This is a genomic window from Psychrobacter jeotgali (assembly GCF_904846315.1).
Classification (GTDB): domain Bacteria; phylum Pseudomonadota; class Gammaproteobacteria; order Pseudomonadales; family Moraxellaceae; genus Psychrobacter; species Psychrobacter jeotgali.
Genome location: NZ_CAJHAF010000001.1, coordinates 173,015 through 230,685 on the forward strand (window position 1 = coordinate 173,015; position 57,671 = coordinate 230,685).

At 43.6% G+C, this 57,671-nt stretch carries 48 protein-coding genes, 2 tRNA genes and 1 pseudogene (2 of these 51 running past the window's edge); 28 read left to right on the forward strand and 23 right to left on the reverse strand.

The window, feature by feature from the left end; all coding sequences use genetic code 11:
* The 5 genes from JMX18_RS00710 to JMX18_RS00730 all read right to left on the reverse strand — a co-directional run.
* Positions 1-904 carry the 5' portion of an ABC1 kinase family protein gene (locus JMX18_RS00710; protein ID WP_201582754.1) on the reverse strand. The gene continues 767 nt to the left of window position 1, outside the view, so 904 of the gene's 1,671 nt are visible here — the first part of the coding sequence; its start codon is at positions 902-904; the stop codon falls past the left edge of the window.
* A 66-nt stretch (positions 905-970) separates the two neighbouring features.
* Entirely contained in the window at positions 971-1,690 is a 720-nt protein-coding gene (locus JMX18_RS00715; protein WP_201582755.1) for a ubiquinone biosynthesis accessory factor UbiJ, read from the reverse strand.
* A 132-nt stretch (positions 1,691-1,822) separates the two neighbouring features.
* Positions 1,823-2,671 (reverse strand): bifunctional demethylmenaquinone methyltransferase/2-methoxy-6-polyprenyl-1,4-benzoquinol methylase UbiE, encoded by an 849-nt coding sequence (ubiE, locus tag JMX18_RS00720; RefSeq protein ID WP_201588162.1) that lies wholly within the window; start codon positions 2,669-2,671, stop codon positions 1,823-1,825.
* A gap of 394 nt (positions 2,672-3,065) precedes the next feature.
* Entirely contained in the window at positions 3,066-3,779 is a 714-nt protein-coding gene (locus JMX18_RS00725; protein ID WP_201582756.1) for an FFLEELY motif protein, read from the reverse strand.
* Positions 3,780-3,919: 140 nt separating this feature from the next.
* Positions 3,920-4,633, reverse strand: a complete 714-nt coding sequence (locus JMX18_RS00730) for an FFLEELY motif protein (protein ID WP_201582757.1) — start codon at positions 4,631-4,633, stop codon at positions 3,920-3,922.
* 216 nt (positions 4,634-4,849) lie between these two features.
* Between JMX18_RS00730 and JMX18_RS00735 the strand changes: the two genes are divergently transcribed.
* Both JMX18_RS00735 and JMX18_RS00740 read left to right on the forward strand, forming a co-directional pair.
* Positions 4,850-6,541 (forward strand): ATPase, encoded by a 1,692-nt coding sequence (locus JMX18_RS00735; RefSeq protein WP_201582759.1) that lies wholly within the window; start codon positions 4,850-4,852, stop codon positions 6,539-6,541.
* Between the two features lie 745 nt (positions 6,542-7,286).
* On the forward strand, positions 7,287-8,894 hold the full coding sequence (locus tag JMX18_RS00740) for an inorganic phosphate transporter (protein WP_201582761.1): 1,608 nt from the start codon (positions 7,287-7,289) through the stop codon (positions 8,892-8,894).
* Positions 8,895-9,032: 138 nt separating this feature from the next.
* Here JMX18_RS00740 and JMX18_RS00745 read toward each other — a convergent pair whose 3' ends face one another.
* Entirely contained in the window at positions 9,033-10,628 is a 1,596-nt protein-coding gene (locus JMX18_RS00745) for an aminotransferase class I/II-fold pyridoxal phosphate-dependent enzyme (RefSeq protein ID WP_201582764.1), read from the reverse strand.
* 294 nt (positions 10,629-10,922) lie between these two features.
* On the opposite strand from JMX18_RS00745, the gene msrB reads away from it, so the two are divergent.
* The 4 genes from msrB (at position 10,923) to JMX18_RS00765 (ending at position 12,325) form a co-directional block, all read left to right on the forward strand.
* Positions 10,923-11,345, forward strand: a complete 423-nt coding sequence (msrB, locus tag JMX18_RS00750; protein WP_201582765.1) for a peptide-methionine (R)-S-oxide reductase MsrB — start codon at positions 10,923-10,925, stop codon at positions 11,343-11,345.
* Positions 11,346-11,476: 131 nt separating this feature from the next.
* A complete protein-coding gene (locus JMX18_RS00755; protein WP_201582766.1) occupies positions 11,477-11,962 on the forward strand; it encodes a glutathione peroxidase in 486 nt (161 codons plus the stop codon).
* A 159-nt stretch (positions 11,963-12,121) separates the two neighbouring features.
* Positions 12,122-12,197: transfer RNA gene (locus JMX18_RS00760), tRNA-Val, on the forward strand.
* Between the two features lie 51 nt (positions 12,198-12,248).
* A tRNA-Asp gene (locus tag JMX18_RS00765) sits at positions 12,249-12,325 on the forward strand.
* A 278-nt stretch (positions 12,326-12,603) separates the two neighbouring features.
* Here the strand turns inward: JMX18_RS00765 and JMX18_RS00770 are convergent.
* Positions 12,604-14,073, reverse strand: a complete 1,470-nt coding sequence (locus JMX18_RS00770; RefSeq protein WP_227674512.1) for a heavy metal sensor histidine kinase — start codon at positions 14,071-14,073, stop codon at positions 12,604-12,606.
* A 94-nt stretch (positions 14,074-14,167) separates the two neighbouring features.
* Positions 14,168-14,839: pseudogene (locus tag JMX18_RS00775) on the reverse strand (heavy metal response regulator transcription factor); the annotation flags it as partial.
* A 171-nt stretch (positions 14,840-15,010) separates the two neighbouring features.
* Between JMX18_RS00775 and JMX18_RS00780 the strand changes: the two are divergent.
* The 11 genes from JMX18_RS00780 (at position 15,011) to JMX18_RS00830 (ending at position 26,987) form a co-directional block, all read left to right on the forward strand.
* Positions 15,011-15,301 carry a hypothetical protein gene (locus JMX18_RS00780; RefSeq protein WP_201582768.1) on the forward strand — a complete coding sequence of 97 codons (291 nt, stop codon included), beginning with the start codon at positions 15,011-15,013 and terminating at the stop codon, positions 15,299-15,301.
* A 68-nt stretch (positions 15,302-15,369) separates the two neighbouring features.
* The gene (locus tag JMX18_RS00785; RefSeq protein WP_201582769.1) at positions 15,370-15,936 is read left to right on the forward strand and encodes a c-type cytochrome; all 567 of its coding nucleotides are present in this window, start codon (positions 15,370-15,372) and stop codon (positions 15,934-15,936) included.
* Positions 15,937-15,960: 24 nt separating this feature from the next.
* The gene (locus tag JMX18_RS00790) at positions 15,961-16,587 is read left to right on the forward strand and encodes a DUF411 domain-containing protein (protein ID WP_201582770.1); all 627 of its coding nucleotides are present in this window, start codon (positions 15,961-15,963) and stop codon (positions 16,585-16,587) included.
* A gap of 127 nt (positions 16,588-16,714) precedes the next feature.
* Positions 16,715-18,424 carry a copper resistance system multicopper oxidase gene (locus JMX18_RS00795; protein WP_201582772.1) on the forward strand — a complete coding sequence of 570 codons (1,710 nt, stop codon included), beginning with the start codon at positions 16,715-16,717 and terminating at the stop codon, positions 18,422-18,424.
* 163 nt (positions 18,425-18,587) lie between these two features.
* On the forward strand, positions 18,588-19,544 hold the full coding sequence (locus JMX18_RS00800; protein ID WP_201582774.1) for a copper resistance protein B: 957 nt from the start codon (positions 18,588-18,590) through the stop codon (positions 19,542-19,544).
* Positions 19,545-19,691: 147 nt separating this feature from the next.
* Positions 19,692-20,165, forward strand: a complete 474-nt coding sequence (locus JMX18_RS00805; RefSeq protein WP_227674513.1) for a DUF305 domain-containing protein — start codon at positions 19,692-19,694, stop codon at positions 20,163-20,165.
* Between the two features lie 54 nt (positions 20,166-20,219).
* The gene (locus tag JMX18_RS00810) at positions 20,220-22,871 is read left to right on the forward strand and encodes a copper-transporting P-type ATPase (RefSeq protein WP_227674514.1); all 2,652 of its coding nucleotides are present in this window, start codon (positions 20,220-20,222) and stop codon (positions 22,869-22,871) included.
* Between the two features lie 18 nt (positions 22,872-22,889).
* Positions 22,890-23,528, forward strand: coding sequence for a DedA family protein (locus JMX18_RS00815; RefSeq protein ID WP_201582776.1), 639 nt, complete (start codon positions 22,890-22,892; stop codon positions 23,526-23,528).
* A gap of 283 nt (positions 23,529-23,811) precedes the next feature.
* A complete protein-coding gene (locus tag JMX18_RS00820) occupies positions 23,812-24,381 on the forward strand; it encodes a PepSY domain-containing protein (RefSeq protein WP_201582784.1) in 570 nt (189 codons plus the stop codon).
* A 169-nt stretch (positions 24,382-24,550) separates the two neighbouring features.
* Positions 24,551-25,213 carry a response regulator gene (locus JMX18_RS00825; protein WP_201582785.1) on the forward strand — a complete coding sequence of 221 codons (663 nt, stop codon included), beginning with the start codon at positions 24,551-24,553 and terminating at the stop codon, positions 25,211-25,213.
* Between the two features lie 13 nt (positions 25,214-25,226).
* On the forward strand, positions 25,227-26,987 hold the full coding sequence (locus JMX18_RS00830; RefSeq protein WP_201582786.1) for an ATP-binding protein: 1,761 nt from the start codon (positions 25,227-25,229) through the stop codon (positions 26,985-26,987).
* A gap of 73 nt (positions 26,988-27,060) precedes the next feature.
* Here JMX18_RS00830 and JMX18_RS00835 read toward each other — a convergent pair whose 3' ends face one another.
* The 4 genes from JMX18_RS00835 to JMX18_RS00850 all read right to left on the reverse strand — a co-directional run bounded on the left by JMX18_RS00835 (position 27,061) and on the right by JMX18_RS00850 (position 33,244).
* A complete protein-coding gene (locus JMX18_RS00835; protein WP_201588166.1) occupies positions 27,061-28,035 on the reverse strand; it encodes a formate dehydrogenase accessory sulfurtransferase FdhD in 975 nt (324 codons plus the stop codon).
* A 259-nt stretch (positions 28,036-28,294) separates the two neighbouring features.
* Positions 28,295-30,694 (reverse strand): FdhF/YdeP family oxidoreductase, encoded by a 2,400-nt coding sequence (locus JMX18_RS00840; protein ID WP_201582787.1) that lies wholly within the window; start codon positions 30,692-30,694, stop codon positions 28,295-28,297.
* Between the two features lie 235 nt (positions 30,695-30,929).
* The gene (locus tag JMX18_RS00845) at positions 30,930-31,868 is read right to left on the reverse strand and encodes a c-type cytochrome (RefSeq protein WP_201582788.1); all 939 of its coding nucleotides are present in this window, start codon (positions 31,866-31,868) and stop codon (positions 30,930-30,932) included.
* The gene (locus JMX18_RS00850; protein WP_227674516.1) at positions 31,868-33,244 is read right to left on the reverse strand and encodes a cytochrome c; all 1,377 of its coding nucleotides are present in this window, start codon (positions 33,242-33,244) and stop codon (positions 31,868-31,870) included. Before JMX18_RS00850 ends, JMX18_RS00845 begins: the two co-directional genes overlap by 1 nt.
* Before the next feature lie 300 nt (positions 33,245-33,544).
* Here JMX18_RS00850 and JMX18_RS00855 point away from each other — a divergent pair, with 300 nt between their 5' ends.
* From JMX18_RS00855 to JMX18_RS00870, 4 genes are all read left to right on the forward strand, one after another.
* The gene (locus JMX18_RS00855) at positions 33,545-35,689 is read left to right on the forward strand and encodes a PhnD/SsuA/transferrin family substrate-binding protein (protein ID WP_201582791.1); all 2,145 of its coding nucleotides are present in this window, start codon (positions 33,545-33,547) and stop codon (positions 35,687-35,689) included.
* Positions 35,686-36,360 (forward strand): response regulator transcription factor, encoded by a 675-nt coding sequence (locus JMX18_RS00860; RefSeq protein WP_201582793.1) that lies wholly within the window; start codon positions 35,686-35,688, stop codon positions 36,358-36,360. The genes JMX18_RS00855 and JMX18_RS00860 overlap by 4 nt, the downstream gene beginning before the upstream one ends.
* Before the next feature lie 142 nt (positions 36,361-36,502).
* Entirely contained in the window at positions 36,503-37,363 is an 861-nt protein-coding gene (locus tag JMX18_RS00865) for a hypothetical protein (protein ID WP_201582795.1), read from the forward strand.
* Positions 37,356-37,712, forward strand: a complete 357-nt coding sequence (locus JMX18_RS00870; RefSeq protein ID WP_406947345.1) for a type II toxin-antitoxin system RelE family toxin — start codon at positions 37,356-37,358, stop codon at positions 37,710-37,712. The genes JMX18_RS00865 and JMX18_RS00870 overlap by 8 nt, the downstream gene beginning before the upstream one ends.
* A 148-nt stretch (positions 37,713-37,860) precedes the next feature.
* On the opposite strand, the gene fabG is transcribed toward JMX18_RS00870, so the two are convergent.
* The 8 genes from fabG to JMX18_RS00910 form a co-directional block, all read right to left on the reverse strand.
* Complete coding sequence (gene fabG, locus JMX18_RS00875) at positions 37,861-38,580, reverse strand: 3-oxoacyl-ACP reductase FabG (RefSeq protein WP_201582797.1); 720 nt, start codon at positions 38,578-38,580, stop codon at positions 37,861-37,863.
* 216 nt (positions 38,581-38,796) lie between these two features.
* On the reverse strand, positions 38,797-40,170 hold the full coding sequence (locus tag JMX18_RS00880; protein ID WP_201582798.1) for an acetyl-CoA hydrolase/transferase family protein: 1,374 nt from the start codon (positions 40,168-40,170) through the stop codon (positions 38,797-38,799).
* A gap of 148 nt (positions 40,171-40,318) precedes the next feature.
* Complete coding sequence (locus tag JMX18_RS00885) at positions 40,319-41,113, reverse strand: ABC transporter ATP-binding protein (RefSeq protein WP_201582799.1); 795 nt, start codon at positions 41,111-41,113, stop codon at positions 40,319-40,321.
* 41 nt (positions 41,114-41,154) lie between these two features.
* Positions 41,155-42,054: an ABC transporter permease gene (locus JMX18_RS00890; RefSeq protein WP_201582800.1), complete on the reverse strand. Its 900-nt coding sequence runs from the start codon at positions 42,052-42,054 to the stop codon at positions 41,155-41,157.
* A 234-nt stretch (positions 42,055-42,288) separates the two neighbouring features.
* A complete protein-coding gene (locus tag JMX18_RS00895) occupies positions 42,289-43,314 on the reverse strand; it encodes an ABC transporter substrate-binding protein (RefSeq protein WP_201582801.1) in 1,026 nt (341 codons plus the stop codon).
* Between the two features lie 81 nt (positions 43,315-43,395).
* Positions 43,396-44,442, reverse strand: coding sequence for an ABC transporter substrate-binding protein (locus JMX18_RS00900; RefSeq protein ID WP_201582802.1), 1,047 nt, complete (start codon positions 44,440-44,442; stop codon positions 43,396-43,398).
* A gap of 308 nt (positions 44,443-44,750) precedes the next feature.
* The gene (gene metG, locus JMX18_RS00905; protein WP_406947346.1) at positions 44,751-46,859 is read right to left on the reverse strand and encodes a methionine--tRNA ligase; all 2,109 of its coding nucleotides are present in this window, start codon (positions 46,857-46,859) and stop codon (positions 44,751-44,753) included.
* A gap of 282 nt (positions 46,860-47,141) precedes the next feature.
* A complete protein-coding gene (locus tag JMX18_RS00910) occupies positions 47,142-48,611 on the reverse strand; it encodes a GntP family permease (protein ID WP_201582803.1) in 1,470 nt (489 codons plus the stop codon).
* 309 nt (positions 48,612-48,920) lie between these two features.
* Here JMX18_RS00910 and JMX18_RS00915 point away from each other — a divergent pair, with 309 nt between their 5' ends.
* From JMX18_RS00915 to dcd, 7 genes are all read left to right on the forward strand, one after another.
* Entirely contained in the window at positions 48,921-49,634 is a 714-nt protein-coding gene (locus tag JMX18_RS00915; RefSeq protein WP_201582804.1) for a CoA transferase subunit A, read from the forward strand.
* A 46-nt stretch (positions 49,635-49,680) separates the two neighbouring features.
* A complete protein-coding gene (locus tag JMX18_RS00920; RefSeq protein WP_201582806.1) occupies positions 49,681-50,310 on the forward strand; it encodes a CoA transferase subunit B in 630 nt (209 codons plus the stop codon).
* A 65-nt stretch (positions 50,311-50,375) separates the two neighbouring features.
* The gene (locus JMX18_RS00925) at positions 50,376-51,176 is read left to right on the forward strand and encodes a 3-hydroxybutyrate dehydrogenase (protein WP_201582808.1); all 801 of its coding nucleotides are present in this window, start codon (positions 50,376-50,378) and stop codon (positions 51,174-51,176) included.
* A gap of 165 nt (positions 51,177-51,341) precedes the next feature.
* Complete coding sequence (gene mgtE / locus JMX18_RS00930) at positions 51,342-52,679, forward strand: magnesium transporter (RefSeq protein WP_201582818.1); 1,338 nt, start codon at positions 51,342-51,344, stop codon at positions 52,677-52,679.
* Between the two features lie 283 nt (positions 52,680-52,962).
* On the forward strand, positions 52,963-54,222 hold the full coding sequence (gene apbC / locus JMX18_RS00935; protein ID WP_201582820.1) for an iron-sulfur cluster carrier protein ApbC: 1,260 nt from the start codon (positions 52,963-52,965) through the stop codon (positions 54,220-54,222).
* A gap of 70 nt (positions 54,223-54,292) precedes the next feature.
* Positions 54,293-55,378 carry a DUF2804 domain-containing protein gene (locus JMX18_RS00940; protein ID WP_201582821.1) on the forward strand — a complete coding sequence of 362 codons (1,086 nt, stop codon included), beginning with the start codon at positions 54,293-54,295 and terminating at the stop codon, positions 55,376-55,378.
* 153 nt (positions 55,379-55,531) lie between these two features.
* Positions 55,532-56,107, forward strand: coding sequence for a dCTP deaminase (dcd, locus tag JMX18_RS00945; RefSeq protein WP_201582822.1), 576 nt, complete (start codon positions 55,532-55,534; stop codon positions 56,105-56,107).
* A gap of 107 nt (positions 56,108-56,214) precedes the next feature.
* Here the strand turns inward: dcd and JMX18_RS00950 are convergent, their stop codons facing one another.
* The 3 genes from JMX18_RS00950 to JMX18_RS00960 form a co-directional block, all read right to left on the reverse strand.
* Positions 56,215-56,658 (reverse strand): ClpXP protease specificity-enhancing factor, encoded by a 444-nt coding sequence (locus tag JMX18_RS00950; RefSeq protein ID WP_201582823.1) that lies wholly within the window; start codon positions 56,656-56,658, stop codon positions 56,215-56,217.
* 45 nt (positions 56,659-56,703) lie between these two features.
* Positions 56,704-57,318: a glutathione S-transferase N-terminal domain-containing protein gene (locus tag JMX18_RS00955; RefSeq protein ID WP_201582824.1), complete on the reverse strand. Its 615-nt coding sequence runs from the start codon at positions 57,316-57,318 to the stop codon at positions 56,704-56,706.
* A gap of 176 nt (positions 57,319-57,494) precedes the next feature.
* Positions 57,495-57,671, reverse strand: the 3' portion of a protein-coding gene (locus JMX18_RS00960) for a cytochrome c1 (protein ID WP_201582825.1). 540 nt of this gene lie beyond the right edge of the window; only the last 177 of its 717 coding nucleotides appear in the window; its start codon lies off the right edge, out of view — the gene reads right to left on this strand; the stop codon is at positions 57,495-57,497.

The window sequence follows — 57,671 nt, forward strand, 5'->3', positions numbered from 1 at the left end:
GCGTTTTAACCGGTGGAGTTTCTACAAAGACGTTACCCGGATGCATGTCAGCATGAAAGAAATTATCACGAAAAACTTGGGTAAAAAATATCGTCAACCCCTTTTCTGCCAAAGCAGCTCGGTCATAACCAAGTTTATCAAAGGTCTCAACTTGCGATATCGGCACCCCCTGAATACGCTCCATCACCATTATATTCTTGGAGGCATCGTAAACTTCCGGCACATACATAAGCGCTGAGCCTAAGAAGTTATTACGCATTTTAGTGGTGTTGTCAGCTTCTAAAGTCAGATCCAGCTCATTGAGCATTACTTGCCGATAGTCCTCGACAATATCGATAATATGGACGGCACGTGCCGCCTCAACCCGGGCTGATATCCAGCTAGCAAGCTCACGCAGCAGCTCAAAGTCAGCAATAATAGTGGTGCGAATATCAGGGCGCACCACTTTTACCACCACTTCACGACCATCAGTGAGGGCGGCAGTATGTACCTGAGCTATGGAGGCGGCTGCCAGAGGCTTATTATCAAAGCGGGCAAACAGAGTATTTACCGATTGACCGAGACCTTGTTTGGGATCTTGAATTTGCTTGATAGCTATCTCGGGGTCAAAGGGTTTAACTTGATCTTGTAGCTGAATTAATTGCTCAATAATCTCAGGCGGCACCAAGTCGCGTCGGGTAGAGAGTAGCTGGCCGAGTTTTAAGAACAGCGTACCCATATCCTCTAACGCATATTTGATAGCATTTGGCTGATGCTTTTTGCCCCAAGCGGCGGGATGCAGACGAATGAGTCTAGCAACAGACTGCATCTGCGGTGCATCATCTAGGGGAATGTGGGTGTCAATTCGATAGCTGGCGGCAATACGCCAAAGTTCTAGCAAGCGGGCGCGATGAGATAGTAGCATGGCAAAGTTACTCTAGAAATCACTCTGAATAAGAAACAATAGTTATTGATCAACAAAAGCTGTTAATTATTGATCGTTGGCTAGACGTGCTTGTTCAGCCTTGATGGCTGCTAACCTGGCTTCTTCACGCTCTACATCCGCGCGTAGCTTAAGCAATTGCTGCTTTAAGCTATCAGATTCTGCCTTTTCAGCAGGATCAGGAGCCGTATTGCCCACCACTTCATTCGCCCAATCGCTAACATCATCAAAAGCCCGCTTGGCACTGTGGCGCACGCTACCTTTAAGCTGTGAGATTAATAGCTGTAGCTGGCTTGCCATTGGTTTGCCGATAATAGGCTCAAGTTGTCCAGCAATATCAGGATCAAAGCCCGCTATGAGCTGTTTGAGCTGCATCAGCACTTTATAATCACCTGCAATAGGCAGATTACCTTCAGCGCCGCGCATTAAGTTGAGCAGCTGTGCGGGGTTTTCGACATTGATAGTACAGTCAGGTTGACTGTGACCGATGCGCGCCATATCAGCGTCTGCTTGTTGGCGCTCATCGTTTTGGTTATTCTCATCACCGCGGGGCTCAAAGACACTAGCAAGTACATTATGAGTGCTAACCGGCTCAAATCGCACCCGATCATCGTTAAATAGAATATCTAATTGTAGCTCAGGCATAGCCATGTTTAGACGCAGCACCTTACCTGCCAAGGGTGCAAGACCCGCTTGGGTAATCTCGTCACTAGCAATAGCGATATTAATAAGCTTCTCAGCACCGGCTAAAAGTAATACAGTCAGCATATGACCCTCACTTTGAATTAAAATTCTATTTTTAACGACCTTTATGCTTACTCAATAATCAGTTTATATTATTGAATAAGCATTATCGTTCTAACGATGACCCTGTAGTACGAGTGTTTCTATGAGCATTTATTAAGCTTTAAAACCGCGATGGACGGCGACAATACCCGCAGTTAGGTTATGATAATCGCAATTCTCAAAACCTGCTTGCTCCATCATTTGCTTTAGAGTTTGCTGGTTGGGATGCATACGAATAGATTCAGCTAGATACTGATAGCTCTCTGAATCATTAGCTACCAGCTTACCCATCAACGGCAGCGCTGTAAATGAGTATAAGTCATACGCCTTGGATAAGGGCTCAAAGATAGGCTTTGAGAACTCTAAAATAAGCAAACGGCCGCCAGGCTTAAGCACACGGTACATAGCGCGCAGAGCGGCATCTTTATCGGTGACGTTACGTAGACCAAAGCTGATAGTGACCAAATCAAAGCTATTGTCGTCGAAAGGCGCTAGGGTTTCAGCGTTAGCCAAAACGAAATCAACGTTATTGCAGCCTGCATTGATCAAGCGCTCACGGCCCACTTCTAACATTGCCGCATTGATATCAGATAATACTACATGACCATGACGGCCCACTTCTCGGCTAAATACTTTAGCTAAATCACCTGTTCCACCAGCAATATCGAGGACATGCTGGCCGGCACGAACCCCTGACAAGCTAATGGCATAACGTTTCCATAAACGGTGAATACCAAAGGACATCAGGTCATTCATAATGTCGTACTTTTTGGCTACTGAGGTGAAAACATCAGCTACACGGGCTTGTTTTTCAGCTTTATTGACCGTTTTGTAGCCGAAATGGGTCTCTTCATCGCCATCGGTGTCAGGAGTATGCGGGTTGTTGATATCATCACGCTGATGAAAGGCTGATGCTGCGTTAGTAGCAGCTGGGTTTGATTGATTATTATAAGTATTTGGCATAGTGGTTTGTTGACCTTGTGGGGTACCTACCGGTAAGTCTTCAACTCGAGTAAAGTCGTCTGAATCGGTGTTAGGGGCCGGATGGGTAGTTACTGAATTATTGACAGCAGAGATTTGCTCAGGGGTAGGGCTTTGGCGTGCTTGCGCTTGGGCACTAATGTTTTGATTTTGAGTAATGCTGTCTTGCACCAATTTATCTTGAATATGGCCGTGGCTATTTGGGTTAGTCTGGCCAGTAGCTTGATGATTAGGCTTGGCGTTATTATTCCCCAAGTTATCATTAGCTGCGGGATTTTTTATATCATTATTTGCAGGATCGTTGCTGGAGTGGGTCATGGGATTATCCTATTAAATGTGCTTATGATATGGACTGACTTAGCGCTGTATGACCAGACTATGATACATCAAACACCGAGCTCTTACTCTGGTTATCTGTAGCATGTACTTGATCGATAATTTGGAGCTCACGAGCGCAAAATGGATCAATGAAGCTACTAACACTTTTAAGCGGTTTCATAGCGGCAAATCCGGCATCAATGAAGTCGTATAGAGGCTGGAAATTATGACGATAAGCGGCACCTTTGGAGAGTGCAAAAGCTTTGCGTAACATAAAAGAATTGAGGTATTTATCTGTACGGTAGCAGACTTCTTTTAGCTGATTTATTTGCACACGGCGCTTGTCCGCTTCATCAACACCGCGGTAGGCTGCTAGCATATTATCTTCGTTAACCGCTAAGTCTTCAGCGATTAACCACTGTGCCAAATGCATATCCAGTTCAATGGCTAAAATAGACGATTGAATGGTCATACTAGCAGTCTCTAAGGCGGACTCTTTAGCCAAACGCTCAAGCTTTTTCGCTTTGGGTAGAATACGTGCCAATTGTTCGGCCAATAGCTTAAATTCGCTACCGCCATACAGTTTAGTGAGAAAGTAATCTGCCATAGGTTTGTTTTTAGGTTGGTCAAACAACTTACTATGAGTGCGTTTAAGACGTGCTCGCTGCCAGTCCTGTACTTCATTAAGTTTAGCTTTTAATTCAGTATCATCATGATAAGGTAGGGCCCAATAACGGTCTAAATGAAGTTGTAATTCTGATAACGCAGACATAATAGATAATCCTATTCGAACAAATATTTAATAATTAAAGAAAAGCTTTGGAAGCAAGTACGGTTTAGCTTGATATGCTAAGCCATATCGGCTCTATTGTATATCAACTAATAGCTTAGTTTTTGATAAATATTGTGAAGCTATAATATACCGAATGCTGCCAAGGCCTCTTTTTTATTGGCTCCATTTATCTGCTCAATAAGCGCCAGCTCGCAGGTATAAAAGGGGTCTATAAAACTTTTGACGCTATCAAGAGGTTTCATAGACTCAAAGCCGGCATCAATAAAGTCATACAATGGCTGATAGTTATTACGATAAGCGGTACTTTTGGCTAGTTTGAAAGCCTTTTGTAAAAAAAACGAATTAAGATACTTATCAGTACGATAGCAAACTTCCTTTAGGTTACTAAGCTGAGTACGGCGCGCAGTAGATTCATCAGTAGTGCTATAGGCTATAATGATATTTTTTTCGGTGGCGGGTAAGTCGTGAGCTACTAACCACTTTGCTAAGTTTAGATCCATCTCAATAGCGAGTACCGCTGCTTCAATCGCCATGCTGCCCGTTTCTAATGCGGACTCTTTGACCATACTTTCAAGTTTTTGCGCCTTGGGTAGGATACGTGCCAATTGCACAGCCAATAATTTGAACTGTTCACCGCCATAAAGCTGAGTTAAAAAATAGTTCGCCATCAAGTGGTTTTGTGGTTGCGAGAACAGCTCATTATGGGTACGCTGCATTCGAATGCGCTGCCAGGCTTGTACATCGTATAGCACCGTATTGAGCTTGCTATCTTCATGATAAGATAACGCCCAGTAGCGTGTTAGATGCTGTTGCAGATTCAAGAAAGCACTCATGATGGCCAATCCTGTATAGTTTTAAGCAGGTAAATCTGACAATAAAACAGTAGTCTCGTACAAAAAATGGTATAGATAGCTATTTAATATAAAGCATACCATTCAAATGAGACATCTTCGTTAAATAACTTAAAATAAAATATAACGACCAAACTTTTACGGTTTAATAAAAGCCTTATAGAAGAAAAATATAAATCAACCTACCAAGAGAATAAAATGGATAACAATAAAAGTAATAATGGAGCTAAGAGCCAAACAGTCAGTGCGCAGTTCAGTGAGACTGTAGTTGATGAACGCTTGACACCCAATCCATTAAGCTCATTTTTTATGGATAAAGACGAGCTTAGACTGGCATTGGTGACGGCGCAGTATGCCTTGCAAGCCACCCGTCAACAGTCGCCAAAGACTAGTAACAAACCTACAGGACTGCTGGTGCTGGTCAATGGTATGGAACAAGCGGGTAAAGGCTCGGCGGTCAAGCAGTTGCGGCAGTGGGTTGACCCTCGTCTATTAAAAGTTGAGGCGACTATTGGTCATCCACCGCTGGCCAGTCAGCCGATTTGGCAAGCCCATACTAAGTCTATGCCGCGCCACGGCGATGTTATGGTTTATTTCGGTAACTGGTATGCTGATCTGCTTTATAACGTCATGCGTATGGCAACGGCTGATCACCAAGATGACAATAGCAAGGACAAGAATAAAAAAAGTAAAGCAAAACAAACATCGACAGCGCTACCTATTGCCCAGTGGCAAACTTATTTGCAGGAACAATTAATGGTTTTGGCAGCATTTGAGCAAGATCTGGCTGCCAATCAAACCAAATTACTAAAATGCTGGTTCCACGTTGATGCTAAAACCTTACAAGATCGTCTAAATGATGAGGAGGCTGATCCAGAATTCTTATACCAAATAGACTGGGATGATGAGGAGGTGTTGGCCACTTTCAATAAGGTCGCTGCAGAACTGCTACGACAACAGGGCGACTGGGTTATTATTGATGGTTGTGATAAAGATCGAGCGACGATTAATTTTTGCCATGAAGTGTTAAACGCTATGCAAGCAGCGCTGGCAAGCAGTAGAGTACCTGTGAATAAAGCCGCTAAACCTCCCATACCTTCTAAATCTGCAATCCTAGCCAAATCTAAAGTTAAAGCGGCCTCCCATCATAAAGTATTTGAGCCGGTAAAAGTCCCTAAACAGTTAACCGATATCGACGATCCAGATATGGATAAGTCCGATTATAATAAGCAGTTAGAGGATAAGCAGGCTAAGCTGGCAAAACTACTACGCACTCGTAATGGCCGTCATGTGGTGTTCGCTTTTGAAGGTATGGATGCCGCTGGTAAAGGGGGCGCTATCAAGCGTCTCGTAGCGCCACTCGATCCACGTGAGTACCAAATTTATAATATTGGCGCACCGATGCTTTATGAGCTCCAGCACCCTTATCTATGGCGGTTCTGGACCCGGCTACCAAGTGAGCAAACCGAGCGTATTAGCCGTATCGCTATCTTTGATCGCACTTGGTATGGCAGAGTTTTGGTAGAGCGTATCGAAGGATTTGCAGAAGATCATGAATGGCAGCGAGCTTATGAAGAGATAAACCGTTTTGAGAAAAGCTTATCTGCCGCCGGTACTATCGTCATAAAATACTGGTTGGCCATTGATAAAAAAGAGCAGTTAAAGCGTTTTGAAGCCAGACGTGAGACCCCACACAAACAGTTTAAACTCACCGATGATGATTGGCGCAATCGTGATAAATGGTCAGATTACGTACAAGCGGCGGCCGATATGTTGGCGCGTACTGATACGCACACTGCCCCTTGGTGTGTGGTAGCTACTAACGACAAACGCTGTGCACGTCTACAAGTGCTGGATCATGCAATCGAGCAACTAAAGCTTTATATATAGATACGCTATCCGTCATTCAGTCATTCAGTCATTCCGTCATAATAAATTTGATGGATAATAGTCTGCTGGGCTACTTGCGCTGGACTATGATGGGCAGCAATGAAAAATAATGAGCTCTTGTTCTATTGTTTCTACAGTAATATACACTTACAGTTACAAATCTCGCAGTATCATCATGCATTAAGTACATATTTTTAATATAATAGGCGCGTGATTACTTTTGGTAGACCAATAAGTGATATTGCTAACGTAATATTGGTTTTATTGAGCTATTTAGTAATCACCATAAATCGATTTTAGTCTATTTTTACTCAATATTCCCTCAACTACTTTATCAAGCCGCAAGCTGCTCCAATCGAACGATTTGGCGATATGACTTGCGGCTTAATGATATGTTGAGTGATTTAATTTATCGCTATAAGCTAAAGAAGCGTTTAGCAGATAAAGGCATGTACAGGGCGTGCAAGCCATTCTTAGATAGGAACGGAGTGTTCCAGAACAGTGTTTGAAGCCGTAATACAAGAACTAAATTGCGTCGATATTGTGTGGGTATAACGCTAGCTTACCTTCAGTAGGTCTATAAGCCTAAGATATACCCCATGATTATACGTAGATATCAATTGCAAAAAGTTCTTGGTTACTTAAGTGTTTTTCAATTAGCAGTATTTTCGATGAAAAATGTTTTCAACTAACAGTATCTTCAATTAACAGTATCTTTAACAGCTTACGCAGGGCGTATCAATCTATGGGTATTAGCAGCAGCTCTACAGAACCAACCAAATCAGTTGGCACTATGAGAATCAATCTATTTTTTGCCATTTTACTGATTGGAATGACGGCCTACTTTTTATGGTGGGGACTCGACTACACCATGCGTCAACAAACGACGTTATTTATCATAGCCACGGCCTTTGGCATTTTTATGGCTTTTAATATTGGTGGTAACGACGTCGCTAACTCTTTTGGCACCTCAGTAGGTGCAGGCACGTTAACCATCCCCCAAGCATTAGGGGTGGCCGCTATATTTGAGGTATCGGGAGCCGTGTTGGCAGGCGGCGCAGTCACCGATACCATTCGGAAAGGGATTGTCGACTTAGATGGCTTGGCAGTTAGTCCCAATCAGTTTATTTATGTGATGCTGTCGGCCTTGATAGCTGCGGCGTTTTGGTTGTTATTTGCAACCAAAAGAGGCCTGCCGGTCTCAACGACCCATGCTATTATCGGCGGCGTTGTCGGTAGCTCTATTATCTTGGGCTATGATGTGGGAGGAAGCGGAGCAGCGTTATCTACCGTTGATTGGAGTACTATAGGTACGATCGCTATCTCTTGGGTACTATCTCCATTGCTGGGCGGATTATTAGCTTATCTACTTTATGGACAAATTAAAAAGAATATCATTGAATATAATGACAGAACCGAAGCTCATATTAGTGAGCTAAAAGCCAATAAGAAAACGGTAAAGCAGGCGCATAAAGAGTATTTAGAACAGTTATCAGAATCAGAGCAGTTGGCTTATACCTCAGCTATGCTACGGGATCAAGAGATCTATCGAGATGACGATACCGATCTTGAAGATTTAGAAACAGATTATTATAAAAAGCTCTATGAGATCGAAAATGAGCGTAATAATCTGGATACGCTAAAAGCCCTTAAAAAGTGGGTACCGGTTATAGCTGCTATCGGCGGGGTAGTTATGACCTCTTTGGTAGTATTTAAAGGACTCAAAAACGTCAATAGCAACCTAACGACCTTACATGGTTTCTTATTCATGGGTATGGTTGGGGCACTCGTTTGGCTAGCTACCTTTATTTATACCAAGAGTATTCGCGGTAAGCATAAAGAAGATTTGACCAAAGCAACCTTTATCATGTTCAGCTGGATGCAGGTATTTACCGCCTCAGCTTTTGCTTTTAGTCATGGTTCAAATGATATTGCTAACGCCGTTGGTCCTTTTGCGGCAATTATGGACGTTATTCGTACCAATCAGATCGCTTCACAAGCGGCCGTACCACCAGCGGTCATGCTCACTTTTGGTGTGGCTTTGATTGTGGGTCTCTGGTTCGTTGGTAAAGAGGTGATTCAAACCGTTGGTACTAACTTGGCAAAAATGCATCCAGCCTCTGGCTTTTCAGCTGAATTGGCAGCGGCGGCGGTAGTTATGGGCGCCTCAACAATGGGTTTGCCGGTCTCTAGTACTCATACGCTGGTAGGGGCAGTATTAGGTATTGGCATCGTCAACAAAAATACTAACTGGAAGCTGATGAAACCTATTGGACTGGCTTGGGTGATTACTTTACCAGCCGCTGGGTTGATGTCGGCGTTAAGTTATTATATCTTAAAGCAAATATTCTAATGCTTGGCTTATAAATAAAAACCAATTATACACTTTGCATAAAAAAGCTTATCAGTATCGTGCTGATAAGCTTTTTTTATTTTATTTAGGCTGTCTCTTTTTTATAGCAATATTGAAATGATGACAGTTAAAGCACAATCAATCGGTGCCGAATTGCTGACGTTTTTTGGCAAAGAAGCGATCTAAGCGATCCATAGCATTTTCAAGGTCATGTAAATTAGGTAAAAACACCAAACGGAAGTGATCAGGTGCATCCCAATTAAAGCCAGTTCCTTGTACCATCAGCACCTTTTCATCAACCAATAAATCCATCATGAACTGCATATCATCTTTGATAGGGTAGATCTCAGGATCCATCTTTGGGAAGCAATAAAAAGCGCCTTGTGGCATGGTGCAAGAGATACCTTTAATAGCATTGAGGCGTGAGATAGCCATTTCGCGTTGCTTAAATAATCGGCCTTTTTCCGAAGTCAACTCTTGCATACTTTGATAGCCGCCCATTGCCGTTTGAATGGCATATTGACCTTGAACGTTAGAGCACAAGCGCATAGAGGCTAGCATATCTAACCCTTCAATAAAGTCGCTGGCATGTTGTTTTTTACCAGACACCATCATCCAGCCTGCTCGAAACCCTGCAATACGATGCGACTTCGACAGACCGTTATAAGACAGTACCAATACCTCGTCAGTCAAAGTACTCATGGGTGTGTGTACCACGTCGTCATAGAGCACCCGATCATAAATTTCATCGGCCATAATAATCAAATCATGCTGTTTGGCCACTTCGATAATTTGCTTCAGCATCTCGTCAGAGTATAGAGCACCCGTCGGATTATTAGGGTTAATAACTACGATGCCTTTGGTTTTACTGGTGATTTTTGACTTGATATCCTCAATATCAGGCTGCCAGTTATCGTCCTCGTTACAGCGATAATGTACCGCTGTACCACCTGACAGGTTAGTAGCTGCTGTCCATAGAGGATAGTCTGGCATGGGAATTAATACTTCATCACCGTCATTTACCAAGGCTTGCATGGTCATAACGATGAGCTCAGAAACCCCATTCCCCAAATAAACATCACGCACATCTACCGCTGAGAGAAGTCCTTTTGATTGGTAGTATTGCAAAACAGCTTTACGCGCTGAAAAGATACCTTGCGAATCAGAATAGCCCGTAGCTTCAGGCAGGTTCATTGCTACGTCACGTAAGATCTCATGCGGCGCTTCAAGACCAAAAGGCGCAGGATTACCGACGTTTAGCTTTAAAATGCGCTGTCCTTCGGCTTCCATTTGGTTGGCCGTTTTTAGTAAAGGCCCACGGATGTCGTAGCAGACGTTTTGTAGTTTGTCAGATTTTTTCAGAGTTTTCATGGAGGTAGCATCCATTGTCATGTATTCGGGATTATGGTGAGAGTTGGTTGCAGCAAGCAGATCAGGACTATCGGCAATAGCCGTCATTGGGACGTTGTTATCATTATTAAAAGCATCACTATCATGATCATGGTCGCCGCGTAATAAGTAGCCCTCGGTACAACCTAGAATACGAGCCAAGGTAGGGAGTTTTGACGACACAATACCATTGATACCCCGTTCCCAATTAGAGATAGCGCCGCGGCTGACTTTAGCGCCAGCATCGGTCATAGCTTGCGCTAATTGCTCGGCGGTCATGCCTTTATCTCGGCGCAGCTTGGCTAGGCGTTCGGCTTGAGCTAACTTATTCTGCTTATCATTCATGATGTCCTAAGCCTTGTCATTAATTTTGATACTTAATGTTTTAAATAGTTAATGCAAGATATTATTGCATTTTTAGTTAAGACGCAAGAGGGATTAGCTACAATATTTATAATGCAAGATTTACTTGCATTTACTATGTTTTCAGCCTTCCCCATAATAGGTTTATCCAGTAATAGATTATTAATAGATCAATATAGCCAACGTTATTGATCTAGCCCCTTGTTTTTAGATGAATAATCAGCATATAAAAAGGGTAAGAGTTCAAGTGATAACCTAAAATAAAAAGGATAACTTATGCAAGATAATCAACTTAGCAAAGAAGAGATTGCCCAATTAACAGAAGCGGACTGGAAAGAGCGCCTTAGCAGTGACGAGTATCATGTGATGCGTGAAAAGGGCACCGAGCGTCCTTTCACTGGCGTCTATAACGATGTCGATGATAAAGGTATCTATCGTTGTAAAGGCTGCGGAGCCAAACTATTTGATTCAGATAGCAAGTTTGATGCCGGCTGCGGTTGGCCTAGCTTTGATCAAGGTATCGACAATGCGGCTATCGATGAGCATGAAGATAACTCGCTTGGCATGCGCCGTACCGAAGTCACTTGTAGTAACTGCGGTGCGCATTTAGGTCACGTATTCCCCGATGGTCCACGCGAAACCACAGGTTTGCGTTACTGCATCAACTCAGTGTCTATCGACCTTGATAAAGCTGAGTAGCTATTAGTATAAAGTATGCATTAGCATAAAAACGAACAGCGGCGTGATTTGTCCCATCACGCCGCTATTTTTTTGCTATATTGGTGCTCTATTATTATTTGTTATGACCCTAATGACACCGAGGATTTGATATGAGTACTATTTATGATTTTAATGCTGAGCGTATGGATGGCGACTTACAACCTTTTGCTGACTTTGAGGGTCAAGTATTACTAATAGTGAATACGGCTAGTAAGTGTGGCTTCACCCCGCAATTTGAAGGTCTAGAAGCATTGCATCAGCAGTATAAAGATCAGGGTCTGGTAGTTGTGGGTTTCCCTTGTAATCAGTTCGGTAGTCAAGACCCGGGTAGTAATGAGGAGATTGGTGCATTCTGCCAGAAGAATTATGGCGTAAGCTTTCCTATGATGGCAAAGGTCGATGTTAATGGTAAAGAGGCCCATCCTATTTTTGATTGGTTAAAAGCGCAGAAGGGCGGGGTGTTAACTGATGGTATTAAGTGGAATTTTACCAAGTTTTTGATTGGTCGTGACGGTCAAGTGCTTGATCGCTATGCCCCAACCACCAAACCTGATGCTATCAAAGGGGATATAGAAAAGGCACTCGCCGATAAATAAGTGACAACCGAGAAAATTATTGGCTTTTTATAATAAGATAAAGTCAGTAAAAACAAAAGGTTATGCTTGTAATAAGAATATAGCTAAAAAATAGTGATTAAATGCTCAAATAATATTTGACAGCCATGTGTAAATGTATATAATACACACCCACAGCAAGGGTGATTAGCTCAGTTGGTAGAGCGTCTGCCTTACACGCAGAATGTCGGCGGTTCGAATCCGTCATCACCCACCACTTATTAGCAAGTGGGCTCTGTTAGGAGCAAGATGCTAAGGTACGAGATAAGCAGCGGTAGTTCAGTTGGTTAGAATACCGGCCTGTCACGCCGGGGGTCGCGGGTTCGAGTCCCGTCCGCTGCGCCATATTTTAAAACGAATTTAAACTTTCGAGTTTAAGCAAGTTTCGCCTCAAACATTAGCTTGTTTGGGGTTTTTTTGTGTCTGAAATTCTCTTTAAAGCCTTTGTTCATAAGAGCCAGCTATTTTATTTCTATCAATCCTTAATAAATAATTTACTCTTTAACAATACATGAATGATAAGTTTGATTACATACAGTCTAACTTTTGAAAATCGGTGACCACCTGCTCGGTGACCAAACGGTGACCATTTTGTGACCAAATAACTCAATATAAAACAGTCTCTAAGCTCTACTCGAAATCTCCACATTAACCTCAAAGTAATCATCATCTTTTATAGTAATACTAACTTTGCCATGGTGCGCACGGGCGATGGCTTGTACGATAGACAAGCCCAAACCGGAGCCGGCATGCATGTCCTTGGTTTGATCATAGCGATGAAAGCGCTCAAACAGTTTATCCGCCTCGCTTTGAGTCAAAGGTTTATCCAATCGATTAGTAATGGTTATTTTTGATGTAGCAGGGGTATGAGTTCTTGCTTTAATTTCAATTACACTATTACTGGCAGCGTAATAAATAGCGTTCGACAGCAGATTAGCAAACAGTCGTTGTAATAAACCCTCATCGCCCAATACCGCACCAAATTCGCCACTCTTCTCAAAGATTATCCCGCGTTCCTCCGCTATCAGCTCAAAATAATCAATCAGTTTGGAGATCAGTATCTCGGTATCGACCCGCTTAAGCTGCGAGTCACTAAGCCCTTTTTGGGTCTTTGCCAGCAGTAGCATATTATTAATCAAACTCGATAACTGCTCGAGTGTATCGTGCTGCTGATGCAACTGTTCGATATACTCTTCAGTGGCTCTTGGCTTACTGAGCATAACCTGCGTCTGAGTGCTTAGCGTGGCTATGGGCGTGCGCAGCTCATGAGCGATGTTGTCAGAAAAACGCAATAGGGAGACAAAATTGCTCTCAAGCTTAGCCATCATTAAATTATAAGACTCCGCTAAAGGTCTTAGCTCTAAAGGCATCTCACTGGTATTAATCCTTTCATCAAGCCTTTCAGGGTGGATACCCTTCATCCGCTGCATGATAGTAGATAAGGGCGCAAAACCCCAATAGACGCTTAATGCAGCCACGGAGACTAGCAATAAAGTAATAGCGAATAAAATTAAACTTAGCTGGCGATTAAACTGTAATAAATATTGGTGATGGATATCAATAGGTAGAGCGATAAGGGCAAGGGTCTCATCCGTTTGCACAATCACAGCTCGATACCGCCGATTATTTATTTTGGTTACAAACTGCTGCTCATGATGGTTTTGCCACAAAGATAATAAACTAAAATCTACAGGTAGCTCCTCAGCGAAGCTATTAGGTACGCTGGTTAATACGTTGTCGTGCTTATCAGTTAGCAGGGTTTTGAGATCATAATTTTGCCATGCAGGGTGCGAGTGTTCGGCTTGATCCACCTCGTTTGTGGTATCGGGTAGTGGCGTTTGATTATAGCTATCATTAGTATTGGCTTGCTTACGCCAATTAAAAGCGGCATGGGTGAGAATCTCGGCATCCATCTCTTCAAAGTGACTTTTAACCGAGCGCTGTACCCAGATATAGATGACGACTTGGGAGATAACCACAAATATGGTGAGCAAAAATACCGTACGCCATAATAGAGGTAGACGTCGATTGTCCGACTTAGTGTTAATCTTATTGGCTGCCATTTTATTTAACGTCGATTTGATGGGTTGCATAACTATCAGCGTTATCAGAGTTATCGGCGATAGGGTTTAAAGGGTCTGAATTTTCTGAACTTTTCGAAGTCGTTGCAGTATCTGGAGTCTCTAAAACCTCCAACTTATAGCCCATGCCGCGTACAGTATGAATCAGCTTGATCTCAAAGCTATCGTCGATTTTGAGGCGCAGGCGCCTGATCGCCACATCGATCACATTGGTATCACTATCAAAATTCATATCCCAGACTTGCGAAGCAATAACCGAGCGCGGCAGTACCTCACCGCGGTGCTCAAGCATAAACTGCAATAAAGCAAATTCTTTGGCGGTCAGTTTAATAAGAACATCGCCTCTATGAACCGTGCGTTTGGCAATATCCATCTTTAAATCCGCCAGCTCTAAAAGGGTGCTTTGATAATCTGCTTGATTGGCGCGGCGCAGCAGACTTTTTATTCTCACTATCAATTCGGCAAAGGCAAAAGGTTTGGTCAGATAGTCATCGCCGCCGATTTCAATCCCTTTTACTCTATCGCTTAAATCATCTTTAGCGGTCAAAAACAGCACCGGCGTATGCTTGCCCGCCGCTCGGTAATTGCGTACCAACTCAAAGCCGCTAATATCAGGCAGCATTACATCCATCAGCACCACGCTATACTCATTGGTCATCAGTGCATGATAGCCATCAAGCCCCGTCAGCTGATGCTCAACGATAAAGCCGGCCTCGGTTAGCCCCTTTTTTATATATTCGCCAAGTTGTACTTCATCTTCTACTAATAATACTTTCATACTTACTTCTCTTAGATGCTCTATTACTAGAATAGTAAAGCAATAAAGGCTTTATGGACATTTAAAACGGCAAAGATGACAAAATTGTCATCTTAATGTCATCTGATTGTCAGGGTTCGTCAGCTACTCTATAAATCAATCTAACCAACGTCCAACTAAAGAGAACCCATCATGTGGTCACCTAAATCGCTCATTATTACCGCCGTTGCTCTAGTACTCTCAACCTCAGCGCTAGCTCATGATCCAAAGATGCATGGGCAAAAGGATCAAATGAATTGTGAAAAAATGGATAAGCATCTGCAGATGATGCAAAACATGGATCACAGTCAAATGGATATGAATGATCCTGCCATGAAAGCTATGATGGCGAATATGGGTAAAATGAAACAGATGTACCAAAAGCATTGCATTAGTGATAATGCCAATACCGATAAGGTTAATATTAGCAACAAGCAAACTTAAGGTTTTTGATAGGAATCACAAGGATTGTTTATAGTGATTTATGAAAAAAATGGAATTAGGATAAATGAATGACGTTTTTATGGGGTGTGCTGTTTAGTATTGTTGTAGCGGTAGCAAGTATTTTTATAATCGTAATGAGCGGCGTGATAAATGTCGGTGCCGATCACGCGCACAGTCCAATGGTTTATAGCCTACTTGAAACTGCTCGCACGCGCTCGATAGCTAGGGCCAGTAAGGATATTGAGGTTCCCAATTTGGATAAGGCGGAGATGGTCAGCTCAGGTGGCGCGGATTATAAAGATATGTGTGCAAGCTGTCATTTGTCACCAGATAGAACTCAAACGGATCTTAGCGCAGGGTTATATCCCAAACCACCCAACTTTACCGATGCAAAAGTGGTTGAGCGTTATCAAACGGATGAAGGCGCGCAGCAAAGCTTTTGGGCGATTAAGCACGGTATTATGGCTTCAGGGATGCCAGCGTGGGGCGCAACCCATGATGACGATAGGATGTGGGCGATGGTGGCTTTTATTAGATCACTGCCCCAATTAAATGAGAGTCAGTACACCATGCTGACCACTAGGTTTGATGATGATATGCTAGATATATCAGATGCTGCCAAGATGCAGCATTAACTAAAAAACAAGTAGAGGTACTCTATGAAAATTTCTATAAAACCTTGCAACCACAAACTCTTTTTTACTCTTAATAAACCATTGGGAGCCGTTTTTTTATTGTTAGCAACATCGACGCTATTCGCTTGTAGTGAGCCTAATAGCACTGCTGCAACGGCGGCGCCAGTAGAGGCGGCAACGGACACTTCAACACTGCAAGTCCAAGCAGCGGATACTACCGATCCTATTAACTCTACCTCTGGGTCACTAAAAAATGTTTCTGCTAGTATTTATAAAGACGCTAATTGCGGCTGTTGTAGCGAATGGATCGAGCACGCTGAAGGTCATGGCTTAAGTGCAGATGCGCATGATGTCACCGACTTAATGGTTTTTAAAGAACGCTACGGCGTACCGAATAATATGCAGTCCTGTCATACCACTGTCACCACTGACGGCTATGTTTTTGAAGGTCATGTGCCAGCCAAACACATGGCACAGTTCCTAGCTAATCCACCAAGTGAAGCTATTGGACTTGCCGTACCTGGTATGCCAATGGGTAGTCCAGGTATGGAATATCAGGGTAGATTTGATCCGTATCAAGTTATGCAAATCAATAAAGATGGCAGCACTAGTGTTTATGCCAATATTGATTCTCCTGAAGCGCAGCTATAGTTTAGGTTTTAGTAAGCGAACAAATCTCAGCCTACACCAAAAATGGTACCTCATTGATAATAAGCTATTAATTACCCAAGTCAAACAAGTGTTAACAGATTTTTAATAAGATAAACTAGGTCACATTATGATAAATAAAAACAGACTAAATCGTAGGCGTTTTTTAACTGGCTCTTCAACACTACTTGGGGCGTCGATGCTATCGACACTACCAACGATAGCCAATAGTGCGCTAGGCGTAAATGGACAAAACGCGGTTATCAATAGTGATAAACCGGATCATAAAGTACCGATACTGACGGGTAAAGAGTTTGATCTGTATATCAGTAAAAAGCCGGTCATAGTCAATGGCAAATCAAGCATGGCAACGCTGATCAATGACTCACTACCTGCGCCAACGCTGAAGATGCAGGAAGGCGACACGGTGGTGATTCGTGTCCATAATCAGATGGATGAGTCGACCTCTATTCACTGGCATGGTTTACTGGTACCGTTTGAGATGGACGGGGTGCCGGGTATTAGCTTTGACGGTATTCCGGCCAATAGTACCTTTACTTATACCTTTACCCTGAAACAATCGGGCACTTATTGGTATCACTCGCATACCGGCTTTCAAGAGCAGACTGGTATGCGCGGGGCGATTGTCATCGAGCCTAAAGGACGGGAGCGTCATCCTGTAGAGGAAGATCACGTCATACTGCTTAGCGATTGGACGCACCGTGATCCCAATAATTTGCTTAAGCTGTTAAAGCAGCGTGCTGACTTTGATAATTACCATTTACCTGATTTTAAAAAGCTGTTGTCCGATATTGCCAAAACCGATATTAAAACCGCCTTTGATGAGCGCAAAATGTGGAATCAGATGCGCATGATGCCGACCGACTTCAGTGATTTGACTGGCGAGACCACTTTTGATTATCTAATTAATGGTAAGACGACCGCGGCCAATTGGGCGCAGATCGTCAAACCTGGTCAACCCGTTAAATTACGCTTTATCAACGGCTCAGCGCAAACCATATTTGATGTGCGTATTCCGGGTCTGAAGATGACGGTGGTGGCAACTGACGGTGTCGATGTGGAGCCAGTCGCTATCGATGATTTTCGGATTGGGGTCGCAGAGACTTATGATGTCATCGTTACGCCGACCAAAGATGCTTATACCATATTTGCGCAAAATATCGACCGCTCCGACTATGTAGCCGCAAGGTTAGCAACTAATCCTCAGGCTCAAGCTGTTATTCCTAGCATGGACGCTATTGAGTGGTTAACGATGGCGGATATGATGGGGGCGATGGGTGATAACGGCTATAAAGCCCATCATGCCAAAACCGAGTATGACTTTAAAACCGATATGCGCGTCGATAGCCCACGCATCAACCTTGATGATCCGGGTATTAACCTGCGTGAAGTCGCTAAAAAACGTGACATATTAACCTATAGTCAGCTACGGTCGATAGATGAGACCGCACTTAGAGAGCAGAAAAAGCCAACCAAAGAGCTTGAGATTCATCTGACCGGTAACATGGAGCGTTATATTTGGGCGCTAGACGGGATTAAATTTGTTGACGCCAAGCCTGTGAATATCAGACCAAATGAGCGCGTACGTATCACTTTGGTCAACGATACGATGATGAGTCATCCTATGCATTTGCATGGTATGTGGAGTGATTTACGCGCACCTAATGGCGATTTTCAGGTACGCAAACATACGATATTGGTACATCCTGCACAAAAGGTAAGCTTCGATGTCACCGGAGAGGCGGGACGCTGGGCGTGGCATTGTCATCTGCTTTATCACATGGAAGCGGGGATGTTTAGAGAAGTTGCCGTTGTATAAAAATGGTGGAATTTAATTTATCTGAAAAATATACAGGTAAGAGTCGTGGCGTGAGGCTGATAAAAAATTTCTTGCGTGCTGTAGCTAGCAGACAGAGGCTGCAAAAATTTCTACCAGCCTCACTGTATTTTTTTGAAAATAAATAGACTATGTGGGACTCATTATGAAAACAATTAAAAAAGGTCTGCCATTCATCGGATTGTCATCATTAGTCATGCTGGCGTCACCCTTTGCAACGGCCGCCGAGATGCCTGAAATGGATCATAGTGATATGGACATGTCAGGCGATATGATAGATATGGATCATAGCGGTATGGATATGTCAGAGATGGATCACAGTGGTATGAGTATGTCAGATGATATGTCAGGCATGGATCATGGTGATATGGACATGTCGGGTATGCAAGGTGGAGAGCCGCCAGCTGATGCTCGTAGCCCTGATTACTCAAACGGCGTCGGTTATGGCGAGCACGGCAAGCCGGTGATGATGGGTAGCTTGCCCACATGGGGGGTCTCCGTAGACGATCTGGGCTATCAGTTTGAAGATGATGAGATTAACTTTGAAGTTGATGCTTGGTACGGTCAAGACGAGCAGCGAATTTATCTGCGTAGTGAAGGCCACGCTCAGACCAAAGACGACAAAGATATCGATAGTTTGACGTCATTGTCATATTGGAAGCCGCTAAGTATTTTTTGGAATGGCGAAGCGGGTATTGCCTATGATACTAAAAACGATAAATCTGCGCTGATGGCTGGTATCGCAGGTACCGTACCATATTTTATCGAAACCGATGTTCGAACCTACTTGTATACCGATGGTCAAATTCGGCTGGACTTGGGCGCTGAGTACGAATGGCGTTTAAATCAGCATTGGGTGGTAATACCAGAGGCTGAATTAACGGTTTTTAGCAAGGACGATACTGACAATAACATTACCAAAGGCTTTAATGAGTTAGAGACTGAGGTTCGCTTGACTTATGAGATGCTAAGTCGACAGTTTGCGCCTTATGTCGGTTTTAGTTATGAGACCGCTCTTGGCAGTGCGCGTGGTTTGCAGCGTGAAATAGGCGAAGATGTTGAATCTAGTAGCGTTACCGCAGGGGTAAAGTTTTGGTTCTAGTGTTTATAATTTAAGCAGCGATATTTTAAAACACTGATACTTTAAACAAACTAGCACCTCTTTATGTAGGTGCTTTTTTGTTAAGTTTTTATTAAGCTCATATAAAAAGATAAATTAAGGATTTGATTAAAAAATAGGAGCAATGACATGGATAACAATATGAACAATAAGCAGAAAATGAATCCCTACGTAAAGTTTGGCCTGATGATTCTGACATCGACCCTCTTTATGTACATCATGATGTACTTTAATACGTATCAATGGGATCACGTTTATTTTAGTGAGACTAGAGCTTATATGGCGCTGTATATGGGTGCGATGATGGCTATTATCATGCTCGCTTTTATGGGTAATATGTACAAAAAGACCAAAGTAAATCTGATGATTTATGGTCTTAGCGTGGTGCTATTTGCCTTTGGTCTATGGGGCGTGCGCTCACAGCAAACCGTCGATCAAGTCGACTGGATGCAGGCGATGATACCGCACCATTCGATTGCTATTTTGACCAGTAGCCGTGCTGATATCGAAGATCCACGTGTACGTGAGCTGGCCGATGACATTATAGAAGCGCAAGAGCGTGAAATCGGTGAGATGCAGGCGTTGATTGAAGAGCTTAAATAAAACATCACGGTACTGCTGTATGTATCATTGTTTACTGTTTTAAGGAGTAGCGTTATGTCTCATAATACTGATAAAAAATCTATCGAAGCTGGCAAGTTTGATAAAGTACCAAAAGGTTATAAGGGTACGATCTATACTTGTCCCATGCATCCTGAGGTTAGAGACATCGAAGATAATGGCTGTCCGATATGCGGCATGGCGCTCAAACCTGAACATGCAATTGCTGATTCAGATGCCAAATATAATGAAGAGCACAGCCATGCAAACGAGCATGCGCATGAGCACAAAACGGCTACGGATAGCAATGACGTAAAATCTGTTGAAGGCGGCAAATACGATAAAGTGCCCGAAAATTATACAGGCACGGTTTATATCTGTCCGATGCATCCTGAGGTCAGAGATGTTGAAAAAAGCGATTGCCCGCTATGCGGTATGTTTTTGCAGCCTGAGGACGAAATTGCTGATTCAAACGACCACAGCCACGCGCACGACCATGATCATCACCATGCACACGGTCATGGAAAGGGTGCTGACGGCGGTAAATACGACAAAGTGCCAGACGATTACGATGGTACGGTTTATACCTGCCCGATGCACCCAGAAGTCAGAGATGTCAGAAACAGCGGCTGCCCAATATGTGGTATGGCGCTTGAGCCTGAAACCGTCACGGCAGGTGAGGAAGATACCGAAGAGCTCGACGATATGACTCGCCGCTTTTGGATTTGTACCCTGCTGACCTTACCGCTATTTATCTACGCTATGGGCGAGATGGTCGGCATTAATTTTGATCAGATTGGCTCTCTTGATATCTCAGGACAGCTTGGTCAAATTATTCAGTTGGTACTAGCGACTCCAGTTGTGGTTTGGGGTGCCGCGCCGTTCTTTATGCGCGGTTGGCAATCGGTCAAGAGCCGCAATTTAAATATGTTTACCCTGATTGCGCTAGGGGTCGGCGCCGCTTATATTTTTAGTATTGTGGCTACCTTTTTTCCGGATATCTTCCCAGATAGCTTTAGAGATGCGTCCGGGCAAGTGGGCGTTTACTATGAAGCGGCTGCGGTTATCACCACCTTAGTATTATTAGGTCAAGTGCTGGAGCTTAAAGCCAGAAGTCAAACTTCAGGGGCGATTCGAGCACTGCTTGAGCTGGCACCGCCGACCGCAAGACGTGTCGATGACAACGGAGAAGAGGTTGAAGTTTCACTTGATGAAGTCGTCACTGGTGATCATTTGCGCGTTAGACCCGGCGAGAAATTACCCGTCGATGGCAAAGTAATCGATGGTAGTAGTAGTGTCGATGAATCGATGGTGACGGGTGAGCCTATTCCAGTTTCAAAAGAGCAGGGCGATGATGTCACGGGTGGTACGGTAAATGGTACCGGCACCTTACTGGTTGAAGCGGTCAATGTTGGTGAAGATTCGGTATTATCCAAAATCGTACAGATGGTTAGCGATGCTCAGCGCAGCCGTGCGCCCATTCAGCGTTTGGCTGACCAAGTATCGGGTTGGTTTGTGCCTATCGTGATTGTCACCTCCATTATTACCTTTATTGTTTGGGCACTATTCGGTCCTGATCCAGCTATGGCTTATGCCTTGGTGAATGCGATTGCAGTACTTATTATTGCTTGTCCTTGTGCGCTCGGACTTGCCACCCCGATGTCCATTATGGTGGGTACCGGCATGGGCGCGCAAAACGGCGTGCTTATTAAAAGTGCTGAGGCGCTGGAGACCATGGAAAAGGTCGATACTATTGTCGTTGATAAGACCGGAACGCTAACTGAAGGACAACCTGCGCTGACGGCTATTGACGCTTTATCAGGTCAAAATGAAGATGAGTTTTTGGCACTGGTCGCCGCCGTAGAAAGCGCTAGTGAACACCCTTTAGCAGAAGCTATCGTCAGAGCGGCACAAGAGAAATCGTTGACTATTCCCAAAGCTCATGACTTTAATTCAACCACCGGTGAGGGCGTGCAAGCGGTGGTCAATGATAAACAAGTCGCTATCGGTAACTCAAAACTTATGGAAAGCCTAAATAGCTTTGATAAAGACTTATCTACTAAAGCTGACGTGCGCAGAAAGGACGGCGAAACGGTAATGTTTGTGGCTATAGACGGCAAAGCAGCGGGTCTTATTTCGGTCGCTGACCCCATTAAGCCTAGCACTAAAGAAGCTATTTCATTGCTCCATGACGCAGGGCTTAAAGTGGTCATGCTAACCGGTGATAACCAAAAAACAGCGCAAGCCGTGGCTAATAAACTTGGCATCGATGAGGTTCATGCTGACGTCTCACCCGAGGACAAAAACCGTATCGTTAAAGAAATGCAAGATAGCGGTGAAATGGTTGCGATGGCAGGTGATGGTATCAACGACGCACCCGCACTAGCGCAGGCTGATGTCGGTATCGCTATGGGTACGGGGACTGATGTGGCGATGGAAAGTGCTGGGGTGACATTATTAAAAGGCGACTTAATGGGTATTGTCAAAGCCCATAAGCTCAGTCGCTCGACCATGCGTAATATCAGACAGAACCTGTTCTTCGCCTTTATCTATAACGCCATTGGCGTACCGATTGCTGCTGGCGTGCTTTATCCGGCGTTCGGTCTGCTGCTAAGTCCGATGATCGCAGCGGCAGCGATGAGCTTATCGTCAGTCTCGGTGATTGCCAATGCGCTCAGGTTACGTACTTTGGATTTATCGAAAACGTAATGCAAATAGCGAGTGATTATGAATCAAATAAGCGAATGGGTATTAGGTATCATGGCAAAGTTTGGCTACTTTGGCATTATATTTGCCATGTTTGCCGAAAATGTGTTTCCGCCTATTCCGTCTGAAGTGATTATGCCAGCGGCCGGTTTTGCCGCTTCAAAAGGTGATTTGAGCCTAATACTGGTCATATTATCCGGTACGCTTGGCGCGGTATTAGGGGCTCTGCCTTTGTATTATTTAGGTAGTATCTTTGATGAGCAGCGTCTAGTAGCCTTTACGGAAAAGTACGGCAAATACGTATTTGTAAAACCGAATGATGTCACCTCAGCTAATGAGTGGTTCGATAAGCATGGCAAAAAGGCCGTGTTTTTTGGACGTATGGTACCGGGAGTGCGCTCCTTGATATCTATCCCTGCAGGCATGAATAAAATGTCGCTACTGCCTTTTTTGGTATTCACTGCATTGGGCTCCAGTATTTGGACGGCTATATTAACCTTAGCAGGATTTTATTTAGGCGAGAATTATAATGCTATTGAAAGCGTGTTAGCCCCTTATTCTAAGGGCATTGGCATAGCAATCATCGTTATTATTCTTGGTCTGATTATCAAGCGCCGTTTATCTTATAAAAAAGACCAAGCCCACGATAAAAACAAATAAACCTCGCTAATCTAATCCTTAGTTTGCGCTAAGTTTCTCCTATGTTTAGCTTTATATAATAGCTTTATGAACTCAGAAGCGGCTAGAGTCAGGTCTAGATAAAAAGGATACAGCGAGACTGGGGACATATTTTGCGCAGCCTCTGTCAGCGTAGACACAGCACGCAAGAAAAATTTGTCTCCAGTCTCTCGTTATAATCTAGTGTATCTATTTAATTTAGTACCAACTATATCAATAGTCAGCTCTGTATTTATAAATCAATTCAAACTTAAGGATATATACTATGAAAAAGTTATCAACATTTAGCAAATCTTTGGTTATGGCGCTTGGTATTGCAGGAATAGGTACGGCTAGTATCGTTGCTGGGCAAGCGGCAACCTCAAACGGTCAAATAAGCGAAGCAATGGCGGCGGTACAAAGCAAAATCAGCCTTGAGCAAGCGATTCAGATAGGCCAAAAGACCGTCAAAGGGCAAGTGGTTAGCGCTGGGTTTGACCAAAAAGGTAATACGGCAAATGGCAAATATGAAGTCAAACTGATTGCTAATAATACCGAGTATGAAATAGATATTGACGCCAATACTGGCAAGGTATTAAAGAGAGAACAAGAAAGACTCGATAAAGAAGATATCGCCGAATATAACGCTATGCAACAAGCAAAAGTTAGCCTAAATCAGGCGATGCGCTTAGCTGCTAGAGCAGTAAATGGTAAAGTTATCGAAGCCGAGTTCGATGGTGATGATGCGCAAGCGGTCTATGAGGTGGACGTTGCCAAAGGGAGTCAAATCCATAAAGTCGTTATCGACAGTATGACGGGTAAAGTCATAAGCACTCGTATAGATAATGATGACTAATCTAATAAGTGCGATTAACTATCTTACAGCGTAGTAAATCTGGTATTTAATAACAGCGCTAAGCCGTACTAGAATAGGCTCTAGATTACGGCTTAGCGCTTTTTACTGGCTGCTGTTAATATGGTCATGTTATCTATGACGTACTGCCATACCAGAAAAAGGAAGCCTTATGCGCGTATTACTGGTTGAAGATGATTTGATGATAGGTGAGAGTCTAAGCGAAGCGCTACAAGACGAAGCCTATACGGTCGATTGGGTAAAAGATGGCCGCCAAGCTATCCTGACCCTAAAGGTGCAGCCTTATGACATTATATTATTAGATTTAGGTTTGCCAGAAGTGGACGGCATGGGCGTGCTTACCACGATTCGCGATGCCAAGATTGATACGCCAGTATTAATTATAACTGCTCGTGATGATACCAAGGATCGTATCAAAGGGTTGGATCTAGGAGCGGATGATTATGTGGTCAAACCTTTTGAATTAGGGGAGGTATTCGCCAGAATGCGCGTGCTTATTCGGCGTGCTCAAGGCAAGGCGGATAATCAATTAAGCGTAGGTAACCTAAGCTTAGATACCGCCAATAAGCGGGTTATGATGGATGGAGCGCCAGTTGACTTGACCGCCAAAGAATATATGCTACTGAGCACCTTTATGCAGTCACCTGAAAAGGTTATGTCCAAGTCTGAACTAGAGGATTCGCTATATGGCTGGGGTGATGAGGTGGAGAGTAATGCTATTGAGTTTTTGATTCATAGCCTAAGAAAAAAGCTGGGCGCCGAGCGGATTAAAAATGTCAGAGGTTTGGGCTGGTATATCAGTAGCAGTCTTTAATAAGGTATAACTTATGATATCACCGCGCCAACTCTTTAAATCTATGCAGTTTCAGCTGATATTTTGGTCAGTTTTAGCCCTATTGTTTTTGGCGATCATTGCTGGCGGCTATGGCTTTTGGTATAGCTATGAGGAGCTCAATGAGTTTCAAGATGATAGCCTTGAGAGCATGGCGGCATTGATTGAGCAAACCATCAATATCGGTGGAACCGGTGATAATATATTGCTGGAGTCTAATATTCATTTTGATACCGATGATGAGGAGGGCAGTATTACCGTCGATGTGCTCAACACCGCTATTGCAACACCGGTTGTTTATTACTCCTCTCACGACAGTGATGACCATGATAATGATGGTGATGACAATAATAACAGTGACAATAATAACATTGACAAAACCCACAAAGATGAAGACTTTGATACCATCACCGTTGCTGATCTCGCCAGCATTCCAGTAGGGATTAGTACCAAAGTTATCGATAAGGACACTTGGCGTATCTATCGCAGTGATAGCGCTGATAATGTTGTTATCGTGCGTCAGCGTACCGAGTTTCAGGACGAGCTGGCTAGATCGAGTGCGCTGCAATCCTTTTTACCGTTAATTATCGGTATAGCGCTTTTGACCTTATTGCTCCCTTTCATTATGTGGCGAATGCTAAGACCGGTGCGCCAACTCCAAACCAAGATCAGTCAGCGCCGTGACAATGATTTAAGTCCACTACCTATTGATAACCTGCCGACCGAACTCCTCCCTTTTGCGCAGTCGTTAAATCGGCTGTTAATAGTGGTTAAAAGCAGCATTGAGCGCCAGCAACGTTTCATTGCCGATGCCGCTCATGAACTGCGCTCACCGCTGACCGCCATCTCCTTACAATTGCAAAGGTTGCAGCGGGTCACTGATGATGAGGTTATGGTTAAAGGGCTGGATAAGCTTGCCCTTCGCCTAAAACGCAATCAGCAGCTGGTTGAACAGTTATTAACCCTAGCGCGAGCAGGCAATATTAATAGCAGCTCTCAAGATGAGCTTACGCCTGTCTCTGTAAAAGCCACTATTGAACAAGTGATTGGCTTACTGATCCCTATTATTGATAATAAAAATATAGCGTTGTCGGTAGATTTGGCAGCTGATGAACCAGTCAATATTGACGAGACTTCGCTATTAATAGTAATCAAAAACATCATTCAAAATGCCATTATTTACACACCTAATAATGGGCAAGTAACCATTAATCTATTCAAATTTCATTCAGATAGCATCAATAATGATTCTAATAAGGCAAACTTAGGCCAACACGTGATTCAGTCTAACGCTAATGCCAACGCTATTGCAATTGACCACTTCGATAAACCAAATAAGCTTGATAAAGGGGATAACGGGCTGAACAATAGGCTAGCCTTACAAGTTATGGACACCGGTAAAGGGGTAAACCCTGCAGACTATGAAGCCATATTTGACCCGTTTGTGCGCTTGAGCACGTCTAAAGAGCCATCAGGAAATGCTATAGATGCTAATTCAGCAGCGGTTACCCTGCAAAATGCTGAGTTAAGGCGCTCAGATAGTGCAAGTAACCCAATGCAGGAAGTTGAGGGTATTGATGGCATCGAGGGTACCGGATTAGGTCTGTCGATCGTCAAATCAATCTGTGAGCAGAGCGGGATTGAGGTGTTTTTAAGTCAGTCGACGCTTAACAGCAATGCTGGACAAAGGGGTAGTGGAGAATATAGTGGACTGTGCGTGACTTTGGTATTTCCGCCTACTGCATTAGATAATTAAGCTTTTGGCGTTAAGTGTTTTGCATTATTTTTATTGAGTAATCTTCCAAACTTAAAGGCTTTTTTATGCCGAATTAAAGCCCTGAATAATAAGTCACTCTATCTTCACGTAAGAATCCTGCCAACCCTAAGCCATAACGCTGAGCAACTCGCACCGCTGTACTGGTAGGCGCAGACATTCCAGCCAGCCAAGGCAAGCCCATACGAATGGCTTTTTGTATCAGCTCAATCGACATTCGTGAAGTCATGACTACGCATTCAACCTCGGTTTTGTTACGCAGTTGCCAACCGATAAGTTTATCGAGTGCATTGTGGCGGCCTACATCTTCAAATAGGTATAGCTGCTCACCTTGCATGGCGGCGGCGGCATGGACAGCGCCCGTTAGCTGATGAGTATGCTGGGTAGTGGCAATCTGGTTACGGATTTTGAGCAAATACTCCAGACTAGGCTGAACCGTTTTCGCTTGTGCTAGGCTCTGCTGATAACGACCAAGATTGGGCAGTGCTTGAGTGAGACCGGTAATACCGCACATACCGCAGCCGGTGCGTCCTGCCAATTGCCGCCTTTGCGCTTGGATACGCTGATGACAGCGCTGGCTCAAGGTGAGCTCAATGATATAAGTGTCATAATCCAATAGATGTTCTGGAAGTGCTTCAAGTAATGAGGATTCATCATCCGTACTATCTTGGGCAAATTTTTGCAAGCTCGATATATCAGTCACAGGGATAATTTCCCAATCGAGCAGCTCGTAGCTGTGCTCAATTAAGCCTTCACTATATAAAAAACCAATCGCTAAATATTCAAGCTGGCTGGGACTTGCCATAAGTACCGCATAATGAATACCGTTGATGACGATGGCGACCGCCGCTTCCACCGCCAAGCTGGCAGGTTTGCTTTCGATATAAGTTTGTGGAACAAGGTTTGGCTGGCTCTCAGCTGGCAGAACAGGCGCACCTGTATAGTAATTATCTAAGGCATAATAGTGTTTTTGGGTGAGGTGAGTGCGCGCCAGTGGTGCTGAAGCTACAGGCGCTAAGGGCTCAGTCATCAGGTGTAGTGTTGGATTGATATCCTTTATAGGGGAATTGGTGCGATTAGATACCAAATCAGCTGACGCCACCGTTTCAGGGCGGTCGTCTGCTAAGATTTGAGGATCAGCTTCGTTAATGGTGGCGGTTATCATAAAGCGTTGTTTTTACCATATATATTTATCATTAAATATTTTAAGTGGCACCTAGCCCTTTGCCTAACTTATAAAAGCTTTTTGGCGATGCTAAGGGCTAGATGTTTTTAAGCCAAAGTGCTTATCAAGCAAAAGCGGGAAAGCCATTGGTATTGTTTTCAGCCTTGTTATTGCTGGTCTCGCTGCTGGTTTGACTAATGGCTGCGCGCGCTAAAACCACGGTGGTGGATTTATAAGCGGGTATATGCGAGTCGGGTGCATGGGTGTCTAAGTCAAATAAATCGTTACATTCAGGATAATAAGCAGCGACCGCATTAGCAGCGATATCCATCTCGGTCAGCACCAGTGGCCCAAGGGTACGGGGTGGATTGGTGCTGCCTTGCTCGGCTTGACGCGAGACCGTAACCTTATCGCCTTTTTGCCAGCCTAAACGGCTGATTTCATCAGGATGCATAAATAATACGTCACGGCGATTGGTTTGACGATAACGGTCGTTATAACCAAAAATCATAGTATTAAATTGGTCATGACTACGCACGCTGGTCAATTGCCAAACCTTCTGTTGATTATTCTGAGTGCTATTACTATTCTTAGAGTTTTTTGTATTATCATTAAAGGTAGCGGTAGTTTCTGCCATCTGAGCAGCGACATAAGTAATCGGGTATTTAGGCACTTCAAACTGTGCTTTACCACTTTCGGTATTCCACTCGCGATGGCGGGCAGGGTGGTATAAATGGAAACCACGTTCGGACTCTCGGATACGCTGATTAAAGTTCTCAAATCCATCAATAGCCTGTGCAATATAATCACGAATCACATCAAAATCCGCACTCATTGCTTGCCAAGGGATTGATGAGTCATCACCGAGTACATGGGTAGCCATATCGGCTACGATTTGGGCTTCAGACTTTAGGGTAGCACTAATAGGCTTGAGGGTACCTCGGGTCGGTACAATCTGGCACATAGAGTCTTCAATAGTGGCAAATTGCTCACCTTTAGCGGTTACTAGACGCTCGGTACGGCCTATACAAGGTAAAATTAGATTATTGGCGCCCGGATATAGCATGGTTTCGTTGAGCTTAGTACCTACAAAAACATTAAGCTCATTAGTAGTTAGAGCTTGTTGAATGGCACTTTTGTCAGGTGCCGCAACCGCATAGTTACCACCCATACCGATAAAGGCTTTTATCTTGCCTTGAATCATAGCTTTGGCGCCTGCGACGACATCATAACCATCTTCACGTGGCATGGGTCGCTCAAACACCCGCTCTAAACTATCAAGCAAATCTTTACCGGGACGCTCATGAATACCCATGGTTCGGTCGCCCTGCACGTTGGAGTGTCCACGTACTGGAGACGCCCCCGCACCATCAATACCAATCATACCCATAAGTAATAGCAGATTGGTAATCATCGCCACGTTATCGTCGCCTTGTACGTGCTGAGTGATGCCCATGCCCCAAGTACAAATGGTTGCAGGGCTGTCGGCAACCAGTTTTGCAAGGGCAATAATCTCTGCTTGAGCAATACCGCAGCCAAGCTCAATATCTGCCCAGGTTTGCTGGTGCAGCCATTGCTTTAACGGCTCAAATCCTGAGGTATGCTCGGCAATAAAGTCATCATTGATCTTATGGTGTTCAATTAACCATTTGGCGAGACCCGTCAATAGCGCTGTATCGCCACCAATCTGAATTTGAACGACTTCATCGACCATATCGTCGCTTTGACCTGCGGCCATATGAGTAGGTTTTTGTGGATTTCTAAAAGCGCTCAAACCTTGTTCACGCATTGGGTTGATAGAAGTGATTTTGCAGCCTTCGCTATGGGCATGGGCTAGCATCTCGAGCATACGAGGATGATTGGTTGCAGGATTCTGCCCAAACATGAGTATCAGTTTGGCCTGTTCAAAATCCTCTAACATCACCGTGGCTTTACCAACGCCTAACTGCTTACCCAGCATGACAGAGGTCGGCTCGTGACACATATTGGAGCAATCCGGCAGATTATTGGTACCAAAACAGCGCACAAATAATTGATACATAAAGGCCGGCTCATTAGTAACCCGACCTGAGGTATAAAATAAAGCATCATCAGGGGAGGCAAGCTTATTTAGCTCTTTAGCGATAATCTTATAAGCGTTTTCCCAAGAGATAGGCAGGTAACGATCTTGCGTGGCATCATAACGCATAGGTTCGGATAAACGGCCACTATGCTCAAGCTCGTAACCTGTCCATTTTTGCAGCTGGGTTACGGTATTTTTGGCAAAAAAAGCAGCGTCGGCCTTTACAGACATAGTCTCACTAGCAAGGACTTTGATACCGGTTTCACAAACGTCTATAGTTTTATGACTTTTATGGTCCGGCCAAGCGCAGCCTGGGCAATCAAAGCCTCCTTTGGGCTGATTACTACCGAAAACGCTTAAGCTTCCTCGCAAAAAGGCTTTATAATCCATAAGCTTACGAGTAGAGGCAATCAGCGCCGGCCAACCAGCAGCTGGATGAGTATAAACGGGGATTTTACGCATGATAAGCCTCATAACTAATAAGAAATAAATGACAATAGATAATGATACTAAATGCTATCTACAGATAGCCAGCATAAACGCAATAATACCAATATCTTTACAAATATCCTTATCTTATACCAACAAAACCCTCAAGAGGTTTAAATTTCTTGAGGGTTTCTTGGATAGTTGAGCTTTTAATAATGGAGTTAAGCCTTTAATAAAAGCTCATGCTCTTTAACTCGCATAATTAAGATTAATAACGTGCATCTTTGGGTTTTTTGCCACTTGGCCAGTCATTTACTTTACCCGCAAAATCAGGGCGTGGTTTATGAGTAAAGAATTCTGCTACATCAACGGCATCTTGATCACTCAAGACGTTACCATGACCCCATAAACCTTTAGTTTGAATACCCATCGGCATATTGTATTTTACAAAAGCCGCTGCTTTATACGTTCGTGCCATACCAGCGCCAATATTAAAGGACTCATCGCCCCATAATGGTGGGAATACAATGTCGCCGCGGCTGTCTTTTATGCCTTCGCCATTATCACCATGGCAGGTAGCACACTGAGCATAATAGAGCTTTTCACCACGTACCGGATCACCGACTAAAGTAGTATCAACCTCACCGGCATTATTGATATCGACTTTTTGATCTTTAGGGGTGTTTTGGCTAAGCCACTTCATATAGGCAATCATGGCTTTCATCTCAGGACCTTCGCGATCCAGTGGCACCCCATTCATAGAGCGCTGGAAGCAGCCATTAATCCGCCCTTCCATATCTACCTCTTTACCGGCGCGCGGCATAACTCTAGGGTAAGTGTTATAGCTGTTGATGTACGGATCGCCAAGTGGGACTTTACCTTGCGAGATATGGCAGCTATTACAGTTCATCTGAGCGCCTACGTTTTGGGGTAGTAAACGCTTGGTCTCGTTCAATAAGCGTTTACCATAAAATATCTCATCAGCATTAGGCTCATCCAAGATAGCTGTATCCTGTGGCAACACATAAGTACCGATATCTTCGTTAGCATCGTCAGCTGTTACCAGATTGAACTCTGATGCTTGACGCTCGATGGGTTCAGGCTGAGAGCAACCACTGATAGCAACAATGGCACTGATGCTCGCTGCTAACAGGACAGTAGTAGATCTGCCAGCAACATGAGGTCGATTAAAGAGTGATTTATTCATTATTTTGCTCCTTGTGTGGCAGCATCAATACTTAGGTCTGGGGCGATGTCTGTACCAGTTTTAGGCTTCTTGGCGAGGAAGGCACGCATTTCAACCACATCATTCACATCAATCTCAGGCGCCTGATTGGTCCAGCTATTACGCACATAGTTGACCACTTCTGCTACATCAGCATCGCTTAGGTTGGTGAATTCGGGCATAGTAAAGGCCATGCGGTCATGTGGGGTCTCAGGCATCCTGCCGCCACCTAAAGTAATTTGTAATACTGAGTCGGCATTTTTGGAGAAAACCGCACTGTTAGCATCGAGTGCTGGGAAGATACGAGGAACCCCTTTGCCATCCGCACGGTGACAGATTTGGCAATATTCAGCGTACAAGATAGCGCCGCGCGAATCATAATCGCCATCTAATAATTTTTGGGTGGTAACGTCTGCTTTCTCAGGGAGAGTGACTTCTTTACCAGGGGCGGGGCTAAGAGTTTTTAAGTAAGAAGACATAGCGTTAATATCATCTTCTGTCATATATTGGGTACTATGTTCAACCACTTCTGCCATCGCACCAAAGGCGGCTGTAGTATCGGTACGACCAGTTTTAAAGAAGTCATTGAGCTCATCAACGCTCCATGTTGCAAGGCCGCGATGCTCACCGCGAATGCTCTTTGCACGCCAGCCATCGATAACCGCACCGCTTAAGTATTCATCAGAATCAGCATTGCTCAGCGCGATTTCTTGATAACCGATACCACGCTCGGTATGACAAGAGCCACAGTGACCAGGCCCTTCGATTAGGTATTGACCACGAGCTAATACCGCATCGTTGGTCTCGGGTACAAACTCACGTTTTGGGGCAAATAGCGCTTGCCAATAAGCCAAAGGCCAGCGCCAGTTAGTCACAGGAGGCAACTCACTTTTTAGGTTGGCCTGATTGACCGGCTTTACAGCAGACATAAAGTAAGCATACATCGCTGCCATGTCTTCATCGGGCATGATTTGGTAGGAGGGGTACGGCATAGCAGGGTACAAAGCTTTATTGCCAGGGGCGACACCATGCTTGACGGCGTTTTTAAAATCATCAAAGCTATAATTGCCAATACCCGTCTCTTTATCCGGGGTAATATTGGTAGAGTAAATGGCACCTAACGGCGTTAGCATAGGTAGGCCGCCAGCGTAAGCTTCACCATCAAGGGTAGAGTGACAAGCAACACAATCAGCGGTACGAGTGACATACTCACCTTTTTTTATGAGCTCAGGATCAGTTATATTAACCTCAATATCGCTACTACTGGTGCGTAAATTGGGTAATAATATACCGATAATAAAGGCGATTGCCAGCCCTATGACGGCAGCCATTATTATAGTTAGTGGCCACTTTTTCATAAGCTTGCCCTCCATGATAATTTATTTTTTGATAATCTCTTTGCTAAGCTCAGTATTGAGTGCAACAATTAACGTAACCAATTACAGTGTTGCTATATAGTATAGGGTAACGTGTAACATCATGGTATTGTGGAAAACCACATTCTTTTTGAGGCTTTAGGTTATCAGCTTAAATAAAGATTAATATAGATATCGATAATCACGTAGATAGAGTGTTGAATAGTAATGCCACGAACCATAACAGTACCTAAGCTCATGCTGAGATCTCCAGCTTTATTATTGCTAGCTATAACAGTGCTTATGGTGCAATCCATAACCTCTGCGTGCGCCCAGACTTACTATTTGGGCGTACTGGCTCCGCAAGGAGAGGCGGCGGCACAGCAGCGCTGGCAGCCTTGGTTGGACGGTCTTAATAATCATTTAGCGGAAGATACGATCGTTTTGGTACCACTAGCGTTAGAGAATTGGCAACAACAAATTGAAGCGGGGCAGTTTGCTTTTGTACTGGGTCCGCAAGTACAGTTTATTAGAATGGATACTACAGGCTGGCGCTGGATGGCTACGGTGCAATCTGCTAGAGCTGAAAACAAGAGGCTCACTACCTCTGAATGGTCCGAAGCACAGTTAGTAGAGTCTGCATCCGAGCCTGAAGCAATTCCATCTACTCCCTCAGCAAGTTTTATAACCCCCCAAAATCAGCAGTCGCCAACAGTGACTTTGGCTAATGAGTTAAATGAGCTCAGTCAGCTGACTGAAGCCAGTGCTATGGAACAGGTCGCTAGTGCGTTATGGGTAAGGGCAGATAGCGACATCTATAGGCTACAGGATTTGCAGCAGCGCAAAGTAGTGGCGGTGGATGAGGATGCGTTTGGCGGTTACCTGCTCATTGCGCATTTATTACAGCAAAATGGCATTGCTCCGAGCAGCTATCAAACCCAATTCGTCGGTTACCCTGTCGAGCGTACCTTGAGTACCTTAGCAAGCGGGGCAGTGGATGCCGCTATAGCGCCGCTGTGCTTGATGGAGGAGATGGCGCGACAAGGGAAGATTGACCAATCAAAGTATCGGCTTGTGCATTCGGTCAAGACCGCCTCACAATGCCAGTCTTCAACCAAGATTTATCCCAATTGGACATTGGCAGCTACTGCGCAAGCGCCAGCAGGTTTAATAAGGCAAGTGAATCAAAATCTGTTTACCGTATCTGGGCAAGCTAATGATACACATTTAAGAGGCGAAACAACTGTCTTACGCTGGTTGCCGCCTGAGTCTAGTGCAGATGCAGAGCGCATTTTGTACGATATGAATCGCCATCCTTCGCAAAAGCAGTTGGGCAGTCATATTGTTGATTGGATTTATGCGCATCGTTGGTGGGTGGGGATCATTGCTTTTATCATCGTTATATCGACTATCAATTATGGTTGGATGAGCTGGCTGGCGTGGCGCAGGCGGCGACAAATTCTTGAGCAGAACCGCTTGATCCGAGATTATGATCATAGGCTTAAACAGTCTGAACGCTTTGCAGTCATTGGAGAGATGAGCGGATCGATTGCACACGAAATTAACCAGCCCCTAGCTACCATTCAGAACTATGCTCAAGGCTTATTGATTCGCAGTCAAAAGGTAACGACCGATGGTCAACATGAAAATGACCATAACAATAGGAATGAGAATCAAAAAAATGCCGTTGACAGAAGAACTACGGAGAGGGCGCTACAGCAGATCGTTAATGAAACCACACGGGTTGCCGCAGTGATTAGTAATATTCGCCGCTGGGCAGGTAAACCTCAATCTGATGAGGTGAGCGTCGATATCGCTGATATTTATCAGCAGTGCATACTTCTATTAGGCGAAAAAGCGGCAGATATGAGCTTTTGGTATGCTAGCGACTACCAGCAATTGCAGCTACCTAGCTTGCTGCTTGATCAGCTATTTATTAATACTATGCTAAATAGCCAGCAGCAAGGAGCAGCTCATATTATGCTACGCTGCCAAGCGTTAGAAGAGAACCATACTCGCTGGTTGGTTCTACATATTACTGACGATGCCGGCGGTTTTGATGAGTCGCGTTTGACCTCCGCTCAGTTATCTAAACAAACCTATACTCAATCTGATTCAACCAAGGTAGAAGGCTTAGGCTTGGGTTTGATGATCTGCCAAAGATTATGCAAATCCATTGGCGGAGCGATGCGGTTGAATAATATAGAAGTAGAAAAAGAGCTCGCACGTATAAAAGCGCTTAACCCGCATTATCAACAACGTCTCAAACATACTTTAAATGGTAAGACTCAAATTGTTCCAACAGATAGTAAATATCCATGGAAGCATAAGATAGGGGCACAAGTATCGTTTTATCTGCCATTGCAATCAACATCTGCTACTATTAAAGAGTTCAATACTATTCATAAAACCGATTCCAATAACCCCAGTCAGCAAGGTGGCGTATGACATCCTCAAAAACAGCAGATGGACTAACTGAATGGTCAAATGAGTCTGTCAACGATGATTGGTACGAAAGTATGGTTCCAGAGCAGCTAATGATACACATTATTGACGATGAACAAAGTGTGCGTGAGTCCTGCGAGTTCTTAGTTAATAGTTTGGGCCTGAGCACTAAAACTTGGGCGAGTGCCGTATTGTTTTCACAGCAGGTCAATATTTATTATCCAGCAGTGGTGATCAGTGATTTGATGATGCCAGAGATGAGCGGGCATGCCCTGCAAGATTATCTGAACCAACATGATAGCCCTATTGCTATGATTGCATTAACGGGCAATGGTGAGATTCCCGATGCAGTGACTATGCTCAAAAAGGGCGCAGCTGATTATCTAGAAAAGCCTATTAGCAGCCAACGCCTACAAGAAGCAATTAGTGCCGCCCAAGTTTTAACCATCAAACGTGCTAAGCGCTACTATATTCGAAAGCTCTATGCCCAGCTGACCGATAAAGAAAAGCAAGTCGCTCATGAGCTGATGCAAGGGAACCTTAATAAAGTTATTGCGGATCATCTAGAGGTTTCAGTCCGCACAGTAGAGGTGCACCGCTCACAGGTCATGAAAAAGATGCAAGCGCAGCATGTCAGTGAGTTGATTCAGAAGTTGGCGATGTTAGAGGATTAGTTTAGGTAGGTTGGTTCGAATTAAAGTTAATTATCCTTAATGCTTAATGCTTAATGCTTAATGCTTATTCCGTTGATTGTTGTATATAGTTATACTATTATGATGTACTCAGGTATTTGCCACAGTTATATACGGGTAAAAAATGACAGTACAAGCTCAAGTTGACGTAAAAATCTTAAATGATTGTCTATCTGGTGAAAGTAAAAAAACTACCGATTTATTTAAATTAAATAGATTGGAAAAAGCGGTGTCTGCATTAGAGAAGGTTGAGCCAGTTCAAGGGTATGCAGCTAGAACCTTGTACTTATGCTATATGAATAAACCAAAAGAAGCGGTCTCTTATATTACAAATATTATTGAACAATATGGTTCTATAGATAGTTTGCAAGAGATTAGATTATACGCTTTAAAAAAGTACGGGAACTGGGATTTGTATAAGTCTGAAACTGAGAGGTATTTGCTTTCTAAAAAACCAGAAACAGCAGCGGAAGTGTTAGATACTTATATCTCTGAATCTCAAATGTTTAGTGACAACTCTGGTAGTTTCGTTGAAGTATTAAAACATCATAATGTGGCTGATTTTCATAAGTTAAATCATATAATTGATGAGCAAAAGCAAAACTATTTAGATTTAGGAGTTAAACTCAAAACATTTAGAAAGGTATTACAGATTGCCTTTTCTGTTATTGATAGTCTGTTTAATGTGCAACTTTATACAGATGTCAGAACTTCAAATGTTATGCAAATTATCATCTCAAATGAATTTTGGACATCCGAACAAGCGTCAGAATTAACAGAGGAGATTAATAATGCCATTCTTGCTGAAGACGATATTGAATTTCAGCTTGCAGCCGATGAAATTGAGGTGTTCTGCATCAATGTGAATCCAGAGAAAGTACCCCTTGACTTTAAACTGTATGAAGATGATTCAGATGAAGAGTTGGTTAGTTTAATCAAATCAAGAATGGCTAGCGAACCTAAATTTGAGAGATTAGATGTCTGATGCTGTAGAAAAACCTAAAGTTAGCGCTTATACACTAATGATTGTTCCAGAAGCGCTAAAAGAGTGGAATAAATTAAATAATAGTATAAAACTACAGTTAAAAAGTAAGCTCAAAAGTATTCAGTTGACTCCTAAAATACCTAAAAACAGATTAAGCGGACTTGAAGGATGTTATAAAATTAAGCTTATGCGTGCTGGCTATAGATTAGTTTATCAAGTGATAGATAGCAAAGTTATTGTTCTCATTTGGGCTATCGATAAACGAGAAGACAGTAAAGTTTACGATAGTGCCCGAAAAAGACTTGATAAAATCTATAATAACGATGCCGTAAGCTTAATTTTGGATTAAAAAACTATTATTTATAGGTCTTAAGCACATCAAATGATTAAGATCTTTTTTAATCTAAAAATGTTAGTTGTAGATACTATTTTCTCTAAAATAGCGTCTTTAGAGCCACTTTTCTAAAACTGCATCTCTAAAGTCGAGACCTATCCTCCTAAAACCGTAGCCCGCCATTGATATCCAAGACATGACCCGTAATAAAAGAGGCTTCATCGCTTGCCAAAAATAAGATACCATTGGCAATCTCTTGCGGCTCTGCTAAGCGTCCAAGCATGGTTTTTTCCCGAATCGGCTTTAGCACCTTATCAGGTATGGTTTCCATCAAGTCCGTCTTAGCAAATCCCGGGGCAACCACATTGACCCGTACCGCTGCGCCTTTTCTTGAAAACTCTTTCGCCCATGTCTTTGCCATAGCAATAACGCCGGCTTTGGTCGCAGCATAATTGGTCTGACCAATATTACCATCCTCGCCGACGATTGAGCTGATATTAACAATAGAGCCTGAGCCTTGTTCCATCATGATGGGGCCAATGAGCTGGGTGACGTTAAAGACGCCTTTTAAATTGACATCGACGACTCTATCCCACATCTGCTCCGTCATATTGTGCAGCAAAGCATCTTTAGTCACCCCAGCGTTATTAACCAAGATATCAATATGCCCAAAGGTCTCTATAACCTCATCGACCACCGTTTGTAAACGTGCTCTATCGGTCACATCAGCTGATTTAAAATGTAGGTTTTCTTGCTGCCAAGCCGCCTCGCCAATATCTAAATTTATAACCGTTGCGCCTTCTTTTAAAAAGGTTTGCGCGGTTTGCTTACCAATACCTTGGCTGGCACCAGTAATCACAGCAATTTTATCTTTAAGTCGCATTCATTATTCCTTTTGAACCTTCAATTATTCATTGAGTTATTTTTGTGGATTATAGCTTAACTTTAACTGTCGAAATATGTTGATTTACCATGGTCTATACTAAGTTGGCGTAGACTGGGGGTAAACCCAGCATTTTGATTTTGCATAGGGTTAAGCTGGGCTGATTGATTAAATTGCATTTTAGATTATTCTCAACACATCTTGATAAACTATGGTTTATTCCACCAAAATACCGAAATCTATTGCTTCTTGACGTAGCGCTTCTCGGAACTTGGGATGAGCGATAGAGATTAAGCGTTCTATGCGCTCTTTGACATTGGTGCCTTTTAGGCTGACCATGCCATATTCAGTGGCTATCATGTCGATACTATTGCGCGATAAAGTCACGATGGCGCCGCGCTTCAAAGTAGTCACAATTTTTGAGGTTTCTACACGCTCGCCTTGGTCGTTTTTGACCATAGCGGTTGAATAAAGGGCAATAATACTTCTGCCGTTTTTTGCCATTTGCGCGCCGACAGCGGTGTCGGTCTGACCGCCTGAGCCGCTAAATTGCACCTGACCGATAGACTCAGAGCAGACTTGCCCAGTTAAGTCCACTTCTATGGCAGTATTGATTGAGACCATATTGTCATTTTGACTAATGACATAAGGATCAATAACGTAAGCGCCGTTGAGTACCAGTATGGATGGATTGTCGTCTAAATAGTCATAAAGTTTCTTACTACCAAGTGCAAACGAAAACACCACTTTTTCAGGGTGTAGCGACTTTTTCTTACCACTGATTACCCCTTGTTCGATTAAATCCAGCATACCTGAGGTCAGCATTTCTGTATGTACGCCCAAATCCTTTTTATCTCTTAGACAGACGGCAACGGCGTTAGGAATACCGCCAATGCCCAGCTGGATAGTATCGCCATCTTGAATCTGCTCTGCGATAAGCTCACCAATTTTTAAATCTTTGTCATTGGGCTCAATATCAGCCAATACCGGCGCGTCGTAATCGACTTCAATCATATAATCAATATCATCGATATGCACCTCGACATCACCAAAGGTTCTAGGATAATTGGCATTAACCTCCAAAATAACCAGCTTAGCTTTTGCAATCATCTGCTTTTCATAAGTGTTAGACAATGATAAGGACATAAAGCCATGCTTGTCTGGCGGTGTAGCGACGCCAACATAAATATCAGGGGTTATATGTTTGAGTCTATCGGTGCCTGCTAAATGCAAATGATTGGGTACAAATTCAGCATTGCCGTGTTTATGAGCTTTACGCATAGAGGGTGAGAAAAATAGACTATCAATATTGAATGATTTTTTATATTTTTTATCGTAAAAGGTAGGATGATAAGGGGATAAGCAATTGGTAACGGTCACGTTTACGACGTCATCTGCTATGGTATGCAGACTTTCCATAAATAGTTTTGCTTCGCCAGCGCCAAGACCGGTGACAATATGCTGGTCATTTTTTACCAGCTTTAGCGCTTCAGTGACGCTGATACTTTTTCTACTGAGTGTTTTACTGAGAGTTTTGCCGATAGTTTTATTGTTCGTAGTTTTATTATGAGCCGCTTCATTATTATTCATATATATTCCTAATAGTAGCTTGGAGTAGTCTTTACAATGCTATTAATTTAGCCGATAAGACTGGTATTAAAGATAGCTAAAAGCCCATTCCTAAAGCTAAGAATGGGCTTCCCTTTAATCTGAGTAAACAACCAAAACCAGCTTAGAATCAGCTCAAAATCAAACTGTCATCTTCAACCTTTTCACCGCGAGTTTGCTCAAACATATCAAGCAAATCATGGACGGTCATGCCTTTACGGATATCGCCTGCCACATCTAGTACCACTTGACCTTGGTGTAGCATAACGGTTCTAGTGCCATGCGCTAAAGCTTGTTGCATGGAGTGGGTAACCATCATGGTCGTTAGTTGGTTATCGGTGACGATTTTGTCAGTCAATTCTAAGACAAAAGCGGCAGTCTTAGGGTCAAGGGCAGCGGTATGCTCATCAAGCAGTAGAATCTTGGAGGGCTGCAAGGACGCCATAAGCAAGCTGACTGCCTGACGTTGACCGCCCGATAATAGCCCCATGCGATCGGTTAAACGGTTCTCAAGACCAAGCTTAAGCACTGATAACTTTTCGCGGAACAGATCACGGTTGTTTGCGTTTAGCGCAAAGCTCAAGCCGCGCTTGCCGCCACGCTTATAGGCCAGTGCCATATTTTCTTCGATGGTCAATGCTTCACAAGTGCCCGCCATTGGATCTTGAAATACTCGTGCCACCCAGTGGGCACGCTGATGGGCGGTTTTTTTGGTGACATCGATGCCGTTTAATAAGATGGAGCCACTATCTACCTTGGTCGTACCACTAACAGCGTTCAAAAAGGTTGATTTACCCGCGCCATTGGTACCAATCACCGTTACAAATTCGCCATTAGCAATATTTAGATTGATACCCCGTAGAGCAGGGTTCTCAATAGGGGTGCCCGGATTAAAGGTCAGGCGTAAATCTTTAGCTTGCATCATAATTATTATTCCTCACTGCTCATGGTTGCGATTGCATAAAGCTAACTACGAACTCTACGAGATAAAAACTTAGTTTTAACTTTGGGTAATACCAGCGCCACCACTACCAGCAAGGCCGTAATTAAGTTTAAATCCTGCGGTCCAAAACCGATACTACGTAAGGTATCACTTGATAAAGCAACCTGAATAAACAGCTTGTAGAGCACCGCACCGATAATGACTGCAAGCGTGATCAGCCAAATTCGCTTGGCTGGAATAATGGTTTCACCAATGATAACTGCGGCTAAACCAATGACGATAGTACCAATACCAATAGAGATATCCGCCCCGCCTTGGGTCTGTACAAACAGCGCACCTGCTAAAGCAATCAAGCCGTTAGAGATAGCCATACCGATGATAGTCATCTTTGAGGTATTAATACCTTGTGCTTGTGCCATCCGTAGGTTAGAGCCCGTAGCGCGCATAGATAGACCAGATTCAGTACTATAAAACCAATCTAAAAATAGCTTAGCCAATAGCACTACACCGCCGATAATTACGCAGCGCATCCAAAAACCATTACCGTCGGACACCAGCCCACTAAATACAGTAGTTTCACCTAATAAAGGTAGGTTTGGAGCACCCATAATACGTAGGTTGACTGAATATAGCGCTACCATTACCAAAATACTAGCGAGCAGCTGTAAGATACCGAGCTTGACGTGCAGCCAAGCGGTAACAATACCAGCAACGGAACCCGCCAGCATGCCAAAGATACAGGCTATCCACGGATTAATACCAGCAATAATAGAGATACCAGCGACCGCGCCACCCAAGGGAAAACTACCATCGGCAGTTAAGTCAGGAAAATCAAGTGTCCGAAATGAGATTAGGACGCCAAGAGCCACAAGACCATAAATTAGGCCACTTTCAAGCGCACCAAAAAAAGCAATAAGAGACATAAGGGATCAGTAAGTCGTAACCAAGCGCAGAGTAAAGAGACTCTCAAACGCCAGCGGTGAATTTAACAGATTAAGTAATCTGCAGTTAGGGTCAACCAAAACATATCACAATAAGATGAGTGCTCAAATAATAAGCCCAGCCTTCTAAATTAGTGCTGGGTTTTAAAATCAGACGGCAACCAGTATTGCCGTCCTTTATAATTGTTAGCTATAGTTGCAGCTCTATAAAAGCCGCTATTCTATCACTTCTTTGGCCTCGTCAATAAGCGCTTGTGGCAAGGTAATACCCTGTTCAGCAGCATTTTTCGGACTGACATATAAATTAAGGGCTTGCGGAGTATAAACAGCAATCTCACCGGCATTTTCACCGTTTAAAATACGAGCTACTATTTTACCTGTTTCGCGGCCAAGCGCATAGTAATCGACACCTAAGGCGGCAATCGCACCGCGCTTAACTGAGCTGGTATCAGAGGCAATAAGGGGAATTTTACTTTCTTTAGCCACTTGATATAAAGCCTCATAGGCTGACACCACGTTATTATCGGTTGAAGTGTAGATCATATCGACCCGACCTTCAAGACTACGGGCGGCCATAGCGATATCATTGCTACGCTGTGCTGGCGCTTCGTGGACATTAATACCGAGCGGTGAAAGTTTTTCTTTTAGGTTCTTAAGCGTAATAGTAGAGTTGACTTCACCTGGGCTATAAACGTAACCCACATTCTTTAAATCAGGAATAATTTGACGCATCAGCTCAATCTGAGGCTCATAAGGTAGAGCGTCTGAACCACCGGTCACGTTAGTCCCGGAACCATCTAATTTAGGCACTAACTTAGCTTCGATAGGGTCTGTAACCGCTGAAAACACTAAAGGAATCGTGCTGGTCGCTGCTGCCACTGATTGCGCTGAGGGCGTACCGATAGCAACAATGACATCTGAACCATCGGCAACGAATTGCTTGGCAATCTGCCCAGCAGTGGCGGTATTACCTTGAGCGCTTTGAAAGTTAACCGTTAAGTTCTCGCCCTCATTGAACCCTTGATCCGCCAATTCGTCAACCACGCCTTTACGCACATCATCAAGTGCTGGATGCTCAACAATTGCAGTAATAGAAACGGTCTGCATGGTGGTTACTGCTTTATCGCCAGCAGTGCCATCGACACTAGAGGTGTCTTGTGCTGATTGGTTACAGCCGGTCAAAATAGCGGTACATACACCGCCCCATAATAAGGCCTTTGCAAAGCGATTTTGATAGAACATAAGTGTTACTCCTAAAAATAATAATGTATCCGTACAAACAGGTGATGAATGGTAGTATCAATAAAGCTATTCAAATCAGCACTATTCATTGGCTGCCTTGGTATCGACATTAATAGCATCGTTAAGTATATCTGCTGGCAAGTTGACGCCTTGGGCTTTAGCATGTTTAGGACTGATATATAAAGTCAGCTCATTCATAACTTGCGGCTTAATGCTACTGACTTTTTCGCCATCTAATACTCGATAGACCATTTTGCCAGTGACCCGTCCAAAGTCATAATCGTTGACCCCAAGAGCGGCGGTTGCCCCGCGTCTAACACTAAATTCGTCAGAAGCAATTACTGGAATTTTTAGCTCGTTAGCAGCATTTGCCATCGCCTCAAACGCCGAGACTACGTTATTGTCTAGAGAGGTGTAGATAACATCAGCTCGACCGTCGAGGCTGCGAGTAGCCATGGCAACGTCAGTTGGGCGATTGGCGGTTAAGTCTAGTATCTGCAGCCCGCGAGCTGGCGCCGCCGCTTTGAGCTGATTCAGCACGGCAACCGAATTGGCTTCGCCTGGGCTATAAACATAACCGATGGTTTTAGCGTTAGGGGCGATTTTTTGAATCAAATCTAACTGGGGCTCAATAGGTAACTGGCTGGATAAACCGGTCAAATTGTCTTGTACAGGCTTATCGTTTACATCTATAAGCTTGGCAGCCAATGGGTCAGATATAGCAGTGTAGATAATAGGAATAGTGGTGGTCGAGGTGACCAAAGACTGCGCTGAGGGGGTGGAGATGGCCACAATAGCATCCGGATTATCACCAGCGAACTGCTTGGCAATCTGTCCTGCGGTGCCCAAATTGGCTTGCGCACTCTGAAAGTTAATGGTTAGGTTCTGATTTTCAACATAGCCATTGTCAGCCAATTCTTCGACGATACCACGTCTGATTTCATCTAATGAGGGATGCTCAACAATTTGGGTAATAGCTAGGGTTTTAGCAGGTTTATCAGTACTGACTGCGCTATCGCTAGCAGCAGGCTCAGTCGAGGAGTTTGAGCAACCAATAAGGCCAAAGGTACTGATGGCACTAATGGCGGCTCCATATAAACTTAAGCGTAAGGTCGTGGCAATAGTCATTATTGGACTCATAAATTAGAAAGTGCAGGTTAGCCGAGCTACAATAGCGCTTAAGCTCAATCAACGTTGAGATAGTAGGCTAACGTTAAAGTAATAGAATTATTATTTAGTAGGTTCATATTATGACAGTAATGTAAGTTATCGCAATAAAAAATTAACGCCCAGTCGTCATCAAGTAATATTAAGATGTTTATAAGTTAATTTTTTGTGCTATTACCCATAAAAAAGAGATGCCGCAAAGGACACCTCTTTTTAAGATAAATACCAGCACGGATAATATAGTTTAGCTTAAATTTCAGCTTAAAAGCTTAAGCCAGTAAGTCACCCACCACAGCTTCATCGGGTAGGGTGATGACGACTAACGAAGTCTTTGGGTCGCCAGCAGACAATACCATGCCTTCTGATACGCCAAATTTCATGGTGCGCGGCGCAAGATTAGTCACACAAATGACCTTTTTATCTGTCAATTGCTCAGGCTCATAAAACTTACGAATACCGCTAAAGACGTTACGTGGTTTATCCTCGCCAACATCTAGGGTCAGTTGTAGTAGCTTATCAGCACCCTCTACATAGTCGCAAGATAGTACCTTTGCTACCTTCATCTCAACCTTGGCAAAGTCTTCAATGCCGATATAGTCGGTTTGCTTAGGACTGTCGTTAGCAGCGGCTTTTTTGCTATCTTTTTCTTTTTGCACTTTTTGAGCCGCCGCCTTTGTATCTTGGGTAGATTCTTGAGCTTCACCTAAAGAGGCTTTTGATGCTTCAATCATAGCGCTAACATCTTTTTCATCGATACGCTGCATCAAAGGTTTGAACTTATTGATTTTATGACCGAGCAGCCACTGATTACGGCTGGCAAAGCTTAAATCATCAATATTCAAAAATGCCTTGGCGTTTTCAGTCAGCTCAGGCAATACCGGCGCCAGATAAACCATTAACTGGCGGAAGATGTTAATTGCCACCGAGCAGACCTCTTGTACCTCTTGCTCAGTACCTTCAAGTTTAGCCAGTGCCCAAGGCTTTTTAGTATCAATATACTCATTCGCCTTGTCGGCGCACTGCATGATTAGGCGCATAGCTCTTGAGAACTCACGATTCTCGTAAGCGGCGGCAATCTCATCGCCAGTCTTGGTAATATCATCTAATAAAAGCGGCTCCGCGCAAACCTCGGTCAGCATGCCGTCATACTTTTTGACCAAAAACCCAGCACTGCGACTGGCAATATTGACCACTTTACCGACCAAGTCGGAGTTGACCTTTTGCATAAAGTCGGCTAAATCAAGGTTGATATCTTCAACTTTATCAGACAGCTTACTGGCAAAGTAGTAACGCAAATATTCAGGATGCAAGTATTCAGCGTAAGTTTCCGCCTTAATAAAGGTGCCACGCGACTTACTCATCTTCTCGCCATTGACCATCAAAAATCCATGAGCAAAGATGCCGGTTGGGGTGCGAAACTCGCTACCAGCAAGCATCGCTGGCCAAAATAGCGCATGGAAATAGACAATGTCTTTCCCTATAAAGTGGTAAACTTCCGTTTTATGCTCATTTTCCTCAGCCCAGTAGCGATCAAAATCAAGCTCGTTAGCTGTTCCCTTACGCTGCTCGCACAAGTTCTTGAAGCTCGCCATATAGCCGACGGGCGCATCGAGCCAAACATAAAAATATTTATCAGGCTCATCGCTTGGCGTATCGGGTATCTGAAAACCAAAGTAGGGGGCATCGCGGGAGATATCCCAGCTGACCAGACCCGCATCGAACCACTCTTGTAGCTTATTCACCACCGAAGGTTGCAAGCGATTTTCACTACGTGTCCAGTCCTTTAAAAACTGCTCAAATTCTGGCAGATCAAAGAAATAATGCTTGGAAGTTTTGAGGGTTGGCGCTGCATCTGACAAGGTTGAGCGCGGATCGATAAGGTCGGTTGCATCATAAGTGGTGCCACAAACCTCACAGTTATCGCCATATTGGTCAGGAGAATGACACTCAGGGCAGGTGCCTTTAACGAAACGATCGGCTAAAAACAGCTTTTTTTCCGGATCAAAAAGCTGTTCGACATCATGGGTTGAGATATGGCCAGCATTGTTTAGACGACGATAAATCAGCTCAGAAAAATGTTTGTTTTCTTCTGAATGGGTGGTGTGATAATTATCAAACTCAATCAAAAACTTAGCAAAGTCAGCTTCATGTGACGCTTTTACAGTAGCGATTTGCTCCTCAGGCGTAATACCGTTTTCTTCTGCCTTGAGCATGATAGCGGTACCGTGCGCATCATCGGCGCAAACATAGGTAACCTGATGACCTTGCGCTCTCATTGCGCGTGCCCAAATATCGGTTTGGATATATTCTACAAGATGCCCTAAATGTATATAGCCATTAGCGTAGGGCAGCGCACTGGTTACTAAAATCTCACGCACAAAATCACCTTTATTTTGATATATGGTTTTAAAGCTTATAAAGTTATAAAGCTGGAAGTTTTAGAATTCGATAATGGGGCCTATGATACCGTAAATTGGCTGAATTTGTGATATCCCTTAGTAATTAACTCAATAATATTTGCAAGGAGTACTCATTTTTCATAGGGTTTATGGTCTTTTTTAGACTTTAATGATAAATAATAAAAACCCACCTAGCTATCTACCAAGTGGGTTGTACCGTTAACAATATAGGTTCAATAAGTAGCCGTTAGAAAGAATAAATTAGAAAGAGCCAAATAAGGTGCCTAATACAATTACGGCCACTACTGCAATCAATGGAATAATGATGGTGACTACTGCTAAGTTGAGATAAGACTGTTTATGCGTTAGTCCGCAGATGGCAAATAGAGTAATAACCGCACCACTATGCGGTAGGGTGTCAAGGCCGCCAGCTGCCATAACCGCCACTCGGTGCATAAGCTCGGGATCAATACCCGCATCTACCGCCATCCGTAGATAATCCTCACCCAATGTCGATAGTGCAATACTCAAACCCCCAGAGGATGAACCAGTAATACCGGCAAGCGTAGTCATCGCTACGGCCTCTGATATCAAAGGATTGTTAGGGTTTAAATTCAAGATACTGTCACGAATAATGAGAAAGCCTGCTAGTGAAGCAATAACTGCCCCATAACCGACTTCTGATGCGGTGTTAAAAATTGGTAACATCGAGTCATAAGTACCACGGTTGATGGTTTTTTGTAGGTTAGTCCAATGTCCAATACGTAGGACAATCAATACCAAAATAGCAATAACCAATGAGATAATAATTGACCATAGCCCTAAAGAGCCTGCGATATTAAGATCAGGGAACTGGGTTTGCAGGGTGGTAAAGTCTAATGATGGAAAGATAGCATAAGTCAGTAAAGCGTTTAAGGCGATGACCAGTACCAGCGGAATCATAGCGACCACAAAAGAGGTTTGACGAGTATCACGCACCTCGCTGGGGGTTGCTAGATTACTTTGAGCAACATTGATTTGAGGGTCGTCTGTAGGTGTTTTTTTGGCATCAATGCCACCGACTCCGACATCCTCATCATCATGCTGACCGTAGCCTTCACCCGCAGCATTAGCTTTATTGGCACGTGACTGTAGCCATAACCAACCGCAGATAAACATAATAGTACCGCCGATAATACCTAAGACAGGCGCGGCAAAGACGTTGGTATTGTAATAAGGGATAGGAATGGCGTTTTGGATGGCAGGCGTGCCGGGCAGCGCAGTCATGGTAAAAGTAAAGGAGCCTAGCGCAATAGCGGCTGGTATCAAGCGTTTAGGAATGTCAGCGGCTTTAAATAAGTCTTTGGCAATAGGGTAGATGGCAAAGGCTACGACAAATAACGACACTCCGCCATAAGTTAAGATTGCACAGACCAAAATTACGGCAAGAATGGCTTTGCTAGCGCCAAGCTTTTCGACCACCGTTTTTGCAATTGCGGTTGCCGCCCCTGAATCCGCCATCAAGCGTCCAAACAGCGCCCCTAACAAAAATATAGGGAAGAATTTCAGCAAAAATCCGCTCAAGGCACCCATAAAGACGTCGGTATAAGTCGGAATACTACTTAAGAAGTCTCCCGATAAAAACACCGCTAATGTCGCCATAATCGGTGCTAAAATCAGCACAGAATAGCCTCGATAAGCGAAAAACATCAGTAAAAATAAAGTGATAACGATAGCAAGTGTACTGAACATGATCGCCCTCCTTGGCATGAATCAAGCAGAAAGTATGAATTGATTATGAACGGGGGTCAATGAGAATAAATCGATCCCAGCCGAATAATTATTTTCTTAATTGCTAATAGTCTCTATTAAATCTGCTTTTCAAATTAATGCGTCTGTGCCATCCTTGTTTTTTAGTAGTTCTCAGAATAGTATGTTAAGTTAGAATTGCACTATTATAATGATACAAAATGTATTATAAGTATAGTGACGTAGGCAGATAGTTTTTTACCTATCAATTTTTTATCTATCAATGGACGCTGAATTTATAAGGAGATAAGCGTGAGTCAGTCAAAAGTATATAACAGTGCCAAGGAAGCCTTAAAAGGGGTCATAAAGGATGGACAAACCCTGGCTATAGGCGGCTTTGGACTATGCGGTATTCCCGAAGCCTTAATTGAAGCACTGCGTGATAGCGGGGCCAAAGACTTAACCTGTATCAGCAATAACGCTGGCGTTGATGACTTTGGCTTGGGGCTACTACTACAAACACGACAAATCAAGAAGATGATCTCATCCTATGTCGGCGAAAATAAAGAATTCGAGCGTCAATACCTAGCAGGCGAGCTAGAAGTAGAGCTGACGCCCCAAGGTACTCTGGCGGAAAAGCTGCGTGCAGGCGGGGCGGGCATTCCAGCATTTTATACTGCCACAGGTGTCGGTACCTTGGTCGCTGAGGGCAAAGAAACCCGCGATTTTGAAGGTCGCACTTATGTGCTTGAGCATTCACTAACCGCTGATGTCTCGCTTATCAAAGCGCAAAAAGCAGATAAAGCCGGCAATCTAATATTTAACAAAACCGCACGTAACTTTAATCCAGACTGCGCTATGGCAGGCAAAGTTACTATTGCCGAAGTTGAAGAAATCGTCGAAACTGGCACCCTTGATCCTGATGAGATTCACTTGCCGGGTATATTTGTGCAGCGCATTATATTGAACGACAACCCTGAAAAACGTATCGAAAAAACCACTACTAAAGCAACTGAGAATGCTTAGCTGCGAGTGCTTAGGTTTATAGCAATTAAAAATTAAGGATAATGACATGGCATGGACAAGAGAGCAGATGGCGCAGCGCGCCGCAAAAGAGCTACAAGATGGCTATTACGTGAATTTAGGTATTGGGCTACCCACCTTGGTCGCCAACTATATCCCTGAAGGCATTGATGTTTGGCTACAATCAGAAAACGGTCTATTAGGTATAGGTGAGTTTCCAACGGTAGATAATGTCGACGCCGATCTGATTAATGCCGGCAAGCAAACCGTTACCGCCGCTCCAGGTGCTAGTTACTTTGGTAGCTCAGAATCGTTTGCGATGATTCGCGGTGGTCATGTCAACCTAGCGATATTGGGCGCCATGGAGGTCTCAGAGCAGGGCGATCTGGCTAACTGGATGATCCCTAAAAAGATGGTTAAAGGTATGGGCGGCGCTATGGATTTAGTGGCAGGCGTCCAGCGGGTCATTGTACTGATGGAGCAGGTTAATAAGCACGGCGACCCCAAGATCTTGTCTGAGTGCCAGCTGCCATTGACGGGTAAAGGCGTGGTTGATCGTATTATCACCGAGCTTGCGGTATTAGATATCACCGATAAAGGACTAAAACTGGTTGAGCTTGCAGACGGTGTAAGTTTTGATGAGTTACAACAAAAGACCCCCGTTAGTATCATTCGATAGGGGTGGCTGATAAATATAGGAAAATGGCACAATAAATAAAGCCATTTGATAAAGGATTATAAAATATGGCGACTCAACTACAACAAGATCTAAGCGGCAAAGTGGCTTTAGTGACCGGCTCTGCCAGTGGTATTGGGCGTGATATAGCCGAAACCTATGCCAAAGCTGGGGCAGCGGTAGGTATTGCTGATATCAATCTCGCCGCCGCACAGCAAACGGTTGCTGCTATCAAAGCGGCTGGCGGACAAGCATTCGCTATTGAGATGGATGTTACTTCTGAAGATGCAGTAAACGCAGGAGTACAACAACTAGTAGATACCTTTGGCAGTATTGATATTCTGGTTTCTAACGCCGGTATTCAAATTATCAATCCCATTAGTAAAATGGCGTTTGATGATTGGAAAAAGATGCTTGCTATCCATCTAGACGGTGCGTTTTTAACCACCAAAGCCGCTGTACAGCACATGTATAAAGATGATAAAGGCGGTACGGTTATTTATATGGGCTCAGTGCATTCGCATGAAGCCTCTATGTATAAAGCGCCTTACGTCACTGCCAAGCATGGCTTACTTGGCCTATGCCGAGTATTAGCAAAAGAAGGCGCTGAGCATAATGTTCGAGCGCATGTGATTTGTCCAGGCTTTGTAAAGACCCCCTTGGTTGAAAAGCAAATCCCGCAGCAAGCGGCAGAAAAAGGTATCAGCGAAGAGTCTGTAGTCAATGATATTATGCTAGTCAATACGGTGGATAAAGAGTTCACTACCGTTGATGATATTGCACAATTGGCATTGTTTTTGGCCGCTTTTCCTAGCAATGTATTTACCGGACAGTCTATTGTTGCCAGTCATGGTTGGTTTATGAATTAATGTTTTCTAATGAGCATTAGATGGTTTTCACAGTCAGCTACTTGATAATGAAACATGAATCGATTAGCATCTTGTTTCACTTTATAGAAGCATTGATTTGAGCCAATGACATTGGCTCTTTTTCATTAGGACCTTTGCACCATTTGGGTTGCACGGAGTAATACAATGAACCACGAAGCCCTTGCACTAAAATTAAGCCGTGCCATTCAACAACAACAATTTGACCAATCTGTCTCAGAGGTTCTGCATCTGCGACCTATTGACATTGCAGACATATTAGCATTTATTGAGCCCAAGTTTGCTTGGCAGCTGCTGGAGCGTTTGCCCAATCGTTCTACAGTATTTTCCTACTTAGAGCCTGACATTCAAGTAGCTATGGCGCATGAGTTTCCACGCGATAGTATGGCGATACTAGTGGGGGAAATGCCAGCTGATGAACGCACCGACTTGTATAAACACCTCAACCAAAAGCAGCGAGATGCTCTATTGCCCGCGCTAGCACAAGCGGAGCGTGAGGATATTCGTCGGCTATCTGCTTATGAGGAGCGTACGGCTGGTGCTTTGATGACCTCAGACTACGCTACTTTAACGGCGCAGATGACGGTTAATCAAGCATTAGAAGCTTTACGTTTAGAAGCCCCCGATGCCGAGACCATTTATCATGCTTATGTGATCGATAATGAGCGTAAGCTATTAGGAGTAGTGTCACTTAGAGTATTAATCCTAGCCTCACCGCAACAGATTATTAGCGATATCATGGTCAGCTCTGTAGTCACCTGTAATGTCAATGATGACCAAGAAGATGTGGCCAAAGTAGTAGCTCGCTATGACTTGATTGCTTTACCTATTGTCGATGACCGCGGCGCCTTGGTAGGCATCGTGACGCATGACGATGCGATGGACGTTGCTAGTGATGAGGCTACCGATGACTTCCATAAGTCAGGCGGTGTCACCACTATGGTCGGCCGATTAAAAGACGTCAGTATTAGAGTGTTATATCGCAAGCGGGTATTTTGGTTGGTGCTCTTAGTGTTTGGTAATCTGCTATCAGGGATTAGTATTGCAAACTTCGAAGATGTCATTGCTGCCAACTTAGTATTGGTGTTTTTCTTACCGTTACTGGTCGATAGTGGTGGTAACGCCGGTTCCCAGTCAGCTACCTTGATGGTACGTGCGTTAGCAACCGGTGATGTGGTGATGCGTGATTGGTTTTCTTTACTGGGCCGAGAAGCGCTGGTGGCATTGATGCTAGGCTCTACTATGGCGGTTGCCGTTGCGCTTATTGGCTATATTCGTGGCGATGCTATGGTGTCATTAGTGCTAGCGCTTAGTATGGTCTGTGTGGTGATGATTGGAAGTGTTATTGGCATGAGCTTGCCTTTTGTCCTTAATAAACTAGGCTTTGACCCTGCTACAGCCAGTGCTCCTTTGATTACTTCAATAAGTGATGCTTCGGGCGTGCTGATTTATCTGTTTATTGCTTCCCAGTTTTTACCCTTATAATAATTACTAATGCAATAATAGAAATTTTGCTAAATTTTTAATTAAAAGTTTATAAAGCAATCATTTAGATAGGCTACCTAAGCTTTAAGCTATTGGATTCAACTACTGGCGTTGTGGTTTTTTTATCCTTGTAATTGAGCTACACTATAGGCTAATGACAAAAGGATTTGACTAGAAGCTTGGCGACTACCGTTGAATACTTATATAGTTAAATACTTAGGTCTTGATTATAGTGTTAGCTAAGCTTGCCCACTTACATATTGATATAGAAGCAAAGGTAGCTATGTTTAACTTTATAAAAAAAATGTCGTCAGCAAAGCCTGAAAGCTCCCAGCAACAGGCAGAACGTGATAGCGTCGTAGACAAAGTGTTGCTCGGTTATCACGTAGGAGATACCAGTATTGCCACGATGGTGACTGGTATTGATCGTAATGGTAGCGAGCTCACCCTAGACCTACGTCTGCCGCCAGAGAGTGATCCTGAGACCATTCAGCAAGAGCTTGGGAAAATGCTATCTCCTCATGGTATTCGTACTATTCATATGAACGTTCGTTTGCCTGCAGCAGCTAAAGGAGCGGCCGCAAGTCTACCTAAGCAGCCTTCCCAACAGAATCAAGCAGCTTCTAAACCCATACCTAAAACGACTGATGCGATGGCGAGTACTGATAATGCGCCTAGTAGCCATGCCCAATCAAATACAGCAGCAGAAGTACCCATTACTAAAGCGGCGCCCACTCAAGCGTCATTGTCAGCGCATCCGCGTATTCGGCATATCATTGTAGTGGCGTCAGGCAAGGGCGGCGTAGGCAAATCAACCACGACCGTTAATATCGCCTTAGCTTTACAAAAGCTTGGCAATCGGGTTGGGATACTCGATGCGGATATCTATGGACCGAGTATGCCCACCATGCTGGGCGTCGCTGAAGTAAAGCCTGAGCTTGAGAACGAACAGTTCGTGCCGGTCGAGGCGCACGGGATGGCGATGCTATCTATTGGTAGTTTGCTTGATAGTGACAATACGCCAGTTGCTTGGCGCGGACCTAAAGCTACGGGTGCATTGATGCAGCTATTCAATCAAACCAATTGGCCGCAGCTTGATTACTTAGTGATTGATATGCCGCCAGGGACGGGTGATATTCAGTTAACGTTAGCGCAGCGTATTCCGGTTACTGGGGCAGTTATTGTCACCACGCCGCAGCATATTGCCCTGCTTGATGCCCAAAAAGGCATTGAGATGTTCCATAAAACCAATATTCCCGTACTAGGCGTGGTAGAGAACATGGCACTGCACACTTGCAGCAACTGTGGTCATACTGAAGCCATCTTTGGCGCAGGCGGCGGCGAGCAAATCGCTAAGCAGTATCAGGTGCCTTTATTAGGTCAGTTACCTCTTGCCAGTGGTATCCGTGCGCAGGTAGATAAAGGCGTGCCGAGCGTATTGGCGGATGACGAATTCGCTTCTTATTATTTGAGTATCGCTGAGAATATCGAAACCAATATTGATAAGTTTGCCAAACCAATTGATGATAAGCGTATCTTTTAACGCTTGAGGTGATGTTAATAGAAGCTAATGGCCTGAGACTAACAAAGATCAAGTTAACAAGGATGTTAAAATGTCAATGCTATCTGCTCATAAGGTATATCAGTCTCGATCAGTAATCGACCAACTTATTCAAAACGGCCAACCCAGCTTTGGAGTTTTCAAACAAGTCAAAAATATCAACTATCTAGACTATCACAGCCACCTTATCTCACAAAAACCATTGCCCCATTGGCGTAAAGAGCTAAAGGCTAACCAATTCTGCTTTATCCAAATTGTTCAACCTCCGTATAGAGTCTGCTTAGCCTTAGCGACGATTAAAGTGGCGACTAGTGCCTTCATTTATGTTTATAATGATGAGACTGAGCAGTTGGAGGTTTGTGAAGCGCTGCAACCTTTAATCCATCATACTTGCTTGCAAGGTGATTGCTATCAAGGCCAGATGACATTTACGCATGCTAAGCTGACAGTGACTTTAGATTTTACTCCTCTGCAAATGAGAGTGGCACTAGACAGTCAGCAGTTGGCACTTGAGGCAACCTTAGCACGGCAGTCGCAACCACTCACTATATGTACACCGACCGGCAGGCGTGGCTGGACCTTTACCCAAAAAGAGCCGCTAACGGCAGTAACCGGTCATTTACAATTTAAACCCAGCTCAGAATTTGCTATTAATAATCACAACAAATCGATAGATTTTAATCATACTACGATTGCCAATTTAGATTGGACGCTTGGTTATATGCGTCATGAGACCAACTGGTTTTGGACTTGTATCAATAGTTATTTGCCGGACGGTCGTCATTTTACCCTCAACCTCTCTATGGGAGTCAATGAAACCGGCGCTAGTGAAAATGCTTGCTGGCTTGATGGACAGATAGTTTATCTACCACCTGTAATGTTTATACGTAAAGATTTGGACGCAGCAGCGCAGAATACTTGGCGTATTTATCATCAGAACTTAGGTTGGAGCAATGTCGATATCGATTTAACCTTTACGCCTATTACTGTCTATAAAAAGACCGATAACTTTGTTGTGGTTGCCAGTATCTTTGAGCAATGGCTGGGGGTTTATAATGGTGAGATTAGCTTGGGCGATGAGGTGATTAAAATCGATAATATTATAGGCTTAGCAGAAGACCATTTTGCCAAATGGTAAATAGTCAAGCTTATTACTATTAGCTAAGATTCACTTTAAAAGCTGCCAGCTCTATAAATCGAGCACTCAATTCCGTATAATCATCGCTATCAAATTGATATCAAATTGATATCAATAGACCCTACTGCACCTAATATTTGCTAAGGAAAAAGAATGTCTATTAAATCTGACCGCTGGATTCGTAAAATGGCTGAAGAGCATGGCATGATTGAGCCGTTTGAAGCCGGTCAAGTACGTTTTAATGATGCTGGCGAGCGTTTGGTCAGCTACGGCACCTCAAGCTATGGTTATGATGTACGCTGTGCGCCGGAATTTAAAGTATTTACTAACGTCCATTCGGTAGTAGTCGATCCCAAGAACTTTGATGAAAAAAGTTTTATTGATATCGTTGGTGATGAATGTATCATTCCGCCGAACTCATTTGCTTTGGCGCGTACGGTCGAATACTTTCGTATTCCTCGCGATGTGCTGACTATCTGTTTGGGAAAGTCAACTTACGCACGCTGCGGTATCATCGTCAACGTCACTCCACTGGAGCCTGAGTGGGAAGGACATGTGACGCTTGAATTTAGTAATACTACCAATCTACCGGCGCGTATTTATGCTGGGGAAGGGGTAGCACAAATGTTATTTTTCCAAAGTGATGCTGACGATGTTTGTGAAACCAGCTATAAAGATCGTGGTGGTAAATACCAAGGTCAGCGCGGAGTAACCTTACCAAAAACTTGATACCGGTTCAGTCTTAGCATCACAGATCAAAACTAAATAAAAAAGGCTGGTCGTATTAAATACGTCCAGCCTTTTTGCATGCTATTTTCTTAGCATTTATAAGTCTATTATTTTAAAACTTTTAAGCCTGCTTTATTATCACGTTTAGGTTTAGAAGCAGCAGGAGATTTGCCTTGTTTAGCCGTTGAGGTAAAAGGCTCTTCTTCTGGCTGGTAGTTATCATACTCATTGGGATCAAAGAACATTCCTTGCGAATTCTCTTTGGCATATATACCCAATACGGCGGGTAGAGGGACCCAAATCTCTTGGGAGACCCCGCCAAAACGAGCGTTGAAATGAATATAATCGTTTTCCATACTCATATTACCAGTCGCACGACTAGCAATATTAAGGACGATACGTCCGTCTTGTACATGCTCAGTTGGAATCTGCACATTCTTAGCAGTGGCGTCGACCATCAAATACGGAGTTAACGCATTATCTTCTATCCACTGATAGAGGGCGCGTACCATATAAGGACGAGTGGGAGTAATAGAAGTAATTTCGCTCATCTTATGATTTCCTATACTAAAATAATAATTTACTAAAGACGATGACTATCGGATACTTTTTTGGAAGCTATCTCGTTCAAACAAACGGGTTTGATAATCAAGCAAGGGACGACTAATAGCACGTGGTAATATGATACCCATATCCTCTAACCGCCATAACAATGGGGCAAGTAGCACATCACACCAGCCAAAATCATCAGCCATAAAATAAGATTTATGGGCGAATAGAGGTGACAAAGTAATCAACGAGTCAGTTAGCTTCTTTTTGGCAACTTCTGCTTGTGCTTTATTAAAGCTATCAGGATGCATGAGTAAGCGCTTGCCTAATACCAGCCAATCATGCTGAATTCGCCATGCCAATTGTCTAAACTGTGCGCGCTCTTGCGGCGTATCAGGCAGTAATTTATTCCCATGATAACGCTCTTCTAAATACTCAAAGATGACATTGATCTCGTATAAAGCAATCTCGCGCTGTTGCAGCACAGGCAAAGTATGATAAGGATTAAGCTCAGCCAAATCTTCAGGACGCTCTGAGTGCAAACGTGACAAATAGTAATCTAGCTTCTTTTCTTCAAGTAATAAGCGTACTACATGACTGTTGTAGCCATCATCAGCGTATAAAATCAGCTGACTACTTGGAATGTCGTTCGCATCAATCATGGAAGCCTAAAGTTAGTAGTTAAGGGTGTCATCGTAAACAAAGTCGCTTAGTTTATCAAGCTATCAAGCGTAACCTATATCTAGTATAAGCTCCAAATGGGTAATGGTAAATGCTGTTACATAAAAAAGGCACTACCGAAGTAGTGCCTAATATAGTTCTTAATTTGCCGATTAAGTTACTTAACGTCTTTCCAAAACTCTTTGTTAAGTAAATAAACAGGAATCAGTAGAACCAACAAGAATAAAATAACCAGAGCGCCAATAACTTGACGGTCATGACGAGCAGGCTCTGCCATCCAAGCCATGAAGTTAACCAAATCACCAACTTCGCTTTCAAACTCTTCCTGACTCAC

What these genes read in the sequence shown, in the direction of transcription:
- JMX18_RS00715 (WP_201582755.1), bottom strand. Translation starts at nt 1,690, where the DNA reads ATGCTGACTGTATTACTTTTAGCCGGTGCTGAGAAGCTTATTAATATC.
- ubiE (WP_201588162.1), bottom strand. Translation starts at nt 2,671, where the DNA reads ATGCCAAATACTTATAATAATCAATCAAACCCAGCTGCTACTAACGCA.
- JMX18_RS00725 (WP_201582756.1), bottom strand. Translation starts at nt 3,779, where the DNA reads ATGTCTGCGTTATCAGAATTACAACTTCATTTAGACCGTTATTGGGCC.
- JMX18_RS00730 (WP_201582757.1), bottom strand. Translation starts at nt 4,633, where the DNA reads ATGAGTGCTTTCTTGAATCTGCAACAGCATCTAACACGCTACTGGGCG.
- JMX18_RS00735 (WP_201582759.1), top strand. Translation starts at nt 4,850, where the DNA reads ATGGATAACAATAAAAGTAATAATGGAGCTAAGAGCCAAACAGTCAGT.
- JMX18_RS00740 (WP_201582761.1), top strand. Translation starts at nt 7,287, where the DNA reads ATGGGTATTAGCAGCAGCTCTACAGAACCAACCAAATCAGTTGGCACT.
- JMX18_RS00745 (WP_201582764.1), bottom strand. Translation starts at nt 10,628, where the DNA reads ATGAATGATAAGCAGAATAAGTTAGCTCAAGCCGAACGCCTAGCCAAG.
- msrB (WP_201582765.1), top strand. Translation starts at nt 10,923, where the DNA reads ATGCAAGATAATCAACTTAGCAAAGAAGAGATTGCCCAATTAACAGAA.
- JMX18_RS00755 (WP_201582766.1), top strand. Translation starts at nt 11,477, where the DNA reads ATGAGTACTATTTATGATTTTAATGCTGAGCGTATGGATGGCGACTTA.
- JMX18_RS00770 (WP_227674512.1), bottom strand. Translation starts at nt 14,073, where the DNA reads ATGCAACCCATCAAATCGACGTTAAATAAAATGGCAGCCAATAAGATT.
- JMX18_RS00780 (WP_201582768.1), top strand. Translation starts at nt 15,011, where the DNA reads ATGTGGTCACCTAAATCGCTCATTATTACCGCCGTTGCTCTAGTACTC.
- JMX18_RS00785 (WP_201582769.1), top strand. Translation starts at nt 15,370, where the DNA reads ATGACGTTTTTATGGGGTGTGCTGTTTAGTATTGTTGTAGCGGTAGCA.
- JMX18_RS00790 (WP_201582770.1), top strand. Translation starts at nt 15,961, where the DNA reads ATGAAAATTTCTATAAAACCTTGCAACCACAAACTCTTTTTTACTCTT.
- JMX18_RS00795 (WP_201582772.1), top strand. Translation starts at nt 16,715, where the DNA reads ATGATAAATAAAAACAGACTAAATCGTAGGCGTTTTTTAACTGGCTCT.
- JMX18_RS00800 (WP_201582774.1), top strand. Translation starts at nt 18,588, where the DNA reads ATGAAAACAATTAAAAAAGGTCTGCCATTCATCGGATTGTCATCATTA.
- JMX18_RS00805 (WP_227674513.1), top strand. Translation starts at nt 19,692, where the DNA reads ATGGATAACAATATGAACAATAAGCAGAAAATGAATCCCTACGTAAAG.
- JMX18_RS00810 (WP_227674514.1), top strand. Translation starts at nt 20,220, where the DNA reads ATGTCTCATAATACTGATAAAAAATCTATCGAAGCTGGCAAGTTTGAT.
- JMX18_RS00815 (WP_201582776.1), top strand. Translation starts at nt 22,890, where the DNA reads ATGAATCAAATAAGCGAATGGGTATTAGGTATCATGGCAAAGTTTGGC.
- JMX18_RS00820 (WP_201582784.1), top strand. Translation starts at nt 23,812, where the DNA reads ATGAAAAAGTTATCAACATTTAGCAAATCTTTGGTTATGGCGCTTGGT.
- JMX18_RS00825 (WP_201582785.1), top strand. Translation starts at nt 24,551, where the DNA reads ATGCGCGTATTACTGGTTGAAGATGATTTGATGATAGGTGAGAGTCTA.
- JMX18_RS00830 (WP_201582786.1), top strand. Translation starts at nt 25,227, where the DNA reads ATGATATCACCGCGCCAACTCTTTAAATCTATGCAGTTTCAGCTGATA.
- JMX18_RS00835 (WP_201588166.1), bottom strand. Translation starts at nt 28,035, where the DNA reads ATGACTGAGCCCTTAGCGCCTGTAGCTTCAGCACCACTGGCGCGCACT.
- JMX18_RS00840 (WP_201582787.1), bottom strand. Translation starts at nt 30,694, where the DNA reads ATGCGTAAAATCCCCGTTTATACTCATCCAGCTGCTGGTTGGCCGGCG.
- JMX18_RS00845 (WP_201582788.1), bottom strand. Translation starts at nt 31,868, where the DNA reads ATGAATAAATCACTCTTTAATCGACCTCATGTTGCTGGCAGATCTACT.
- JMX18_RS00850 (WP_227674516.1), bottom strand. Translation starts at nt 33,244, where the DNA reads ATGAAAAAGTGGCCACTAACTATAATAATGGCTGCCGTCATAGGGCTG.
- JMX18_RS00855 (WP_201582791.1), top strand. Translation starts at nt 33,545, where the DNA reads ATGGTGCAATCCATAACCTCTGCGTGCGCCCAGACTTACTATTTGGGC.
- JMX18_RS00860 (WP_201582793.1), top strand. Translation starts at nt 35,686, where the DNA reads ATGACATCCTCAAAAACAGCAGATGGACTAACTGAATGGTCAAATGAG.
- JMX18_RS00865 (WP_201582795.1), top strand. Translation starts at nt 36,503, where the DNA reads ATGACAGTACAAGCTCAAGTTGACGTAAAAATCTTAAATGATTGTCTA.
- JMX18_RS00870 (WP_406947345.1), top strand. Translation starts at nt 37,356, where the DNA reads ATGTCTGATGCTGTAGAAAAACCTAAAGTTAGCGCTTATACACTAATG.
- fabG (WP_201582797.1), bottom strand. Translation starts at nt 38,580, where the DNA reads ATGCGACTTAAAGATAAAATTGCTGTGATTACTGGTGCCAGCCAAGGT.
- JMX18_RS00880 (WP_201582798.1), bottom strand. Translation starts at nt 40,170, where the DNA reads ATGAATAATAATGAAGCGGCTCATAATAAAACTACGAACAATAAAACT.
- JMX18_RS00885 (WP_201582799.1), bottom strand. Translation starts at nt 41,113, where the DNA reads ATGATGCAAGCTAAAGATTTACGCCTGACCTTTAATCCGGGCACCCCT.
- JMX18_RS00890 (WP_201582800.1), bottom strand. Translation starts at nt 42,054, where the DNA reads ATGTCTCTTATTGCTTTTTTTGGTGCGCTTGAAAGTGGCCTAATTTAT.
- JMX18_RS00895 (WP_201582801.1), bottom strand. Translation starts at nt 43,314, where the DNA reads ATGTTCTATCAAAATCGCTTTGCAAAGGCCTTATTATGGGGCGGTGTA.
- JMX18_RS00900 (WP_201582802.1), bottom strand. Translation starts at nt 44,442, where the DNA reads ATGACTATTGCCACGACCTTACGCTTAAGTTTATATGGAGCCGCCATT.
- JMX18_RS00910 (WP_201582803.1), bottom strand. Translation starts at nt 48,611, where the DNA reads ATGTTCAGTACACTTGCTATCGTTATCACTTTATTTTTACTGATGTTT.
- JMX18_RS00920 (WP_201582806.1), top strand. Translation starts at nt 49,681, where the DNA reads ATGGCATGGACAAGAGAGCAGATGGCGCAGCGCGCCGCAAAAGAGCTA.
- JMX18_RS00925 (WP_201582808.1), top strand. Translation starts at nt 50,376, where the DNA reads ATGGCGACTCAACTACAACAAGATCTAAGCGGCAAAGTGGCTTTAGTG.
- mgtE (WP_201582818.1), top strand. Translation starts at nt 51,342, where the DNA reads ATGAACCACGAAGCCCTTGCACTAAAATTAAGCCGTGCCATTCAACAA.
- apbC (WP_201582820.1), top strand. Translation starts at nt 52,963, where the DNA reads ATGTTTAACTTTATAAAAAAAATGTCGTCAGCAAAGCCTGAAAGCTCC.
- JMX18_RS00940 (WP_201582821.1), top strand. Translation starts at nt 54,293, where the DNA reads ATGTCAATGCTATCTGCTCATAAGGTATATCAGTCTCGATCAGTAATC.
- dcd (WP_201582822.1), top strand. Translation starts at nt 55,532, where the DNA reads ATGTCTATTAAATCTGACCGCTGGATTCGTAAAATGGCTGAAGAGCAT.
- JMX18_RS00950 (WP_201582823.1), bottom strand. Translation starts at nt 56,658, where the DNA reads ATGAGCGAAATTACTTCTATTACTCCCACTCGTCCTTATATGGTACGC.
- JMX18_RS00955 (WP_201582824.1), bottom strand. Translation starts at nt 57,318, where the DNA reads ATGATTGATGCGAACGACATTCCAAGTAGTCAGCTGATTTTATACGCT.